This window comes from Psychrobacter piscatorii (assembly GCF_043641605.1).
GTDB classification, from domain to species: domain Bacteria; phylum Pseudomonadota; class Gammaproteobacteria; order Pseudomonadales; family Moraxellaceae; genus Psychrobacter; species Psychrobacter piscatorii_C.
In genome coordinates, this window is sequence record NZ_JBHZRK010000002.1 from 97,670 (window position 1) to 140,290 (window position 42,621).

General features: G+C 40.5%; 35 protein-coding genes and 2 CRISPR repeat arrays (1 of these 37 running past the window's edge). Of the genes, 27 read left to right on the forward strand and 8 right to left on the reverse strand.

Annotation, left to right across the window (positions count from 1 at the left end; all coding sequences use genetic code 11):
• From ACHUET_RS02835 to ACHUET_RS02845, 3 genes are all read right to left on the reverse strand, one after another.
• A protein-coding gene (locus tag ACHUET_RS02835) for an SEL1-like repeat protein (RefSeq protein ID WP_394210494.1) crosses the window boundary here: on the reverse strand, nucleotides 1-896 show its 5' portion. 235 nt of this gene lie to the left of the window's left edge; only the first 896 of its 1,131 coding nucleotides appear in the window; the start codon lies at nucleotides 894-896; the stop codon falls past the left edge of the window.
• A gap of 608 nt (nucleotides 897-1,504) precedes the next feature.
• Nucleotides 1,505-3,322, reverse strand: a complete 1,818-nt coding sequence (locus tag ACHUET_RS02840) for an ATP-binding protein (RefSeq protein WP_394210496.1) — start codon at nucleotides 3,320-3,322, stop codon at nucleotides 1,505-1,507.
• 122 nt (nucleotides 3,323-3,444) lie between these two features.
• Complete coding sequence (locus tag ACHUET_RS02845; protein WP_394210497.1) at nucleotides 3,445-4,461, reverse strand: WG repeat-containing protein; 1,017 nt, start codon at nucleotides 4,459-4,461, stop codon at nucleotides 3,445-3,447.
• Nucleotides 4,462-4,763: 302 nt separating this feature from the next.
• A CRISPR array of direct repeats spans nucleotides 4,764-5,560; the repeat unit is 36 nt; unit sequence GTCTTAATCCCTTAGGAATCAGGGAGCGTTTCAGAC.
• 457 nt (nucleotides 5,561-6,017) lie between these two features.
• On the opposite strand from ACHUET_RS02845, the gene csx16 reads away from it, so the two are divergent.
• The 25 genes from csx16 to csx2 all read left to right on the forward strand — a co-directional run bounded on the left by csx16 (nucleotide 6,018) and on the right by csx2 (nucleotide 32,322).
• Nucleotides 6,018-6,326, forward strand: coding sequence for a CRISPR-associated protein Csx16 (csx16, locus tag ACHUET_RS02850; protein WP_394210499.1), 309 nt, complete (start codon nucleotides 6,018-6,020; stop codon nucleotides 6,324-6,326).
• A gap of 376 nt (nucleotides 6,327-6,702) precedes the next feature.
• Nucleotides 6,703-7,197 (forward strand): hypothetical protein, encoded by a 495-nt coding sequence (locus ACHUET_RS02855; protein ID WP_394210501.1) that lies wholly within the window; start codon nucleotides 6,703-6,705, stop codon nucleotides 7,195-7,197.
• Nucleotides 7,198-7,319: 122 nt separating this feature from the next.
• Entirely contained in the window at nucleotides 7,320-7,823 is a 504-nt protein-coding gene (locus tag ACHUET_RS02860; protein WP_394210503.1) for a hypothetical protein, read from the forward strand.
• A gap of 581 nt (nucleotides 7,824-8,404) precedes the next feature.
• A CRISPR array of direct repeats spans nucleotides 8,405-8,786; the repeat unit is 36 nt; unit sequence GTCTTAATCCCTTAGAAATCAGGGAGCAGTTCAGAC.
• Between the two features lie 435 nt (nucleotides 8,787-9,221).
• The gene (gene cas6 / locus ACHUET_RS02865; RefSeq protein ID WP_394210505.1) at nucleotides 9,222-10,403 is read left to right on the forward strand and encodes a CRISPR system precrRNA processing endoribonuclease RAMP protein Cas6; all 1,182 of its coding nucleotides are present in this window, start codon (nucleotides 9,222-9,224) and stop codon (nucleotides 10,401-10,403) included.
• 108 nt (nucleotides 10,404-10,511) lie between these two features.
• Nucleotides 10,512-11,351 (forward strand): hypothetical protein, encoded by an 840-nt coding sequence (locus ACHUET_RS02870; RefSeq protein ID WP_394210506.1) that lies wholly within the window; start codon nucleotides 10,512-10,514, stop codon nucleotides 11,349-11,351.
• A 120-nt stretch (nucleotides 11,352-11,471) separates the two neighbouring features.
• Nucleotides 11,472-11,975: a hypothetical protein gene (locus tag ACHUET_RS02875; protein ID WP_394210508.1), complete on the forward strand. Its 504-nt coding sequence runs from the start codon at nucleotides 11,472-11,474 to the stop codon at nucleotides 11,973-11,975.
• Nucleotides 11,976-12,029: 54 nt separating this feature from the next.
• On the forward strand, nucleotides 12,030-12,548 hold the full coding sequence (locus ACHUET_RS02880; RefSeq protein WP_201634030.1) for a GreA/GreB family elongation factor: 519 nt from the start codon (nucleotides 12,030-12,032) through the stop codon (nucleotides 12,546-12,548).
• Between the two features lie 63 nt (nucleotides 12,549-12,611).
• Complete coding sequence (locus ACHUET_RS02885; RefSeq protein ID WP_394210510.1) at nucleotides 12,612-13,301, forward strand: nucleoside/nucleotide kinase family protein; 690 nt, start codon at nucleotides 12,612-12,614, stop codon at nucleotides 13,299-13,301.
• A gap of 63 nt (nucleotides 13,302-13,364) precedes the next feature.
• Nucleotides 13,365-14,570: a Card1-like endonuclease domain-containing protein gene (locus ACHUET_RS02890; protein ID WP_394210512.1), complete on the forward strand. Its 1,206-nt coding sequence runs from the start codon at nucleotides 13,365-13,367 to the stop codon at nucleotides 14,568-14,570.
• A gap of 105 nt (nucleotides 14,571-14,675) precedes the next feature.
• Complete coding sequence (gene csm6, locus ACHUET_RS02895) at nucleotides 14,676-15,767, forward strand: CRISPR-associated ring nuclease Csm6 (protein ID WP_394210514.1); 1,092 nt, start codon at nucleotides 14,676-14,678, stop codon at nucleotides 15,765-15,767.
• A 97-nt stretch (nucleotides 15,768-15,864) separates the two neighbouring features.
• Entirely contained in the window at nucleotides 15,865-16,368 is a 504-nt protein-coding gene (locus ACHUET_RS02900) for a hypothetical protein (RefSeq protein ID WP_394210516.1), read from the forward strand.
• A gap of 63 nt (nucleotides 16,369-16,431) precedes the next feature.
• A complete protein-coding gene (locus ACHUET_RS02905) occupies nucleotides 16,432-16,998 on the forward strand; it encodes a hypothetical protein (protein ID WP_394210518.1) in 567 nt (188 codons plus the stop codon).
• An 82-nt stretch (nucleotides 16,999-17,080) separates the two neighbouring features.
• Nucleotides 17,081-18,364 carry a type III-B CRISPR module RAMP protein Cmr1 gene (gene cmr1 / locus ACHUET_RS02910; protein ID WP_394210520.1) on the forward strand — a complete coding sequence of 428 codons (1,284 nt, stop codon included), beginning with the start codon at nucleotides 17,081-17,083 and terminating at the stop codon, nucleotides 18,362-18,364.
• Nucleotides 18,365-18,402: 38 nt separating this feature from the next.
• Nucleotides 18,403-20,259 (forward strand): type III-B CRISPR-associated protein Cas10/Cmr2, encoded by a 1,857-nt coding sequence (gene cas10, locus ACHUET_RS02915; protein ID WP_394210521.1) that lies wholly within the window; start codon nucleotides 18,403-18,405, stop codon nucleotides 20,257-20,259.
• A 2-nt stretch (nucleotides 20,260-20,261) separates the two neighbouring features.
• A complete protein-coding gene (locus ACHUET_RS02920; protein ID WP_394210523.1) occupies nucleotides 20,262-21,491 on the forward strand; it encodes a type III-B CRISPR module-associated Cmr3 family protein in 1,230 nt (409 codons plus the stop codon).
• 64 nt (nucleotides 21,492-21,555) lie between these two features.
• Nucleotides 21,556-22,473, forward strand: a complete 918-nt coding sequence (cmr4, locus tag ACHUET_RS02925; RefSeq protein WP_394210525.1) for a type III-B CRISPR module RAMP protein Cmr4 — start codon at nucleotides 21,556-21,558, stop codon at nucleotides 22,471-22,473.
• Between the two features lie 2 nt (nucleotides 22,474-22,475).
• On the forward strand, nucleotides 22,476-22,841 hold the full coding sequence (gene cmr5 / locus ACHUET_RS02930; RefSeq protein ID WP_394210526.1) for a type III-B CRISPR module-associated protein Cmr5: 366 nt from the start codon (nucleotides 22,476-22,478) through the stop codon (nucleotides 22,839-22,841).
• Nucleotides 22,842-22,853: 12 nt separating this feature from the next.
• The gene (gene cmr6 / locus ACHUET_RS02935) at nucleotides 22,854-24,008 is read left to right on the forward strand and encodes a type III-B CRISPR module RAMP protein Cmr6 (RefSeq protein ID WP_394210527.1); all 1,155 of its coding nucleotides are present in this window, start codon (nucleotides 22,854-22,856) and stop codon (nucleotides 24,006-24,008) included.
• A 1,048-nt stretch (nucleotides 24,009-25,056) separates the two neighbouring features.
• Complete coding sequence (locus ACHUET_RS02940) at nucleotides 25,057-25,590, forward strand: hypothetical protein (RefSeq protein WP_394210529.1); 534 nt, start codon at nucleotides 25,057-25,059, stop codon at nucleotides 25,588-25,590.
• A 393-nt stretch (nucleotides 25,591-25,983) separates the two neighbouring features.
• Complete coding sequence (locus tag ACHUET_RS02945) at nucleotides 25,984-26,892, forward strand: hypothetical protein (RefSeq protein WP_394210531.1); 909 nt, start codon at nucleotides 25,984-25,986, stop codon at nucleotides 26,890-26,892.
• 78 nt (nucleotides 26,893-26,970) lie between these two features.
• On the forward strand, nucleotides 26,971-27,738 hold the full coding sequence (locus tag ACHUET_RS02950) for an alpha-ketoglutarate-dependent dioxygenase AlkB family protein (RefSeq protein WP_394210533.1): 768 nt from the start codon (nucleotides 26,971-26,973) through the stop codon (nucleotides 27,736-27,738).
• 237 nt (nucleotides 27,739-27,975) lie between these two features.
• The gene (locus ACHUET_RS02955; RefSeq protein ID WP_394210534.1) at nucleotides 27,976-28,128 is read left to right on the forward strand and encodes a hypothetical protein; all 153 of its coding nucleotides are present in this window, start codon (nucleotides 27,976-27,978) and stop codon (nucleotides 28,126-28,128) included.
• Between the two features lie 21 nt (nucleotides 28,129-28,149).
• Entirely contained in the window at nucleotides 28,150-29,310 is a 1,161-nt protein-coding gene (gene cas1, locus ACHUET_RS02960; protein ID WP_394210535.1) for a CRISPR-associated endonuclease Cas1, read from the forward strand.
• 66 nt (nucleotides 29,311-29,376) lie between these two features.
• Complete coding sequence (gene cas2, locus ACHUET_RS02965) at nucleotides 29,377-29,667, forward strand: CRISPR-associated endonuclease Cas2 (protein ID WP_394210537.1); 291 nt, start codon at nucleotides 29,377-29,379, stop codon at nucleotides 29,665-29,667.
• A 1,479-nt stretch (nucleotides 29,668-31,146) separates the two neighbouring features.
• Nucleotides 31,147-32,322: a TIGR02221 family CRISPR-associated protein gene (gene csx2, locus ACHUET_RS02970; RefSeq protein ID WP_394210539.1), complete on the forward strand. Its 1,176-nt coding sequence runs from the start codon at nucleotides 31,147-31,149 to the stop codon at nucleotides 32,320-32,322.
• On the opposite strand, the gene ACHUET_RS02975 is transcribed toward csx2, so the two are convergent.
• Nucleotides 32,296-32,697: a lecithin retinol acyltransferase family protein gene (locus tag ACHUET_RS02975; protein ID WP_394210540.1), complete on the reverse strand. Its 402-nt coding sequence runs from the start codon at nucleotides 32,695-32,697 to the stop codon at nucleotides 32,296-32,298. The genes csx2 and ACHUET_RS02975 overlap by 27 nt on opposite strands.
• Before the next feature lie 1,102 nt (nucleotides 32,698-33,799).
• Between ACHUET_RS02975 and ACHUET_RS02980 the strand changes: the two genes are divergently transcribed.
• Nucleotides 33,800-34,624: a methyltransferase domain-containing protein gene (locus ACHUET_RS02980; protein WP_394210542.1), complete on the forward strand. Its 825-nt coding sequence runs from the start codon at nucleotides 33,800-33,802 to the stop codon at nucleotides 34,622-34,624.
• 68 nt (nucleotides 34,625-34,692) lie between these two features.
• Here ACHUET_RS02980 and ACHUET_RS02985 read toward each other — a convergent pair whose 3' ends face one another.
• The 3 genes from ACHUET_RS02985 to ACHUET_RS02995 all read right to left on the reverse strand — a co-directional run bounded on the left by ACHUET_RS02985 (nucleotide 34,693) and on the right by ACHUET_RS02995 (nucleotide 39,973).
• A complete protein-coding gene (locus ACHUET_RS02985; protein WP_394210544.1) occupies nucleotides 34,693-35,529 on the reverse strand; it encodes a phosphoadenosine phosphosulfate reductase domain-containing protein in 837 nt (278 codons plus the stop codon).
• Nucleotides 35,530-38,892, reverse strand: a complete 3,363-nt coding sequence (locus tag ACHUET_RS02990) for a hypothetical protein (protein ID WP_394210545.1) — start codon at nucleotides 38,890-38,892, stop codon at nucleotides 35,530-35,532.
• Between the two features lie 64 nt (nucleotides 38,893-38,956).
• On the reverse strand, nucleotides 38,957-39,973 hold the full coding sequence (locus tag ACHUET_RS02995) for a DUF4007 family protein (protein ID WP_394210547.1): 1,017 nt from the start codon (nucleotides 39,971-39,973) through the stop codon (nucleotides 38,957-38,959).
• Between the two features lie 164 nt (nucleotides 39,974-40,137).
• Here ACHUET_RS02995 and ACHUET_RS03000 point away from each other — a divergent pair, with 164 nt between their 5' ends.
• Complete coding sequence (locus ACHUET_RS03000) at nucleotides 40,138-41,286, forward strand: cysteine desulfurase family protein (RefSeq protein ID WP_394210549.1); 1,149 nt, start codon at nucleotides 40,138-40,140, stop codon at nucleotides 41,284-41,286.
• A 154-nt stretch (nucleotides 41,287-41,440) separates the two neighbouring features.
• Here ACHUET_RS03000 and ACHUET_RS03005 read toward each other — a convergent pair.
• Nucleotides 41,441-42,621: ATP-binding protein (locus ACHUET_RS03005; RefSeq protein WP_394210551.1), on the reverse strand; the 1,181-nt coding region annotated here is incomplete at its 5' end.

Sequence of the window (42,621 nt, forward strand, 5' to 3'; positions counted from 1 at the left end):
TCAGCTGCTTTGGTATACCATTCAAACGCTTTAGTATAATCTTGAACAACACCCTGCCCTCTTTCATACATACCAGCTAAAGTTAATTGAGCGCTTATATTTCGGTGTTGAGCGAGTGAAATCAACCATTTAATAGCTCTGTTGTATCCTCTACGTGCTGTTTCTAAAAACACATGGTAAACTTGATAAGAGTTTTCAATAACAATAGGATTGCCTTCTTCATACTTGCAAAATAAAGTTTCTTGAGCATCTATATGACCATTCTTCGCCGCTTTTGTATACCACACAACTGCTTTAGTCATATCCTGATCAACACCCTGACCTTTTTCATACACGATGCCTAAATTATACTGTGCGTTTCTATTTCTTTGCTCAGCTGCCTTGGTATACCACTCAACTGCTTTAGTCATATCCTGATCAATACCCTGGCCTTTCTCATACATGATGCCTAAATTATACTGCGCGTCAGCACGACCATTCTCAGCTGCTTTGGCATACCATTCAAATGCTTTGGTATAATCTGGAATGCCATCCCTACCTTCCTTGTAAGCCTCAGCTTGGATGAATTGATCTCGAGCAGTATTCTCTTTAGATAACTTTTCCATTCGTTTGAACCATTCAGTTGCCTTACTATTTCCTTGCTCAGCTGCTTTGGTATACCACTCAAGGGCTTTAGTATAATTCTGATCAACGCCCTGACCTAGTCTATACATAATACCTAACTTATATTGGGCATCCGAATGGCCTTGCTCAGCTGCCTTGGTATACCACTCAACTGCTTTAGTATAATTCTGAGAGGCACTCTTACCTTCCTCATATATAACACCGACATCATATTGAGCATCCGAATGGCCTTGCTCAGCTAAAGCCTTTATGTCACTGAATCCTAGTTTCATATTTTTCTCCAAAATTAGTAAACAAAAAATAAGTAATATAGAATTTATAGTATTTCAATCAATAAATAAACACATTCAAAAATACTTGCGTCACTCAGTGTCGCATTGATATGTAAATAAAATCATTTGATAATACACTTTTCCAAAAACATAGCTTATATATATCTAAAAATATGATTTAGACTTTGTGGACCTCCCCGACTATATTAGAGGCTGATTTACTTGAGTCAAACAACCATACCCAACAGCATTGAGTTATCGTTACAGCATTTTCAAATTCAAAGAAGTCATATTAAATGATATATAAGTATGGCTAAACCACTCTATGCCTCTTAAAGTTCTCCGCCTGCTCAAATGTCTATCTATAGACCACCTTACTGGCATTATATTGAAAGGTAATTGCAAAGACTCGTGCGATCGAAGGAGTATTTTTTAAAGAACAATGATCAAAAGAAGCAGTCATAATAGTAAGCCTCTATAGGCCTCAAAAAGGACACAACAGTTATGTTTTATCCTTTCTCATTTATGAGCTGCTATCAGGCTTTTGCTTCTAAGTAAGATAAAATCTAGCATTGTTACTGGTAAAGCTGAGATTACTATGGTGTATATCACTGCTCATCCATTGCCATATATTCAGAGAGGAATTGACCCCAGTTTTGACGAACCACTTCGTATTGCCTTCTTCTATCTGATGAGACTGCTTCTGACTCCATATGCCCCCAAGCAGCCAAACTTAGCTTAAGTAAGTCTTTATTCTCTTCAGTAGCATTTTGGATAAAGTTTTTGTAAAAAGTATGTTCTGGATTGATTTCAATTAAGATAAACCCGTCGCTTACAGTTACATCAAAAAACTGATCAAATGGCAGGTTTATTTCTTCAAACTTGACCCGCAGATTATTTTCTAAAATCTCTTCAATCATTTGTGGCACTTTTTCTTTAGATAGCAACCCCTTATCAGTTAAGTCTTTAAAGCTTTCTTCTAGGCTTTCTTTAGTAGGAGACCTATCAATTCCACCTCTTTTTTGACTGCTCTTCTCATTAACATAAGTAGCCTTCAGATTTACACTATCAGTCTTCATTCTATGATGTTCTACGCTATGGTGCTTCAGGCCCGCTAGGTTGATAGCGTCTACTTTACGATACGACATCTCAAATGCTGAAATAATTTTATTTAAACATTTTACAAGTTGAGCATCCTCAGGATTTTGTCTTTCGAGTAAATCCAACGCTTCTGTTGGCTCATTACAACCTTGTTGGATCATAATATCTTGCATATCAATAGGTTTAATCTTATTAGCAGACTGCTTATTGTTAGTCACACCAAAGAAATCGTCTAGCACTGGCTCGAACTCAATTTCTACGCCCATCCATCGGTCTTTACGTTTATCATCGAAGATTTTAAAGTTCTCTATCAAATCTAGCTCTCGACCTGCACGCATGATCGACAGACCAATATTATTCTTTAACTTTTTACCTATATCAGTATTACCAATATATCCTGTCGTCGATTCTCGGAGCTTTTCAACCAACTCATCAGAGATCATAGCAGAAGTGATAGTTACCATTCCTTTTTTACCATTATTCAAAGATATCTCGAAGCTATCAGAAAAGGCCGTTTTGAAAGCAGGCTTTGTTTTAAGCTCTTCAGGGTAGTCTTTGATGTCTTTAAGAGTGGTATTAGCTATGAGCTGTAAAGGATCATTAGCAACAAAAGACGTGCTATTATCTAATATATATTCAGATCCAAATAAAGCATCATCAGTCATATAATAGGTTTGGAAAATTACCTTAACATCGCCATTATTTATCATACGGCGATACATTCTGCCGATAATATCTTGAGTGTTTCGTAGTAGTGCTGCAGAAGTCTTCCAATGCAACTTATCTAAATCACTCCAAACTACTGCTGTACCAGAATTAGAAACACCTCCTTCAAAAGGTAATGATAAATAATCAGGAATTTCAGTTCGATGCGGATATAGGATATGTTCCTGCTTGTCTTCTTGAATTTTTTTAATATCCAAATAAGTGGTATAAGCTGGTTTACCATGTTGCCAGCTATAAACATCAGTTCTTCTACACTGTGAAATACTTGAGTTTGGCAATCCCATTCCAAACTTGCCCATGCCTTTTGAATCTTTACGGTTCTCGGAAGCGCCAAACTCTAATGCTGCATGTAAGATTTCAGGTGGCATACCACTACCATTATCGATAATTGCGATCTTATCAATTTGCTTCCCGCCTTTTGAACCATCAATATTTTGTATCTGTTTTTCATATACAACAAAGTAGACTTCTGTAGCAGCAGCTTGGATGCTGTTATCTATTAATTCAGCTACAGCATAGGCTGTATTCTTATAACCGTTGTCCCGCATAGATTCAATAACAACAGATGGACTGATAAATAGTTTATTACTTAATGACATTACAATTCCTTAAAGAGTATTTAAAAACGATATTGCTATAGGCTAGTTAAGTCTTTCGGCTGATTATAGTTTGAATCAAATATCAATTATCACATAGTCTATGATATTTAATTCAAGGCTCACTAATCGTTTTGCGGATAGCGTTCTTGGTCTATTTCATTCCAGTCCACATAGGTTTTTTTAGAAAGCACCTTACCTTGGCGGTCTAATGTGTAGCGCGTGATACTGTCATAGCCGTTATCATAAGCATTAGCGCTTTTAGTATTTAGGTTATAGACATCGAGCTTCCCATTTTCATAGCGGCCACCATCGATATCTACCGCATCCCCCATTGGCTCTATATAAGCCATGTCATATTTTGGTGAGACAACGACCTTACCTGTTTTATCAATGATGCCCCATTTACCACTTCTATAGTCTCCAATCTTGACAGCAGACAGTCCTTCTGAGAACTCCATCGCCTCATCCCATTTGGCTGCTATCACTGTTTTGCCAGTGGTATCCACAAAGCCTGTTTTGCTCTCATCATCACCCAATGTAGATGTGTTATATCTGGCCAATCCTTCTGAATAGTCATCTAGCCAGTTAAATTTAAACGGTACGATTGTTTTACCTGTTTTATCAATTGCTCCAAATTTATCATTTTTACTCACCACTGCTAGCCCATCATTAAAATCACCGGCACTCTGATATAAGTAAGGTATGGTCATTTTCCCTGCCTGATTCATATAGCCATATTTACCGTCTTTGTATGCGGCTACCATCCCTTCTTGGAAATCTCGAAAATCAATGTAATAGCCACCAGTCATCGGTGCTTGATGCTCAACAGGTATGACTAATTTGCCCCCTTCGTTAATATAGCCTTGCCAGTACAGATAGTCTTCGTAGTCCTCACCGCCGTCATAGCCTTTTACCATTCCCATTTTCATGAGCGCGACACGAGCCATACCTTCAGAGAAGCCACCGCAGCTATAATATTTTGCAGGTACGATGACTTTTCCTCTGTCATCTTTGTAGCCACACTGAGGTTGCTCCGTATTCTCTAATTCAAAGGCTTGCAAGCCGGCGGTTGCACTACTTGCGCCAAACGCTGCACATAGACCCAATATCATTGTCACTTCTCTATTGTTTTTTTTCATTTCAATCTCATCGTAAGGTATAAACGCTATTTGCAATCCACAATATATTTATGAAATACAACTAATAGACATAGCTAATTAAATAAACAATAGTAGTCAACCTTATTTTAATTATCAATAGATATGTTATCCGATATAGCAACTTTAAGCAGTCTCAAAGAATTTATACGCATAAAAAAGGACACAACGATGACGTTGTGTCCTTTTTTATATTTTATGAGTTTTGCTATGACTTGATGTAGAGAAAGTTTGGAATCATCTGTTCAGACTAAAGTAATGATGTAAATCCGCAACCCTATAGAGTCTTAATCCCTTAGAAATCAGGGAGCGTTTCAGACCAACACGGATTGCGAGGTCACATCGATTTGGATGTCTTAATCCCTTAGGAATCAGGGAGCGTTTCAGACACACCAGAAGCAGTCAAGCAGTACTTACAGTAGTCTTAATCCCTTAAGAATCAGGGAGCGTTTCAGACAGAGCAAGCTTTAGAACAAGCTAAGATAACACCAGTCTTAATCCCTTAGGAATCAGGGAGCGTTTCAGACCACTACTTGTGAAACGTACCGTGCTACTAATAAGTCTTAATCCCTTAGGAATCAGGGAGCGTTTCAGACCGAAGAGTTTGCGTCGGTCACTTTAGATACCGGTCTTAATCCCTTAGGAATCAGGGAGCGTTTCAGACAAAAGAATTATTGTACCAACCGGTAGTGGTAATTGTCTTAATCCCTTAGGAATCAGGGAGCGTTTCAGACTGGCTGGCGTGTGCCGATGTATATGACGACCAAGGTCTTAATCCCTTAGGAATCAGGGAGCGTTTCAGACGACACATTACGACGTATGAGTGTAACCGCAGGTAGTCTTAATCCCTTAGGAATCAGGGAGCGTTTCAGACGAAACGTTCTGAGGAGAACACCATGGAAAACAAGTCTTAATCCCTTAGGAATCAGGGAGCGTTTCAGACTAACAACGAGAGCGAGTTCGATAGAGAATGTCGGTCTTAATCCCTTAGGAATCAGGGAGCGTTTCAGACATTAGACCGATGGCATAAAAGAAAGGAGTCTAGGTCTTAATCCCTTAGGAATCAGGGAGCGTTTCAGACTGTACAACCATTTTTATTATCAATAAAATCAATAACTTATATCCCACATTTTACCCAACATAAGTTGGCTTAAAAGTTGGTGTTTTTTTAACCAGTTTTTTGCCCTAAATTGTATAAATAATGACCAATCATACGTCCGAAACGTTAAATAGCATCCAATATCTTCGTCAGATAAAGTCTGAATCCGCCCCTAATCGCTTAGGGTGTTAACAGTGATAGCTCACTATATTATAGTAATGCAAGTCATCCATCTGTGCAACAACCATATTGATATACTCACAATCATTGATAGCAAGCGGTACTGGTTATTAATTTTCAAACATAAGTCGTAACTGTGCAATATATCTGTGTAATACTTTTTTCTGACAAGCTTGTCATAGTGAGACTGGCAAACGACAGTCTCTATAATAGCCGCCAGTTAGCAGTATATTGATCGTATATTTAGTTAAGGAGCAGTATGACAGTATATTTGGTCAGTCGTCATCAGGGCGCAGTTGAGTGGATGAATCACATGGGTCATCAGTACGATGCACACCTCACCCACTTGAGCAGTGAGGACAAACTGTCGGCAGGCGACACGGTCGTAGGATCATTGCCTATCAATTTGGTAGCAGATCTAGGCGAGCGCGGTATCAGCTATCTACACTTGAGTCTATGTATCCCAGAGTATCTGCGCGGTATTGAGCTGTCTGCCGAGCAGTTGTCTCAGCTTGATGCAAAGCTTGAGCCCTATAGCGTGAAGCGTCTAACAGATAAGACGCTCTAACCGCTCACTACAATCTTGTATCTATGTAGTTAGCGATTGTACTCAGCGATGACCAAGCAGGTACATCACGGCTTTGATGACAGCGCCTATCATAGCGACGAACAGCAATATCACTGAACCGCCAATCAAAAACATCACTAACAACCCAAAAATCGCTGCCATACTACTCGCTCCTTATACAATCAGCATGATTGCTAATCACCATCAGAACTATCTTACGTCAATAGTACGACCCAACTCAGTCATGACAAGCTTGCCAAATTGACGATCAATCTGTTTGATTGGCTATCATCTCATACATGATTTTATAGAACCTAACGCTACATCTACGCCTAGCCGTCAAGCCAGGCATATTTATATGATATGGAGAACTACAATGTCAAAATCGCTTATCGTTGCCGCCCCTTATATTAATGAGCTAGTCACGGAAGGCTTAAGATTATGTAGCCATATCATGGAGTATCGTCATGCTACCAATCAGACAGCACTGCAGCGCGAGACCATGCATAAACAAGCCAACCATGCGATGCAACAAGAGCAGAACGACCATGAAAGACAGATGGTCAAGCTGCACCAATTGAGTGAACAGTTCGTTGTCACTTTGGCGCACAATCGTCAGAACGCTGTAGACGTCATGCACATGTATAACGATGCAAATACGATGCTCGTCAAGCTGATCGACCGTATATGTGATCCAAATATAGACATTGAGCAACTACAGATGATCAAAACCGTCATAGATACCTTGCAAGCCAAGCAATCCGATCTGATTGCTAATCATCGCAAGTTGAGCAGTCATGCGCTCACTGCCTTCAAACACAGTAGCAGTATGATGGTTGAAGGCTCACATGTTTTGACGGATGTGCACTAGGCTGATATTGAACCTATTACTATAGAAAGCGCACACCAATGGCGGTAATGACAGTAATAATCATGAGTTGCCAAATAAACGTCTTACCTTATTGAGTGGCTTACTGACAAAGGAATACGCGTATGTTTTGGCTAGGTTTTGGTATCACAGCAGTAGGTGCTATTGCGTGCTCCTTAGCAAGTATGTTTGAGCAAGACTCGCGGGCAGAGTCGCAGCAAGCGTTAAGTCGTCTCAAAAAAGAACGCCAAGCGCGTCAACGTGAACTTGAGGACTACCAGCGCCAGTGTCAAGCAGCCTCCTCACTTAGCCAATACGTTGCGCTCTATCGTCTTGTCTCGCAGGCGGCACAGGCATGTGCGTCACAGTATGAAGAACAAGAGCAGCTACTGTTTATGCTCAATGAGCGCATGACGAAAAGCATTACGACTAGGCTTGCTCTAATGCGCCAGCAGGATCAAACATGTAGCGATCAAAAGACGCTAGATCAGCAGTTTGCTATCGTACAAGATGATGCAAAAAAAGCATTGGATGAATTTGAGCGCGTTGAGGCACAGCGACAAGAGACAGAGCAGCAGCTGCGTATGTTTTGTGAATTAATACAGGAGCTTCAGGTGTATCTGGAGTAATTAATTCACGCATCAGATAGCTATCAACCCAATAAAGCCACCTATAAGAGGTGGCTTTATTGGGTTCGTTCTATAGCAATCAATAACTGCTGTGTGCTGACGCAAGAAAAAATCTAGGATTTTCCGATTTCAGACTGGTATATCTCGTCTTCAAAAAATCCTATTTAAAGGATTTTTACTTGCGAAGCTAAAATTCCAGTGGAATTTTTTGACGTCTTGCTCGAGCATAGCTCTGCGCCTTGCGCTTCGGGTAAGTGTCTCCCAGACACTTACTGATCCTCGCTCACCTTAGAAATCAGGGATGAGGAGGGATATAGCAAAGTACTACTTTGCCCTGACGCAAGAGAAAATCTGGGATTTTCTGTTCAGACCTTTGTAGCTCGTCTTCAAAAAATCCTATTTAAAGGATTTTACTTGCGAAGCTAAAATTACAGTGTAATTTTTTAACGTCTTGCTCGAGCATAGCTCTGCGCCTTGCGCTTCGGGTAAGTGTCTCCCAGACACTTACTGATCCTCGCTCACCTTAGAAATCAGGGAGCAGTTCAGACTTATAAGACTATGGCTGGTGGTGCTAACAAAATGTCTTAATCCCTTAGAAATCAGGGAGCAGTTCAGACTACATACGCCCAAGTAGAGCATAAAGTGTACATGTCTTAATCCCTTAGAAATCAGGGAGCAGTTCAGACTTTAGCCAATACGCTGGCAGCTATAGACGAGGAGTCTTAATCCCTTAGAAATCAGGGAGCAGTTCAGACAATTCATCTACGTTCATCTTAGCTATATTGACGCGTCTTAATCCCTTAGAAATCAGGGAGCAGTTCAGACATACCAGAAGTTGAGTCTAGTGAAAGTGGTAAAGTCTTAATCCCTTAGAAATCAGGGAGCAGTTCAGACCTCTCCCACTCTAGCTACAACTACTATCAATATGTCTTAATCCCTTAGAAATCAGGGAGCAGTTCAGACTGTACACCAATATTTATTACCAATAAAATCAATAACTTATTCATTGAATTATAGCGAACAAATGTCGGTTTAAAAGTTGGTGTTTTTTTAACCAATTTTTTACAGTGAATTGTACACATATTGACCAATTTTTCGTCTGAACGGTTGAATTACCTTATCAGGTAGCCTGTCTAAACCACTCCCTAACTGTCAGGGAATAACCGATTAAAGTTATCTGATACATGTTAGTAGATGTCTGTAGCAGGTGCAATAGCTAATGATTACTATCTTACATTTAATTTAAAACTTATTTTTTGCGGTATTTTTGACAAGCTTATCGTTTCGCTACATCTTTATCGCTTGCATTAATATTTTATGATAATAGCTATCTAAACTATGGCTAAGATTTGCTATAGTCTTAAGCCTTTAATACCCTACTTGTATCTGGACTTATACATGCACACCTACCCCGTATCATCGACAGCCGTGGTCAATAGACCAAACCTATCTACCATGTACTTTATGGTACGCCAAGATGATCCACTCCACATGCCCGAGCATTCAGGCTCGATGCTACGTGGTGCATTTGGGGTTGCATTGCGCTCATTGACCTGCGTCACAGATATGCCAGAGTGTAGAGACTGCCCACTGAAGCAGCACTGCAACTTCCCTCGACTATTTGAGATGCCAGCGCTACAGCACACGAATGTCCAAGCAGTAAACCCTTATGTCATACATGTCCCTATCACTGACCAAATGTATGATCATTCTAGCGATACCGCTGACTACGACCACACTCATCATATAGTGCAAAAAACCAAAAAGCCGAAGGCGAGTGATAAAAAAACAGCGACCTTCAAAAAAGGCGATATATGGCAATTCGGTATGACCGTAATGGGTGCTGCAGTGACCGAGACGACTTTAATTGTCAAAGCATGGGAGCTGGCACTTGCAACAGGACTGGGAGCTCATACCCCTTACCGTCGAGCAACGCTTTTGCAAGCGGACTGTGATGGCAAGACACTCTATACTTCGCCTCACCTACCATCATCGAGCGTGACCAATTTGCCAACCCCTATTTCACAGGACAACTTAGCTTTAGAAGTGTGTGAGTTAAAAGAGGCAGATTTGAAAGAGAGCAATTTAAAAAAAGACAGTTTAGGAACAAGTGACTTGTCTGTACGCTCAGCCAACCAATCCATTCAACTAACCATGCAATTTTTGACACCGTTTCGCTATCAGAAAGACAACCGTATTGTCTCTCATCCAGATAGCCTCGATAGTGCCACATTTATCGCCTCGCTCTATAACCGTATCCGTTTATGCCAAGACAATCATAGCCCCGATGAATCATGGGATATAGGCTATGACTCTTATCATCGGTTCAAAGAAGACATCGAGACGCTATCAATAGCAGTCGATATTGTGGCCAATCATGTGCCTCGCCGCTCTAACCGCCAGCAGCGAAAAATGCAGCTTTATGGACTACAAGGAAACCTACACCTCACCGGTGACCACCAGACGCTAACGCGTCTCTTGCCAGCCTTGCAACTGGGTGAGCAGCTACATATTGGCAAAAACACCACCATGGGCTTGGGTCAATATCGGCTAAAACTTACGCCTCTACCTCTAACCTAGACACTTTAAAAAATTCATACTTCTCAAAGATGACAAGCTTGCCGTTTTCTATAGCCATTCTCTCAATGATGTCTAATAGCACCTATACACAGGGGCTTAGAGGACATCATGATGACATTGACGACACCAGTAGCAAACAAGCCTTTAGCCCCTTCATTAGCTAACACACAGCTCACTGATATTCATGAGTGCCTACATCAGCATTTCACCATTCATCAGAATGATGACACGTCTACTAATGACGTCTCGTTAGCCCAACTGGCTCACTTACTTAGCCAGCATTGTCATCTTGACAATATGATTTCCCTACTGTCCTCTATTACCCAATCACCAGCACTCCTTAAGCAAATCGCAGCGCGTTCTTACTGGCATGGTAATGGCTTCTTGAAGGTGGTACTTCTTGACCAAGGCTACAAGCTGCGCCTACACATTTGGTTCGCTGGTACTTCTTGCGAAGAAAACATCCATAGTCATCGTTGGGGCTTTGCTTCCCATGTGCTAACAGGCGCACTCAAAAGTGAGCTCTGGGCAGACGCAGCAAATGATGACTCAACTGCCTTGCCCTGTACATCAGAGCTACCATCATCTAATAACCATACATCCACATTGCTATCAGATGAGTATCTGTACACCGCCAAGCATCAAAAGAATGAAACCCATGTATCAGCGCATAAGCAGTATGTTGGTGCAGCTCACCTAAAAAAACTGCAGAACGTCACGCAAACGGCTGGTGCTAGCTATGTAATGACGTCGGATCAACTGCACCGAATCAATCATCCTGGAGAAGAGCTGGTAGCAACGGTTATTTGTACTGCACCTACGCAAATACTGACTAATCGCTTATTCCCAACCACCGCAGACCCCAAGCTGCATCCGACCACTCTATCGGCTAATGAGCTCAAGCATGCTTTAGTTTGTTACTTAAACCAACAGCGGCCAGCAGCGTAACCAGCCAGCCCTGATACTTGATTTAAAACAAAACCATCAGTAAGCATCACATGCACAAAAATGCTGCGGTGCTCAGTAGCAATAGCTATTTTTATCATTTTTATTATTAAGAGAGCGTATATGACAGACTCAAACTGCACTATGACAATCGATAATGCACTATTAAAAGCCCTGCACTATACCGACCAAATCAAGCCTGCGACCAACGTCACTTTTTGTTTAGAACAAGAAGAACAAAGCCTTTATCGTTTACGCCAGCGACTGCTCAGTACCTCAAACACATTATCACCAGAGCAGGCTTATTTGACGCTATACGATTGTTTGTTCCGTCATGTCAGTACAGCCTTACTTAACCAAGGGTATCAGGTCACATCCCAGCAACCTCATCAAACTTTGCGTCGTATCGTAAGACAAAACGCGCCTGATACTCGGGTACAGCAGATGATTGCTAATAGGCATGCGCTTAAAAAGACTACAACTGCGATCATTTGCAAAGATGCGGTTGCGACCCTTACCAAGCTACTCAATGACTATGACATTCGAGATGCACAAGCTTGTCAAACACTCTGCCTTTTGTCTTCAGAGCGTATAGTTGCCTCATCAGCAAGGAGCTCATCTGTTTAACATACAGAGGGTTTTGCCAAACAATTTAAAGAATATAACGCATAGGAGCGACACATGACCCAATCAACCACTATCTATATGACCACCACTGGTTTTGACAATCTTAAGGCTTTATTGGCTCGCAAAAAGCAGGAATATGCTGATGTACGTGATCATCGACAAGTAGCATTTGAGATGTCAGGAGATGGCTGGCACGACAACCCTGAGTTCAATCGCCAGCAACAGCTAGAGGCGAACTTAAACCATACTGTCAAGGAGCTAACCGAAAGATTGCAGCATGCACGGCCTGTCAATATAGATCCAAACAATCGTCCTACTAACCATGTGGCAATTGGCTCTTTAGTCAGTATTACTCGCTGGAACCTAAACGACATTGCCAACGATAAAGGCGTCAATGAAACGTGGGAAATCGTCGGATTTGACGAAACAGATATTCAGGCGGCTAAGATCGGTTACAACGCGCCATTAGCCAAATCTATTATCGGGTTACAGGTAGGAGATATCTCAGATGAGCTCATACTCGGTAGTCAGGCATGGGAGATAGAAGTGACTGCTATCCATTCTGGTGTGTGACAACAAAGCCAGAGCTTGTGAAAAAGTAAGAACCAGCATAGCGGATAAAAATGAGGAGTAAGTATGTATATCGCGATTGAAGGCATAAAAGGCACTGGCAAGAGCACATTGTTAGAAACGCTTCTTCCCTGTTTAAAAGCGCGCTTGGAGCCAAAGCAGCAACGTATCGCTATATTACATCCTACCAAACCTATACCTGAGGACCATCATTTGGAACGCGAGTTTTATCAACATCAAAACAATGATGCTTATTTTAGACTGCTATACGCTGCACGATCTAACTATCACGCCTCACATACGGACTGGAGTGCTGATCTAATTATTAGTGACAGAAGTATACTAACGAGCTTGGCCGTGAGATGGCAACACGCCAATCTAAGTCCTGTTGAACATTATGAGCAAGTGCGTGCACAAGAAAATATCATAGCGATACCAGATCTCGTCATACAGCTTGATGCTCCTAACACTACTTTGTTAGAGCGATATGCCAAAAGAGATCGTCGATACGGGCAACATGAAGAAACCTTAGAATCTGTCATGAACATGAGAAGTAGCTATACAGAGTTATACAAATGGTTGAGTACCGAACAAACTATGCTCTTAATAGGCAAATCCATACCAATATATAGTTATGATACAGCAAAATGTACTGTACATAGCATTTGTCAAGATATTACAGATGCAATAGAACAAAATTTTGCTAATATTAATAGTGAATCTTTGGTGAAAAAACCGTATAGTTTAGTTCACTAAAAAACACTATTCTGTCTTACCCCAGTCATTGAAAGACATACAACAATATAAAAAGGCTAATACTTGAAAACTTTATTTGTAACTGCGACCGCACAAACCGAAGCCAACTATTATCTTATTTGGCATTTGTTTAAAGACAATAATACTGATATCAAGAAGATAGTCATCATTAGTACCGAGTTTACTCGCACTAAAGGTTATGTGGACAACCTGACTAGTGTGTTGACCGCACTACAAGTCGGTTCTGAGACTTCACCAGTAACTATAGAAGAGCTACATTTACAAAACGGCATTGAAGAGAACAATGTAGAGGCGATAAAAGATGTGCTGCTACAGTGGATTGCTCATAATAAAGCATCGCAAATCATATTTAATATCACTGGTGGCACCAAGCTGATGAGCATTGCACAAGACCAAATTGCACAAATCAGTAGTCGCTATGATTGTGTCTATCAAAGTCGAGCCAATAACCAGCTAGTCTGGTATAACCGTCCCCCTAATAAGCAGTGCTATGACTTAATACTACCCGAAAATCTTGAAGCGCGTCTCAAAGCGCGAGGTTACCAAGCAGTAAGTGCTGAAACCTCATTTTTAGACCTGCCTGCTCAGCAATATCACTATATCAATCAAATCTATCAGTACATGAAAGCTGACTTTGATAAAGCACAAAGCTTGGTGTTATTGCTCAATGTTTTGACTGCAGGGTTGATGAAGCAGCCTGAGCATAGTTTCCCGCAGACAGTCACAGTACAAGACGGCAATCTACTGAGAAAGTGCATCACTTGGCTCAAACTACTCGCCCAAGCGCCGCAACCATATTTCAGTTATGACAGTGCAGCGAGCACCATCACTTGGGAAGACAAACAAGCTGTTGAGTTCGTGGGTGGCAAATGGTTCGAAGTGCTCACAGGGCTTTGGATTGTCCAGCACTATATTGCTCAGCAGCAGCAAGTCGATGTACAGATTGGCTTACAGTTCAAAAAGACCAGTGATGGTAATGAAGTCGATGTCGCCTATATAAATTCAGGCTACTTACATTTGTTTGAGTGCAAAACGGTCAACTGGGATAGAAAAGACAACCCTACTACCAAAGTCAATGCTGACTTGCGTAAGTTTGACTCTGTCGGTCAGGTCGGTGGACTCAATACACACAAGTATTTTGTGAGCTTGTTTGATATCTCTGATAAATCACTTGCTGTCGCCGAGGATACCGGTATCAAGGTGATTATGGGTAAGCAGTTGCTAGATTTTGGTCATCATATCGCTTGATGATCTTTTGATAGGTACATTGTGAAATGCCACAAGCTTGTGGAACCACCACAAATATCACGAATACAGTAAACTTTATATCATCAAATTTATAGAGAGAAGCTTATGTCACGCAATATCTTGTTTTTAGTTACTGGTATGACCCCGCAGATTATCACTGAGACCATTTGGGCACTTGCCTGTGATGAAAATAACTCAGAAAACTGGGTGCCTGACGAAGTACACGTACTGAGCACCCAAGATGGCTTAAACCAGATACGTAAACGTTTATTTGAAGATGGTGTATTTGAGCAGTTTAAGCGTGATTACCCAGTACTAGAACAAATTGAGTTCAATCCATCTACTCATCTACATGTCATTGTAGATCAAAATGGTAAGTCTTTGATTGATCTAAAAACACCTGAAGATAACGAAAGATCAGCTGATATTATTTGCGAAAAAATCAAAGAGTTTACGAACATGGAAGATACTAGCGTCCATGTCTCTATTGCAGGTGGACGTAAAACAATGGGCTTTTATGCAGGCTATGCTTTGTCACTATATGGCCGTGCGCAAGACTCACTATCTCATGTGTTAGTAGAAGAGAAGTTTGAAAAAGCTTCTAACTTCTTTTACCCCACACCAACAGAGCACCTTGTCTCTGACCGTGACGAAAAAGTCGTTGGTAACGCTCAAGAAGCACAAGTATGGCTCGCCAAGATTCCGTTCGTTAGAATGCGCAACTCACTCTCTAAAAAGTCACGAGTTACTAAGCTGCCATTCAGTACTGTTATCGCTGATATTAATAGAGCAATGCAAGATATAAAAATCACTTTAAATACAAAATATAGAACTATTACTGTAAATGACGTGACTATTCATGACCTATCAACAAGAGCGTTCGCTTACTTTGCTTGCTTCATTATAGATGCACAAATGGAAGGCAATGGATGGAGTCGCCCCTCTAAGAAAAAAGAAATTATGTCTGAAGATTTCTTAAAGCTAATTAGTAGAATATATGAAGGCAGTAGTTCAGAGATATATTTTACACAGCAGTGGTTCGATGAAGCCAAAAGTGAGCTAAAGGATTCTTTGATTGAAAAATTAGGTATGGATATGGCAGATAAAATTTTGCCTCAGCAAGAGTCTAGAGGCAAACCTTACAGTTTAAATATAGCCAAAGATAGCATCAGTATCATAAAAGTAGACGACGTGTAGCTTAAGATAAGCTTGCTGCTTCCATATTTTTAAGCTTCAAACACGATATATTTAATGCCATCAACTACTCAATACTTAGCACCTTAGGAGAATGATCATGGCATTACCTGCTATCCCTGTTAGTCAAACCGTCGCTATTGCCGCATTAAAAGAGGGACTCATCTTGTGCCAATCGATCATTAATTATCGATTGGCAACGCAACAAATTGAGTTACAACGAGATCATATGCATGATGATGCTAACGCCATTATGCAACAACTTGATAATGACTATAAAATTAAGTTAGGTCAGCTAAATGCTATTGCCAATGCGTATAAAATTACGCTTGATAGTTTGAAGTCCTCGAATCAAGATGTAGTGAATATGATCGAGAGTCGTCAGCTAGAGCTTGATAAGTACCTCTCTATTATTGTCTCACCTGATGTTTCAGATCATATTAAGCAGAGCATGATGACCATAATATCTCAGCTATCACAGGAGCAAACAGCTTTAACCAATCGCTATATACAAGAATCGAAATCACCTATCAATACGTTTGCAATGATGCTTGACAGCTTGCGCGACAGCAATCAGCCGCGCACCTTTACCGACATTAACTAATATCGTCTGTATCGCAGATATACTCACCTATTGCATCAATATTTGTTACTAAGGGAGCGCGCTATGTACTGGCTTATCGGGGTTGCTGCTATTGGTTTGGTTTCTTGGTTGAGTAGTGAAGAAGAACGTGTTTGCACAAATTATCGCTCATCTAGTAATAAACTGGCTAGTGAAACCGCTCAGCGTCAACAGCAAATAGCCAAACGACGCGCCAGTTATGAGAAAAACCAAGATTTTTATGAGCATATTGAGCTGCATCATGCTTCTCACCTTACCGCTGATGCCCTTTATAAAGAACTTGATAATCATAAAAAGATTGTGGCTATATTCAGACATAAGCAACAGTCTTTTGGTCAATGTATTGGTGATCTCAAAAAGCAGCGTGATACTGCGACAGGTAGCCAGAAACAAGCCAACCGAGAGCAGCTGCAGCAAATGAGAACACAATTCATTGAAGCTAAAGATCAGCTAGTCATGCTAGCTGAGGAAAAAGAGCGCAAGCTTGTAGAGCTTCGCCAAATAAATCAGGCAACACGCGAGTATAAGCTATATATTCGAGATTACTGTGGTCAAAAAGGTCGTGATTGGTATGAGCGTGGTATTGAGCGCGCTAAACTTCGTATGGCTTAGTTTGTACACATTCATATAGACAAGGTTTTCATGGATACAGATAATATTTTGCATTACTAATGAATAATTAAAGGAGCAGTTAATGAGTCTTAGAACCCCCGATGACAGCGTTGAGATACCATCTCTCACAAATATGGAACCAGTCTTAAAATGGCACAATTTGAGCTGTGAGTTAGTCACACCTATGTATGGTGGCGGTGTCAAATCTGTGGTAGTCGACGAACAAATGCCAATCCGAACCAGTAGCATTCGTGGGCAACTAAGATTTTGGTGGCGACTACTTGCAAAGCATAAAGACGGGTTTTTGGGTAATGAAGTTTCAAACTCTAGCCCTGAGAAAATCAGAGAAGTAGAATTTGCTTTATGGGGTGGTATGGGCTCAGGGGATGACGAAGGTACTGCTAGTCAGGTGTTTCTAAGAGTTTCTATACAAAACCGAAAGCCGAAAATAGAAAGTTGGGCAAGCTATGAGCCTAATAGAAGAGGCAGAGATGTCTTACAACCTAAAGACTGGGCAGAGGTCCCTTATGCTCTTTTTCCAGCACAAGGGCGCTCAGAGAGAAATCCAAATGAAGAACCACATGCTTTACTTAGAGAAGGTTTTAAGTGGAATATAAAAGTGGCTTTTTCTTCGCAATTAGAAGAATCATCAATTCTTCAAGTTTGGGAAACTATTCGCTGGTGGTCAAACTTCGGTGGTGTCGGTGCTAGAACTCGTCGAGGACTAGGTTCTTTCAAAATATATGAGAATGATTTTTTTAACTCAGTTGTAAGTATAGACGAGATTAAGGCGTTAGGATTCAACGTAGCTGTAAAACCTTCAAATAATGCGTACGCTGCTTGGACAACTGCAATAAAAAGTCTACAAAATTTCAGACAGATTGGTCAAGGGCGTAATGACTATAGCTCTCGTAGCCATTGGCCAGAACCTGATGCTATACGTCATTATACTGGACAATCTTTACCGAACCATTCGGTAAGAAAAACACAAGACAATTATTTTCCAAGAGCAGCATTTGGATTACCAATAATTTTTAAATTCAAAGATGGTGGGTCGAACGATAATCAAGATCCAGATGTTACGACATTGAAAGTCAACTATAGAGTATCTTATAACGAAACACTTGAGTTTGAAAGGTTGATGAGCCCCCTAATTTTAAGACCTTATCTAAATGAGCGAGGCAGCTGGCAAGCTATAGCACTATTGTTGCCAGAACCATTAAAGAACGACAGTAAAATTCAATTAATGTTAGACAATATAGAAGTTGATTTTTGGAACGAAGAATCTGCAAAAGAAGTCAAACCAATTAACAATTACAATAGTAATGACCCTATGCAGGCTTTTCTTACTTATTTCGCCAAATAATTGCCTTTACTAAATAATTATCATGATACGGAAATACAATGAATCAATACTTAGTGGTGCTCTCTATAGGGCCAGTACAAAGCATGATTGCCGCTGCTCGCCGCAGTCGTGATCTATGGAGTGGCTCATGGCTATTATCAGAGCTTGCCAAATCATGTGCTAAAAGCCTAAACGAACAAGGGGCTAACTTAATTTTCCCCTATGTCGATAATGCTTCTTTATTGCAGATGAATAGTGACTTTTCAGTAGGTAACAAACTACAGGTAGTCATTGGAGCGAACAATACTGATGAGCTTATACGGATTATCAATCAGGCCAAAAAAGCCACCCAAGCCCGATTTTTGTATGAAGCAGATGCTGCTATAAAGCAATTAGATCATGCAAAAGATGACATCAGACAAGAGGTTTGGGATACGCAAAAAACCAACTATCTTGAGATTCAAGCCGCTTGGGCAAAAATTGATACTTCAGACCATGATGGCTATAAACAAGCCATTCAAAAAGCTTCAGGTGCATTAGCTGCTCGTAAAGCAACTCGAGATTTCGTACCAGCAGCGACTGACCCTTATGATATGACGCGCATGCTGCCAAAGTCATCGCTTGACGGAGCTTATGAGACGATACTCAACAAACCACACAACAAACTAAAAACCAAAACCCGCACCAAGTTATCCTTGTCTGATTCTGAACAATTAGACTGTCTGGGTACTATCAAGCGCTTAGGTTTTGCTGATACTGTCGAACAGTTTACCCCTTTTACTCGGGTAACGGCTCATGCTTGGATAGATCGTTTAACAGATGATGAGCTTCGTGATATTAATACTGCATATGCAAAACTGGTTAAACATGGCGTAGCAACTAATGTTAAAGGCAATAAAGGCGATGATAATCAATCTATTTATCATAAGCTGCCTTTTGACGCACAAATGCTCTACCCTTCGCGTATTGACGCAGAAATTCTGCAAATAGAACGTGCTATCGATATAGAAGGTGACCCAGACCTTCTCCAAGCGCGAGAAGCGTTAAAAGATCTTCGAGACTCTACCTTAAAGAATGTCTGGCAACGTATAGGTCAGCCTTATAGCTATGGCGTTATGTTATTAGCTGATGGTGACCGTATGGGCGAATTGCTCGATAAAGCCACAAGCTTGGATGAGCATCAAAAAATTACGAAAGCGCTATCAGATTTTGCTGAAAGCGTTGCAGATACTATGCGTATCTATAATGGTCACTGTATCTATGCAGGGGGAGACGATGTACTAGGCTTTGTCCCGTTAGACCAAGCTTACGACTGCAGTAAGCGACTCAGTGACGATTTCAATAATAGACTGCTCGATGTCAGTGCGAGTTTGGGTGTCGATAAATCTCCTACCCTATCTGTGGGCTTAGCCGTTTGCCATATTATGACACCCATGAGCGTTATTCGTGATCTGGCCAATCAGGCAGAAAAGTATGCCAAAGGCGATCATATCAAAGACGATATTAGCAAACGCCGTAACGCATTAAGCCTATTGCTTTCTGTGCGCTCAGGTACTGATATACAAGTGAGATACCAGTGGGATGATAGACCAAGCTTAGAAACCTTCCAACAGTGGATAAAAATGTACGTCGATAAAGCTATCCCTAGCCGGGTCGCTTATGACATTAGAGACATCCATCTAAGAACAGATCTAATCGCTAGACATGAGCCTGAGCTGCGAAAAGGTATTCGATCAGCGGAGCTCAAACGCATGCTAGAGCAGGCTCGTACAGCGACAGGTGAAAAAATAGCCACAGAGACCATAGAGCAGCTACAAGAACGCGGTACAGCGATCGGCTTGGATAAGCTTGCTGATGAACTCATCGTGGCTCGTTGGTTCGCCGCCAAAACACAACAAGAACTAGGGAAGGAATAATAATGACTTCAATGACCAATTACCTTATTGAACCTCTCGCCCCGTTGGTGTTCCGTTCAGGTAAGCCTTTCGGTTCACAAGCTTCTGCAGCAGATGTGATTTTTCCTCTCCCTTCAGCAGCAGCAGGTCTGATAAGAGCAACAAGTATCAATCAAAAACAAGCCAGCATGGATGAACATTCAGTTGAAGATGTGGCCAATCAATCCTACCAACAAGTATTGTCTATTAAAGCGACAGGGCCTTATTTGGCAAGATTTGATGAGTCACTACAGCACGTTGAGATACTGGTACCCAAACCCGCTGATGCTTTGTATTTTGAGGCAAAGGAAGACAGTGATAAAGAGAGTGACACGGTTGCAAAAGTGCAACTGGTTCGGCTCGCGCCAAAACCATTAGATGCTGACTGCGGTAGCGACTTACCTGATGGTTTATTACCTGTACAGATGCATGAACCTATCAAAGGCAAACCAAAACCTGGTCCTACCTATTGGACAATTGAGCATTTGAAAAAATGGCAAGCGGGTAACCATATCGATGTGAACGCTTTACAACGAGAAGGCGTCTCTCAACTCCCTATCGATCTACGTACTCATGTCGCCATAGATACGAAATCAAAAGCCAGTAAAACAGGTCAATTGTTCCAAACGGCCAGTTTCGATTTTGGTTATACCAAAACAGAAGGCGAAAACACCGATGGCAGATCAATATGGCAAGATCGTCGATTAGGGTTTGTTATACAAACCGATCAGAAATTAGACGAGGATATGGTGACTTTTGGCGGTGAGCGTCGACTGTCTAAATTCTCACCTATCGATAGTTTAGACAGTCTTTATGATGATAGTTTAGATGAGCTATTGAATAAAATTAATAATGCCAACGGTTTTCGGCTGACCTTTATGACTCCTTGCATCTTTGCCAACGGCTATCTGCCTGCTTGGCTAGATGCCACTACCAAAAAAGGCACGCTTCCTAACACCGCAGCTACTGTCAATCTGACGGCCTGCGCTATTGATAAATGGCAGCCTGTTTCAGGTTGGGACTCTATCTTGTGGAAGCCTAAAGCAATGCGTAAAGCGGTGAGTAGCGGCTCTGTATACTGGTTTACCTTAGACAGTAAGCTCAGCTTATCAGATATGCAGCAATTGGTTCATCATGTCTGGTCTGATGACAGTCAGGATAAACGAGATGGATTTGGTAGCGCCATCATTGCACCTTGGCAATTAGACTCATAATCTGTCAAATCTAACGACTATAAAACTTTTAATAAATAGCCAAATACAATACTAGGGAAAATTTATGCAAACTCAGATCTTTCATCTACAAAACTTATCAGCATTGCATGTGGGCACAGGTCAAGGTGTCGGTGTGGTCGATCTACCAATCGCTCGCGCCAAATCAACCAACTTACCGCTCGTTCCTGGTTCTGCTATCAAAGGTGTACTACGTGATGAGCTGGTAGCCCAAAGCTTAATTACCCCCTCTGACGTCAATACGCTATTCGGACCTGACAGTGCTTTAGATGATGCGCATGCAGGTGCCATCGCTTTTGGTGATGCAAACTTACTCCTGCTCCCTATTCGCTCATTTGGAGGTACGGTTGCTTATGCTACCTGTCCATTTATCTTGCGCCAATACAAGCGTGACAGTAAAGCCAATCTAGAGAACCTACAGATTCCACAATTGGATGGCAGCGACGACAATACGGTTAGTGCTCGCGTCATTGCTGATAGCAGCTTGATGATTAGTGGTACTGGTCGTATTGCCTTAGAAGATTTGGACATACAAGCGTATGACAATGACAACACGCAAGAATGGGCAGATGCCATTACTGAGTCGCTGTTTCCAGAGAGTACTAAGGATTATGAAGACTGGCGAACACAGGTTGCTAAACGTTTCGTTATCCTACCAGACGACATCTTCTCTTTTTTGGCAGATACAGCGACTGAAGTGCGTACTCGTATCCGTATCGATCGTAAAACGCGCACTGTGCAACAAGGCGCACTATGGACAGAAGAAAACTTGCCCGCCGATAGTGTGTTTTGGGGCGTATTGGGTGTGAGCCAATCTCGCAAAAAGTCAGATGATCGTAGCGCTCAGGACTTAGCTGATTTGTTACCCAAAAAAGAGATCCAGATTCAGCTAGGCGGCAAACATACCGTTGGTCGCGGCTTTTGTCGTTTGCTATTGACGTCAGATAACACTCAGGAGGCATAAGCATGAAAATAAGAACCCATAAATATGCTGAACTTGCTTATCCTCTAGTGAGCGATATCAAAGGAGCTAGCGTGGAGTCTAAGTACCGTACACTAGCCTTAACTTTCCCTTCGATGATTATGCAATCAGGTCTTGCACAGGCGATTGGATTTTTGATGGCCAAAAATAAGGAAGAGCATCAAGCATTGCTAGAGCATATCGCAAAAATATTGAACTATGTAGATAACGGACGTGGCAACCCAAGTGCGCTTCATCAGGCCATACTTTCCTCTAGCGTGACTAAATATCAACTGCTTAGTAGAGAGGCATTGGATGCCAGTGCTTGGCTCAAGCGTTATACCCAAGCACTACTAGAAAAGCAATCATAAGGGAGCATTGATATGCAGTTAATGAGGAATCAATTAAGACAAGTTTTTTCTAGAGTCAATGACGCCCATGCTGGTCTACTAATGCAGCGCGGTCTGACAGATTGGGAGGAGAATGAGAAACCCATCAAAGCTCGCTTGATAGATACTGTTGCCAATGTCACCGCCAGTGACTTGTATGTATTAGCATTTGATCGCTGGCTCGATGCCACCCATGAGGATGGCAATGAGGCGTTTGCAACAGTCACTGCCAAAATAGATGGACGCTTGCTCACTGGCTTAGCGCTTGGCGGTACGCTTGAGACTGCGGCAACCACACACCATACATACGGTATGCCTATGCTGGCTGGCTCCTCGATCAAAGGCGCGGTCAGATCTTATACAGAGCATTTATTTGCAGAGCGTGATGAAAATGGTGAACTACAATTTGAAAAGTCTGACAACGTCAATAAGTTGGTCATTCAAGAACAAAAACAGGGCATCCTAGACATTCTATTTGGTACTGATGCCGAAGACGATCATCAAGGTGATGCAGGATATCTGATATGGCATGATGCTTGGTGGATACCCATGGTTAGCGACCAAGGTAGCGTATTGACAGGCAATGATTATAAGCCTTTCGTTGGTGATGTCGTGACGGTACACCACCCAAAATACTATAGTCGCGAGCTAGATGCTGCGCTCGATATGGAAAATCCTGTACCCAACCAACAAATCGCTATACAAGGCTCGTTTTACTTTGTGATTCAAGGTGAGCAAAAATGGGTGCATTTCGCCAGAGAGTTATTAAAAGAGACACTAGCAAATACAGGGCTGGGCGCAAAAGGTGCATCAGGATATGGGTACTTCACGCTTGATGATACTCTCAATAATGAAATAGCAAAAAGATATAGCAAAGGCGTGCCTGTTGATACCACAGCTGACCCTCTAGGCGCTATCCGTCAAGTGATAAAGTATCTGGATGAAAGTCAGCTTATTGAGAGTTTAAGTAAAGGCAAAAACGCATTATTTAAGGACTTGGGTTTAGATAAAGACAATGATGATGACGTGCAAAAAGTGGTACAAGTAGTGATAGAAGAGTTCTCTGAACTGGTAGATAGCTGGAGTGATGCTCAGAAAAAGAGCAACACAGAAAAGGCCTATAAATTCGTGCAAAAGTATCGCTCTTAGTTGGTTATATCAACATTGCAAATATAGCGCCGTTGTTTTACTATAACAGCGTCGCTATTTTATTTAGTGACCCCAAAGTATCAGGGCGTTTTGGACTTAATCTGACGAAGATTATTGTGGTTATTTAACGTTTTAGGCGTATTATCGGTTATTATTTATACAACTTATGATGAAAAATTGGTTAAAAAACACCAACTTTTAAGCAAACTTATGTTGATTAAAATACGTAGCGTAAGTTATTGATTTTATTAATAATAAAAATGGTTGTACAGTCTGAAACGCTCCCTGATTCCTAAGGGATTAAGACTAGTACATTAGTCTGAGCGTTCTGTGTTGTCTGAAACGCTCCCTGATTCCTAAGGGATTAAGACCATGCCATGATGGGGACGGCAGCGGTCGCGATTGGTCTGAAACGCTCCCTGATTCCTAAGGGATTAAGACTGATGACACGTTCGCCATCTGTGTGGAACATTTGGTCTGAAACGCTCCCTGATTCTTAAGGTGAGAAGCGTTAAAAAATTGCATGTCAATTTTAGCTTCGCAAGAGAAAATTCCTTAAATGGAATTTTCTGAGGAAGTAACGAAACACTGCCTCAATCGAGTCCAAGAGAATTTGCATTTTCGTAAATTCTGTCCAACTGGCTACAATGGTCTGAACAGAAAATCCCAGACTTTCTCTTGCGTCGGGGCAAAGCAGTACTTTGCTATATCCCTCCTCATCCCTGATTTCTAAGGGATTAAGACCTATATTTGGCTATCAAGGCGGCATCCGCCTTATGTCTGAAACGCTCCCTGATTTCTAAGATGAGAAGCGTTAAAAAATTGCATGTCAATTTTAGCTTCGCAAGTAAAAATCCTTTAAATAGGATTTTTTGAAGGATCAGTAAGTGTCTGGGAGACACTTATCCGAAGCGCAAGGCGCATAGCTGTATACTTTTAAAGTATGAAAAAAAGTATTTTTTTTAATATTTTGAGTAATAAGAGTTATAATCTAACAATGTATTTTCTCAACGTTTATTGTTCATTATCAAGATAGAAAGGCTATGATATGCTAAGAAAAGATAATAAAGGTGTGTTATATAAAAGAGTAATACATAATAAATGGAAGAAGGTTGAGTACGAAGACTCTATTGATACAAATCTCTATAAAAGTAACTACAGTAGTTTTATCGATGTTAATGACTCATTTGCTCGCGTACTTTCTGTTGTGATAGTAGGTATAGCTGTTATGCTGATCGTTTTTGGCGAATATTTAATTAGTTGGAAAATTTATGACTTTCCTTACAATATTGCTTTAGCACTATACAACTACACCTTATATGAACCATTAAGCTCTGTACCCGCAGTTTTTAAATTCTTTGCTCTTGATAAAAATCTTAATACTACTTGGTTACAAGTGGTGTGGGCTATTTTTTGTACTATAGCTTATTTAGTTGCTTATCTCGTACTTTGGTTTGTATCTTATCAAGGCTTAGCTAGAATTTGCGATAAATATGGCATAAGTCGCTTACTAATATTTTTTTTATATTTATTACCATTTATTATACTAATCCAAGGCTGGATTTCAGACGGTCTGCACTAGGTATTAAATTTTTTAATACTAGATCTTTTTTTATTATTTAACAAAGTCCTATTAAAAATTAAGAAAAACATTTACAATCTTTTATAGTGGTCATTTAAAGATTTCGATACAGCTAAATATAGTTATAAATCGTGTCAAGATATTTGTGTCAATCTCTCTTATTCAACATAAATTTTTCTTATTTTAAGCAGCACGTTGTAAGTAATGATACGATCTAATTCGATAGATTACTTTTACTGTATGCCGTCTCAAATTTACTAAACCACCTCAATAGGTGGTTTTTCTCTTTTGGTAAATAGTTTATAGCCAAATTCTCGCAAGCTTGTCGTTTTGGTTATGCACTACTTATCTCTTCCATAATGGGCACATCAACCGCCTAGTGGAGAGACACCGATGACGACCTATAACTCAGCAGAAAAAGCCGCACAAAACATTGCACAGCAAGTGGCTTATGCTGCCGATCAATTACAACTGCATGGGTTTGGTCGTTACTATAATGCGATGGTTGGCGCTTATGTCTCAGAAGTTTATAAGACACTGCCTTATTCAACCTTTGCACAGATAACCAACCGAGCGAAGACTCCGCTATGCTCAGTTGAGCAGGCGATAACCTATACCACGCTATATGGTAAGAGTCATTTTGACCGCTTTAGTAGCGTTATTGGTCAAATTATGGGTCGCAGTACACGTACAGAGGCCGTTACTAAGACGATCAATATTGTGGATTATGGCTGTGGTCAAGCTATCGCTAGTCTAGCCCTATTGAGCTATCTTGAAACATACGTCAACTGTGAGAACTTTACGTTGAATTTTTATCTGGTGGAGCCTTCACAGACCACGCTTGATATAGCGGCATTACTGGTGAGCAAAATGTCATCACGTAGCGCTGCCAATATTGTTATACATCAACACCATACGGATCTTGCTGGGTTTTTGGCGACAGACAGTTACACGCTTGTACCAGCAGACTACTCACTGCATCTATTCTCTAACGTACTAGATATACCAAAAGTACAGCAGATAATTCCAGCTCTATCTACCTATCTGAAAAGTATCCGTGGCAAACAGATGGTCATCGCTGTGGGCCCGCAGTATTCAAATAACTATACGGGTCTGGAGCAGCTAAAGCATTCATTAGGCGGGGTGACGGTCAAAAAAGACATCGCTGACTTCTCTGTTGAGAGTGAGATATACTCAGTAACTAACAACCATTGGCAGCATTCTCACTCTCGTGGTGTGATGATGGGACTGTGTTTCAAAAACTCAATCGATGATACAGGCAAGATAGACTTGGCTGCTTAACTATAATACAAAATCAAAAAGCTTATAGAACGATTGGTGCCAAGTGCGACTGATATTATATTTTTGAGGAGCGTTATTATGGATTTATTTGATACCCTACCGACAGACGACTCTGTATCTGCATTAACCAACTTCATTGTCGATGGCAAATTTATGCAGTCTGATTACTCGGCTCATGTCCATGATGATGGAAAAGGCATCGTAATCAATATACCAGATGGCAGACTCTACTACGCGCCGCAATACTTTGATAGTGCGCTCAGCGATAGCATCATAGACAGTTTGTTAGCATGCGATGGCATCGACCATAGCACTCACGACTGGCATCAGCAGAGTGATATTGGTACGCTGCCCTTCAAAAACATAGAGTGGCAACAAGACAGCGTAAGTATGTTCGGCAAAACTCATGACTTGCCTCGGCTATCGGCATGGTATGGCGATAATGATAAGCCCTATACCTACTCGGGTATCACCCTACAGCCCAAACCATGGAATGATATTCTGCTAGAGTTGCGAGAAGCGCTCGTGCCCATCTGCAAAAGACAGTTCAATAGCGTACTGCTCAACTGGTATCGCTCAGGCAATGACCATATTAGCTGGCATACAGATGCTGAGCCTGAGCTTGGAGCAAACCCACTCATTGCCTCAGTGAATTTTGGGGCGAGCAGACGGTTTTTGTTGCGCCGCCGTGATGATCATAGTATCAAGCTAGAAATACCGCTCAAGCACGGTAGCATACTGGTGATGGCAGGTGCATTGCAGCATCACTGGCAGCATAGCGTGCCCAAACAAAAAAAGGTCAAAGAAGGCCGTGTTAATTTGACTTTTCGTACGATTCATACGTAACGCGCAACTGTGTGCGATCAGACGTAGAGCCATCCGATACAGCATTGTCCTGTCCAATGACTGTATTGTCCGAAAGACAAATAACATCATGGACATCAGACTATGACACAACGGCTATATCTCGTCGGCTAAGATATCAGTGAGCCAAAGCGCCAAGCCCTGCTGCGCTATAATATCAAGAGCTATAGCGCAACGGGTCAACGCTCTGCCTATGAATGCCTGTTATCAACAGATAGTATGCGACAATTGAGCGAGTTTGCCGTGTCTAAAATCGAAACAGGCGATGCCTTCTTTATTGTCAGAGCTATTAATACATACTGGTCGCAGGTGGCAAAAGACAATCCATCAAAACCAAAGGATGCAGCGATAGATCATTTTTATATTGGGTAATCATTTGCTTAGGAGGCTGTGATGCAAAATATAGTCATCGACAAAAAAGGCAGTCAGATCTACTCGCAGCGCAGCCTGCTCATCATTCAGCATCCAAGCTTTGGTAAGCCGTTAAGTATTCCTCTATCTCAGATACAGAGCCTAACCATCACCACTCAAGTAGACCTAAGTAGCACTCTGTTGACTCGACTATCTGAAAACAACGTGAGCCTGTGTGTGTTACCTAGTGGTCGAACGGGCGAGGCTTGTTTTTTATTGGGTGGTTGGCATGCCGCTATAGAGCGCCGAATACAGCAATACGATGTCATTCACCAAGTATCATCGAGGCGTTACTGGGCATCGGTACTGGTCAGGCTCAAACTGCACCAACAAGCAGATGTACTTATCAAACTAAAGCAGCATTGTACATCAGCGACGACTCCGTCATCAGATACAGCGAGTGATTGCATACATTCTGCCATCACGGAATCGCAGCTTGTAGAGATAGATGTGGCTATCAAAAAACTCAAAAGCTTACGAGACAAATTCCGTAGACACTACCCTACTACATCTATCCCATCCAGCCACCCATCGAGAGTCTATAACGACTATACCCCTCACTATCAGATTGCAAGCCTACTCGGTACAGAAGGCATTGGCTCTGCGATTTATTTTAACGGCTATCAGCAGTTTTTTGCAGACGACCTACAATTTCGCACACGCAACAGACGCCCACCCAAAGACCCTGTCAATGTGGTGTTGTCCTTATCTTATACCTTACTACAGCATCTCTATCAGCAAGCCCTATATAGTGTTGGGTTTGATCCTTACTATGGTGTACTACATAGCCCAAGCTATGGTAGACAGTCTTTGGCTTGTGACTTTGTCGAGTTACAGCGTAGCACTATTGATTTTTGGGTTTGGACATTGTTTGAACAACGCATTTTAATTTTAGAGGATTTCAGTATATCTGGTAATTCTGGTATATCTGACGATAGTAACTATCCGTGTGAGCTACTAAAATCTGGACGTAGTAAATTCTATAAGGCATTCTCTGGCATTCGTCCCATGCTGAGTAAACACGCCTTGAGCCATGCTTGGCTATGGCAAAACCGCATACAGCGTTATCATTCTGATAAAACGTTATCTCCTTCTCTATCCTTTGTCAGTCATCACCCTGAATCCTCGCAGCCGGCTTTTTAATGAGAAATCGATATCTGATTGGATATGTTGGTGAATGCTATCTTTTACCCATAGGTTGTAACTGTTATGAAAAAGACGTATTTTATCATTGCTTATGACATCAGTGAAAAAAAGAGACTTCAACGCTTGCAGCGGCTCGTCAGCAATCAGTTTTTGCAATTACAGTATTCGGTGTATTATGGGTCGATGACACATCAGGCGATGGATCGCTTTATCATTGCTATACAAAAAATTATCGATAAAAATGACGATGACGTGCGGATATATGAGGTCGAACCGTTAGAAGATGCCTTTGTGATTGGCAAGCGTTGTGATGATATTATGATGTTTAGTGATATAGGAGAGATCAGACTATAGTCACTACTAGTCAGCCTACATAGACAAGGTTATTTTCTGCTTTTTGCTAAGTTCTATCGCTAACTATTTAGGCGTGTCGCAGTGATCGTACCTCTTATTCTATTGCACTTGATGCAGACATCTATTACTATAATGTAGTGAGCTTTGATTATTCACACCCTAAGCGATTAGGGGCGAATTCAGACTTTATCTGACGAAGATAATGGTTACTATTTAACGTTTTGGACGTATAACTGGTCATTATTTAACCAACTGGCACTAAAAAATTGGTTAAAAAAACACCAACTCTTGTTGGTTAAAATATCGAATATAAGTTATTGATTTTATTGATAATAAAAATGGTTGTACAGTCTGAAACGCTCCCTGATTCCTAAGGGATTAAGACCCGACACTACCTAGCTTTTGGCAGCAAGCTGTAAGCCTGAAACGCTCCCTGATTCCTAAGGGTGAGAAGCGTTAAAAATTACACTGTAATTTTAGCTTCGCAAGTAAAAATCCTTTAAATAGGATTTTTTGTAGACTAGCTAAAACAGTCTGAACAGAAAATCTCAGATTTTCTCTTGCGTCGGGGCAAAGCAGTACTTTGCTATTTCCCTCCTCATCCCTGATTCTTAAGGGATTAAGACTTACCGTAACCGTTTACATCTTCTTTGTCTTTGTCTGAAACGCTCCCTGATTCTTAAGGGATTAAGACCTATGTACAGATTGATAGGGTCATTTTTAGGGGTCTGAAACGCTCCCTGATTCTTAAGGGATTAAGACCAATCTGCTTAGTCTTTTTGCTGTAGTGATTTGTCTGAAACGCTCCCTGATTCTTAAGGTGAGAGACGTTAAAAAATTGCATGCCAATTTTAGTCTCGCAAGAGAAAATTCCTTAAATGGAATTTTCTGAAGGAATAGCGAGTGTCTGGGAGACACTCGCCCGAAGCCACAAGGCAAGAGCTATGCTCGAGCAAGACGTTAAGAAATTACACTGTAATTTTAGCTTCGCAAGTAAAAATCCTTTAAATAGGATTTTTTGAAGACGAGATACACCAGTCTGAACAGAAAATCCTAGATTTTCTCTTGCGTCGGGGCAAAGTAGTACTTTGCTATTTCCCTCCTCATCCCTGATTTCTAAGGTGAGCGAGGATCAGTAAGTGTCTGGGAGGCACTTACCCGAAGCGCAAGGCGCAGAGCTATGCTCGAGCAAGACGTTGAAATAGCAGACAGAATTTTTTGAAATATGAAAAGGCGGCTAGCAGGTGGTTTCCAAGCGCAAGTCGCTCATCCCGCTGAGTAGCCTATAAATTACAGACTAAAAATAATGACTGGCTTACGATAACAGGGCAAAGGTTTTAAACCTTTGCCCTGTTTTTTATAGCTGATATAAAATACAATTAATGCAACTGGTTTTTGCTATAGCCTGCGCTACTAGCACGCATAACCATATGCAATATTATTGCGACCAAATACCCATAATAAGAGGATAAATATCAAGTGACGACGCTAATCAGCTTTTTGGGCGGTGGTAAACAAGGTGACAGCTATAGAAGCACAGATTATAAATTCTCAGATGGGACACTTTATAAAGATGAACGCTACTTTGGATTGGTACTCACCAAAGAAGTGAAACCTGACAGGCTAATTTTGTTGGGCACATCAGGCAGTATGTGGGATGTGTTTTTTGAGGCTGGATTCGAAAACTATTCAGAAGAATGGAGCGAATTATCACAAGCAGTGATAAATGATACTGTGACCGTAGCTCAGTTACGGCCTTTTGAGCAGTTTTTGACTGACAAACTCGGTCTAAGTGTCACCTGCCAGCTGATTGATTACGCTAAAGACGCCACGGGGCAAGTCAGTATACTCAAAAAACTCGATGAGCTACTGGTTGAAAATGAGCAAGTGGTCATGGATGTCACTCATGGATTTCGCCATTTACCACTGATTGCACTGGTCGCAGCACGCTATTTGCAAGTCACCAAAAACGTGCATATCCAACATATTTATTATGGTTTTCACTCGGCCGAGCTCAAAGTATCTGAAGTATTAGAGTTGCGCGGCTTGCTAGATATGCTCGACTGGGTCAGCGCCCTTGAGACTTTTGATAAAGATGGAGATTATGCCGTGTTTGCCCCATTACTGGTCACTGTCGGGTTGGATAAGACTGCTGCGGATGAGCTAGAACGAGCCAGCTATCTAGAGCGCTTGCTCAATGCCAGTGGCGCAAGTGCCAAGCTGACACAAATCATGCCAAAATTAGAGGCACTGCATACCGCAGACGCGCCGCTGTATAGCTTATTTTATGAGCCATTAGCCAAACGGCTCTCGTGGTACAAAAAATCGTCGCTAGGGCTACAAGAGCAAGATCTGGCCGAAAAATACCTAAAGAGAAAGGACTATGTACGAGCGGTTGTCTATGCGATGGAAGGACTGATCTCCAGAGAAACCGCTCTAAACAATGACAACGTTCATAACTTTCAAGATCGCAAAAACGCTTATGATCATTTGATAGACTCAAAAGATAAGTTTAAGGATTTTAAAGAGTTCCGCAATGCTATGGTACATGGCACTGCCTCTGGCAAAGATAAGATACGGCAAATCATGAAAGATCCTACGCGGCTACATGCTTCACTAAAAGACCGATTAAAACATCTGTTTAAAGAGCGTTGAAAATGACTCTCTGCTTCTTGCAAATACACTTTCACTTTCACTTTCACCATAGATACACCAATTAACAAAATGCTCGCAGTTATTCAATAGCAAATTATAGTTATCTTCATGCAGACGTCTGCGCGCACGCGCGACGGTTTGCACATGGTTGAATGAGCGATCACGGTGATAGCGTACGAGTGTTCCTCTGCCTTTGGTAAAGCTGTGCAAATCCGTAATGACTATTGGCCCTGTCTCAAAGATATCACTAAATCCTGAATAGTGAATCACTTTGTTATTGCCTAAATATATACCGTGGTGATAATAAAACATACGCTGAGTAATCAGGTGATCGCCTGCTTTTCTTTTATTAATGTTTTGAAGTACAAAAGTCATAGTATCACCAATCGCTCACAGTAGGGATTGTATAATAGCAACTAGAAAATACGAGTGTGGTTGTCACAAGCTTGTCAACTGCCATCGTGGCCACATCTTGTCTTGCGCTTCAGATCTGTATCTATTACTATAGTGCAGTGAACCTAACCGGTTCACACCCTAAGCGATTAGGGGCGTATTCAGACTTTATCTGACGAAGATATTGGATACTATTTAACGTTTTGGACGTATAACTGGTCATTATTTAACCAACTGGCACTAAAAAATTGGTTAAAAAAACACCAACTTTTAATCCAACTTTTGTCGGTTAAAACATGGAATATAAGTTATTGATTTTATTGATAATAAAAATGGTTGTACAGTCTGAAACGCTCCCTGATTCCTAAGGGATTAAGACCTTCGATGTTTGGGAAGATGCGCTCAAGTTCCGTCTGAAACGCTCCCTGATTCTTAAGGGATTAAGACAGAAAAGCATCTGCTTTCTTACCGTTGAATTTGCGTCTGAAACGCTCCCTGATCCCTAAGGTGAGAGACGTTAAAAAATTGCATGTCAATTTTAGTCTCGCAAGAGAATTTGCATTTTCGCAAATTCTGTCTAACTGGCTACAATGGTCTGAACAGAAAATCATAGATTTTCTCTTGCGTCGGGGCAAAGCAGTGCTTTGCTGTTTCCCTCCTTATCCCTAATTCTTAAGGTGAGAAGCGTTAAAAAATTGCATGTCAATTTTAGCTTCGCAAGAGAAAATTCCTTAAATGGAATTTTCTGGAAGATTAGTAAGCGTGTGGAGTACGCTTACCCGAAGCGCAAGGCGTAGAGCTATACTCGAGCAAGACGTCAAAAAATTGCATGCCAATTTTAGTCTCGCAAGAGAAAATTCCTTAAATGGAATTTTATGGAGGATTAGTAAGCGTATAGGTCACACTCTTCTGAAGCGCAGAACAAGATGTCAAAACACTTGCACAAAAAAGCCGTCTATCAGTGATAGACGGCTTTTTTTGTTCATCAGATGCAGACTCGCAAGCTTGTCGATTCATCAAACATCATCTAAAGAAGTCAATAATAGCCTCAAGACATCAAATAACCGCCTTGAGGATTACCATTATGCCAACACCTTTTCAGCTTCAAATTGATACTGCTAGCGAATCTATGATTGGTGGCTTTTCTGATTATTATCAGAATATGGTCAGCTACTTTCATCAAAATCCTGCTCAAAACCTAAGCTATAGCGCTTTTTCTAACCGTACTAATAGAGCGACAAATGCACTTATCTCTGAAAAAGAAGCCATATTTTATATCGTTGCTTATGGCTGGCAGCATCACCAAAGTATGCAGCATTTATTGGCCGAAACGATTGACGTCACCAGTGAGATACAAGAGAGCCTGCGCGTAATAGATTATGGCTGTGGTCAAGGCGTAGCGACATTGGCATTTATGGATTATCTGGCACAAAAAGGGGTCGCTCAACAAAGCGCGCTTGAGGTACATCTGATCGAACCCTCAAAGGTTAGCTTAGACATTGCTAAGCGCCTGATTGAGCGACTAGCAGAGGTATATGGCATGCAAGTGTCTGTTCATTGCCAGCAGTGTACTTTGGATGATGCGGTACTGCGGTTGGATAGTGAATGCCGAGAAACCTTTCACTTATTATCTAATATAGTAGATATAGAAACGGTGCAAAACGCCTTACCAAGTCTAGCAAAGCAGATGCAGTCCTGCGCAGGTAAAAACTTCTTACTTGCTACCTGTCCGAAGTATCTACAAGCACAGGCGGGCTTTCACATATTACGCCAAGAAATGAGCTTTGCTGACATCTGTCATGATGAGTGTTGGGATATGACTTATCAGATGTACCGCGTCACACAGGCATGTTGGAACGAATATACCTCTACACAGCGAATGCTCATGATGGACTGGACTAGTAGCTAATATAGCCTACCTGTGCGATACAGCATTATGCACTCAAACAGAACCAAATATATCGCTAAAACTCAAAGCTATTTATGACACATAACACATGCTTTACCTTGTCCATAGATATCATCCATATCTAACTCAGGCTCACCATCAGGTCTAAGCGGATTAACTTTAATCCGCTTTTTCATTTTTGCTATTCTTTTTTCATGATCGGCTTTAATTTCAGCAATGCGCTCAGGGCGACTAAGCTCTTCCAGCGATTCACGCTCCGACCAAGTAAAAGGGGTTTGATTAGCGAGCGCTTCTTTCTCGTAAGCCATAGCCTCTTTAAAAGCTTCAGGATGACGTTCTAGAAGCCCAACCCACTCTATCTTGCGTTGGAAGAAACAAAAGGTACAGCCACTGCGTGTACGCCATTCATAATACGACGGTAACCCTACTCCAGAGTTTTCTAGTATATCCATCACACCTGGCTTATCGATACCATCTTCTCTAAAAGGTAATTTAATGACCAGCTTTTCATCACTAGAGTCATAACCAGTACGATATGGCTCATCTGAACGAATAGCGACATATGAGTGCACCTCATAGCCATCATCTAAAAATCCCTGTACCCAGTCTTGAAACGGTTTTAGTTTCATCTTAATAGTACACCAGCGAGCCTGTGGTGATGGCAAGTAATCATTATGCTGAGTTAACCAAAAATCAAAATCTCTATCAGGATTAATATGTTGTACAGCCTTACCTAAGTATCCTTCTAAGTAAGAGAGATACTCATATACTTCATCAAGCTCTTTACCTGTATCGGTAAAGAAGTATTCAATCTCTAAATCCGGGTAGTTATCACGCATATAAATAGCCAATGCTGCACTATCTTTACCACCTGATATACCCAATACGTGCTTAATTTTTGACATTTAGGATTCTTCCTTTTCAGCATCTTCTTCATTTAGAGCTTCTAAGAGCTTTGCAATCACAGCGATTCTATCGTTCATATCGAATTGACTTGCTTTTAGAGAGTTTGCAATTTCTTCTACCTTTTTACTGATAGGCTCGATATTTTTAGACGTAATATGCGCTTCTCTCACTCGACTGGTCGTTGCACTAGGAGACTTAGTAATCACCCCGACTTTCTGTCTATCTGGGCTGGCATTCACATCAGCATTGACTTCTGCTTCTAAAAACTGAAACCCATACGTCGCAATACGCTGTTGCGCCTTGATGATATCTTGATCAATCCACTTTTTAGATGGCTTATTGCCTGCTAATAAACTAATGAGACTTTCAGCATCATTCATAGAGCCATCGTATTTAACAAGTCTAGCTATAAATGCATCTAACAAATAATCACCAGACTTGCCAAATAAAGCTTCTGAACGTTTATTGATTTCAGTATAAGGGTTAATACTATCTTCTTTTATTTTAAGATAATTCTGTAGTCCCATATTTATTTCAGATACGAGGTCTGGATAAACCTTATCTAACTCTTGTAGACCTTTGATGATTTTTTCTACTTTTGCATTATCATCATCTGCGGCGTTAAAGAACTTTGGTAAGTCATCAAAGAGTAATTGGTTAGGATCATTTGCTTTTTTCAAAATATCACGCAGCTGCCTAGTTTTAGGTGATAATTTGTTGGTACGTTGAATCCATGGATGCAAACCATAGAAAATACTGACTAATGCTTGAGCAATAGGTAAAGGTTCATCTTCAATATGAGTATTTAGACGAGCGCCGAACTCTTCTTGCAATCTGTCTCTCAAAACATGAATCCACGATTGGACACCCTCTAAGAAAGATACTTCTCTTACACCTACATCAGCAGGGACTTTAATTAGATACTCAGCCAATAAGTATTGGACCGAAGGCTTGTATTCACCATTAATATAATTAGCTAAATCACTATGACGCGATAATATATAAGCAATGTATAAGATTTCATGAAGTCCTGCCTTCACGCCATAAGGAGGTGCCTGCCAAGCTTCATAGATCTCCTTAGCAGTAACCAGATCTCCTTTAGCCTCAGCAATGATGTCATCAGCACACGTCCAGATAGCCTGTAACTGCCTATCATCGGGCTTAGAAAAATAATAGTTACCTTCCCTATCCGCCTTATGCAAACCATTTTTGACAATAACTGATTCATATACACCTTTTTCAGGTGGGTACTTATCAATTCCTAAGCTTGCTTCTTCACTACGTTCAATCATACGTTTAAGCAATTCACGAATAGCGCCTTTTGCGCTAGGTGAGGGTTTATTGCGATTGACCAGCTCGTTATTACAAATGAAGTTTTGAGTCACTTGCTTATCGGCGATGGTTGATGCAAGCGCTGAAAGCTTGAATCGATTCAATTGGGTTTCAGGACTTGCTAAATGCCTGCTATACCATTTCGATGCATTTAAACTCTTATCAAGCAACGTATTCAAAGCATCTTCAATTTCAACCAAACGCCCTTCGGTTTCTTGACGTGCAATCTTATCGTTTAGCAATCTCTCTTCATTTTTCAAGATGTTACTTAAAGCGATCTTATCTTTTAACATATCGATGATAATCGTATGACTATCTAAGATGGCAACCACCAAATTATTAAACTCATCAGAATTATCTATTTTTTTGCAAATCTCTGTTGCCAACAATACTTCTTCATCATTTTTAGGTATGAGCAGACAAAAATATCCGACTAACGATGCATTGATACTATCTTGCAGACCCGTAAGTACATTTTCTAATGCATCAGTCACTGGAAATAGTTTCACTTCCATCCAACGGAGGCTACCAGTAAGTTGATAATGTTTTTTTGCAACGATAGGCTCAAACTGTTCTAGCTGCTCAAACGGTAGTGAGTCAAGATCCTGAATCTGTTCTCTCACCGCATCGTTTAGGTTAAAGTCGCTCCCTTCACTAAGCACGTAGGATTGTTTAAATTTACTATAAAATATAATTGAAGCAGATTCTAACGACTTGATAAGCTCATGCAGTTGCTCTTCATTTATATCTAGTAGTGTATTTAATAGCTCAGGACTCGCATGCACTCCTGTCCCATCTGCGAAAATACTAATCAAAGCAATTATTTTAATTAACTTAACGGCAGCATCGTCAGCAAGTCCTTCATAACGGTTGACTGCCGTTTGAGACAAAAGCCATTGTTTGCTGTACTCAGAAGCAATAATAGCGCTATTCAAGTTACTATCCAGATAGTCCCAAAACTGATACGGCTTAAATAGAACAAACTCATCCAACAAAGTATTTTTTAGATAATAGCCAAACCCATTTGGTTCAGAAGACATTAAGAAAGAGAAAATACTACGCTGATTTTGTCCAAAGTTTTTTTGAGACAATTTACATAGTAAAATTGCTACAAGCGGATGTAGAGGAAATACATCACCTAGCAGCTTGGTTAAACTCTCTGAGTTGGTTTGACGGTAATTAGTAATATTAGCAACTAGCGATTGGATTTGGGTTGTGAACTCATCGCTGTTTTTGTATTTTTCTAACTGTTCATTAGTCATGTTAATGACTTGACCAATCAGATAAATCTGCTCTTCAACTGATAATGTAATCGCGAAATCGACAAACCTACCCTGAATCTTCATCCATTCATTATGCGTTTTTGCAGTCGCTTGACGCGCGTAAGCTGTAAAAGATTGATGCAACATACCAACTAAAAGTATTCTTCCATTGGTTCTATTCACAAATTCAGCAAGCTGCTGCAGAAAATAAATGTCATCTGGACGATGGCTTTTGGCTGCACCATCAAACACCTTACCTAGCTCATCAACAAAAATAATCAGACGTTGTTCATCATCGATATAACTATCTAATGCCTCTAAAATATCCTTCGCATCTGCACTTGAGGGTAATCCGAGTGCATCTCTAAATATCTGCTCTGGCGCTGTCGTCTGACCTGTTAGGTTAAGCGTTTTCCATTGTTGGTCTTTAGCGTTAAAGTGTTTAACAATAGCAGTCTTATTTTTTTTACTTAACTTAGAAGACGCTATTTCAACAATCTCTTTATCATCACTTACCAAGCCCTGTAGAAACAAAGCCAAACTCGATTTGCCAGATCCAAAAGGGCCTGTCCAAGTAAATGCTGTCTGTCCGCCTTTTATATGACTAATCATATTCATTAGAATTTGTTCATACGACGCAGTACAGTAAAAGTTACTGATAGGACCTTTATTGTTGCTATCAGCATAGATATTGATAGAGCGTTGGAAATATTGGTTTCGCTCGATGTGGTCAATAAGGTAGTTATCTACATTAGGGCTAGTATTCATGACTATTTATAACTCTATAATTAATTTATTAAAAATACCGTAATTAAATATTTTTTAGGACCTATTAATGGCTATAGTCTTCATTCCGCATATGCTCTACGCATTGCTCGAAAATGGCATCAAGACTACTACCATCAGTTATTTGAAATTGGCGAATCCCAGCAGACTGAGTCCACGTCAAAGAATATGTAGAGTCTTGTAATTGCTCTGCATAATCTATAATCGCATCTTCATCTAACATGAATACCCGACCTGGAGAACATTCGTCATAAGTACACATCTCTAGCGACAAGGTATCAGCTGCCCCATTATGAATTCGCCAACAGTTGATTAACGAATAAACAAAAACATGCAGCGTCAAAGAGTTCTTCTCACCTCGTAACGCTCTAATGTTTTGCTTATTAACACGAGTCAATAGCCCAAGCTCGACTAGCGGACCTTCTAATACATTTTCAAAATCGTCATTTGCTTTACGAGTTTTTGTTGTGTAATTTTGAATCAAGCATTCAATATCTTTCTTTATTGTTGAATCTGAAGGAGCTGATAAGCCATGATCTTTAAAAAACTCTTTTAATAATCGAGCAAATTCTTCTCGACTTAACTCTGATTTTGTATTGATATTGAACAGCCAATAGTAGGTCATTAAATTAGGGTTTGTGACAAGGCATAAATGCAATAGCCAAATGGTCGAAGGTGACTCTAAATAAGGATCTAAACCATGATCAGAAAAAATATTTTCAGAGTTATAGAAAGAATTGAGTTGCTTAGTTACATCTACAGTATCGTTTTTCGAAATTTCATCAATTATCGTAGTAGGCTGTGTATTATAATAAGCACTATTATCTCTGATAATCATGGCCGTCTGTGTTGACCAAAATCGCATAGCATTCAACATATTTTTACCAACACCAAAATCAGCGATAGCGGTATCTTGAGAAAAAACGTTTTCGAATTCCTCAGATTCTGGCTGTACTGCAATTTGATCATGGACTTTTTTCAACCAGCCATATCTTAATGGGAAAGTATCATGGCCTGAAAGAGTTGGTTTTATATTGTTTATCAAAGATGCAAAGTAACGCATAAATTTCAATCAATCCATATAATTTTTAATAAACTTGTATAGTTGCTTTTCGCATTGGAACAAGTCTCCAATGGAAAATTATATCATGTTACTAACCTTATGTAATGAGATTCTCTTTTTTTCACCCTAAAAACTATCCTATACAAATAAATAATGAAAATATTATGAAAAACATATACTTAGACTATAATTCACACACCCCATGCGATATATCAGTCATTAAAGCTATGCAAGATATATGGTCTCAGCCTGGAAACCCTCACTCAGACGGGCACTCTTTTGGGTGGAATAAACAAACATTAATCAGTGATAGCCTTAAGACATTCACTGATATATATGACTGCTTCGAGGAAGAACTGTTATTTACCTCAGGAGCAACTGAAGCCAATAATTTAGCTATCTATTCAGGCATTCCTATTGCCGAAAAAACGAACCCACAAGCAGACACCATCCTCACCAGTCACTTAGAACATAAATCCGTCTTAAACCCATTAGAGATAGCTGCTAGTAAACATGGTCTCAAACTACTCTATGTGGACATCACATCGGACGGTGTTATCGATTTACAGGATCTGCAGACCAAATTTGAGCAGAATAATGTGCTATGGGTTTCTTGCACGATGACCAACGGCGTTATAGGAACAAATCAGCCTATCTATCAAGTCGCTGAGCTATGCCAGCGCTATAATGCGATGCTGCATGTAGATGGCTCACAAGCAGGCTATCTTGATATTTCCTGTCATGACTTAGAAGTGGATTTCCTGACACTATCAGCTCATAAAATATATGGTCCCTCAGGTATTGGTCTGTTGTACTCAAAGCATCTACAACACCCTGAATTTATGCCTATGATTTCTGGTGGTGGTCAGCAAGATAGTTTGCGTGCTGGTACATTGCCTGTACCATTGATTGTTGGATTCGCTGACGCAGCTAAAGTACTAGAGACGGTTAGAGAATCTGAAGCTTTACGATTGAAAAAACTGAGAGATGCCTTGTTGAATGGCTTGAATCAAGCGCTTGAAATTAGAGTATTTGGTGACATGGAGGACCGCCACCCTGGTAACCTATACTTAGCAATCGAAAATGTTGATAGCATGCAACTGCTGAACAACTTGCAACCACACCTCGCTTTTTCGCTTGGCTCCGCTTGCGACGGTTTGAGTCGTGAATACTCTCCTATTATGAAAGCGATGAGTGTTCCAAAGGAACTCGCTGAATGCGCATTTAGAATTTGTATCGGACGGATGACTACTACTGCAGAGATTGATTTGGCAATAGACATGATAATAGCTAAAGTTAAGAAAGTTAGCTGAGTTTCGTATATATCAACTAATCACTTCTAGTTGCAGCGAAGTCACTCTACATAAAAGTATAGTCATAAAAAGCACACAAAGAATTTTGTGTGCTTTTTATGACTTGAATCTATACTAAATAATTTCATTCATCAATTACAGCACCTGATTTTTATCATATATCTATAAAAAATGAATCAGATTGTTCATCATTAATATAGCTACTAAAGCCACGCTCTTCTAGAGCAGTAATATCTAATTTTTTCACAACTTCTTTAAACTGGCCTTTTCCATCATCAATATAGCCTACAAAGAAACATTGACCCTTTTCAAGACTATTGAGTTGTTCAATCCAGTCACTTTTTTTCAAATCAGGATGGACTTTAGATAATAGATCAGCAAAACTGCTTATTTCTGTAGTTGCAGGCTTAAAAAATAGTTTCGTAGAAGCTTGAAATAACCTATCCTTTTGTTCATTAGTAAAATTACTAACCGTTTGCGTTGCTAAAACCAAACTGATACCAAATTTTCTTCCTTCACGTAGTAGCTTATCAATTGGGGAGTCTGCACTATGATCAAGGTTTTGCATCTCATCTAACACAATTGTAATAGGCTTACTCTTGTGACCATGTTTTTGCACATATGCCCATAAATCCCACAAAACAAACTCAGTAATAATTCTCTGTAAATCTTTGGGAATTTGAGTGAGCTGAATAATTTGTACAGCGTGTTCCTTACGTACTTTATCTTCATATAAATTAGTAGAAGCAGTGTTATCAAAACAATTCATTTTTACTAAGGTACGAATTTTATTAGCAACACTTTCGCCCCGCGTACCTTCATCTTCTAAATCCTCAACAAATCCTTCTAAATTATAACGAGGGTTAGCTGTTAGCCCAGCTTCAAGTACCTTATCAATAATTGCAACTTGCTGGCTTCCAAAGTCTGAATATACAGAATTTAGAATATTTTTTACTCTAATCGCTACCTGAAAAGGTTTTTCTATAATAGTTTGGCCAGGGGAGATTTCTGTTGAGTAACTTTTAAATGGATTAATAGGCAATGGATCTTGTATGACGAAATACTCTTGGGGCTTACAGACATCTTGATATATAAGTTCTGATTGATGCTTCAAAAATCCATCTGTGTAATCAATAATAAAAGAAGAAACACCTCCTAATGCTAATTCAGAGAGTAAGCACTGAATTGCATACGTTTTTCCTGAACCTGAAGAGCCGAAAATAAGCAAGTGCCGGTTACTTAGCTTCGCATGATTATATTCCCAATAAATCGGATTTTCTCTTCTACCTTCTCTCCCGAACATTATCTTTCTGTCTTCAATATTCTCTACAGTAT

What these genes read in the sequence shown, in the direction of transcription:
- ACHUET_RS02840 (WP_394210496.1), bottom strand. Translation starts at nt 3,322, where the DNA reads ATGTCATTAAGTAATAAACTATTTATCAGTCCATCTGTTGTTATTGAA.
- ACHUET_RS02845 (WP_394210497.1), bottom strand. Translation starts at nt 4,461, where the DNA reads ATGAAAAAAAACAATAGAGAAGTGACAATGATATTGGGTCTATGTGCA.
- csx16 (WP_394210499.1), top strand. Translation starts at nt 6,018, where the DNA reads ATGACAGTATATTTGGTCAGTCGTCATCAGGGCGCAGTTGAGTGGATG.
- ACHUET_RS02855 (WP_394210501.1), top strand. Translation starts at nt 6,703, where the DNA reads ATGTCAAAATCGCTTATCGTTGCCGCCCCTTATATTAATGAGCTAGTC.
- ACHUET_RS02860 (WP_394210503.1), top strand. Translation starts at nt 7,320, where the DNA reads ATGTTTTGGCTAGGTTTTGGTATCACAGCAGTAGGTGCTATTGCGTGC.
- cas6 (WP_394210505.1), top strand. Translation starts at nt 9,222, where the DNA reads ATGCACACCTACCCCGTATCATCGACAGCCGTGGTCAATAGACCAAAC.
- ACHUET_RS02870 (WP_394210506.1), top strand. Translation starts at nt 10,512, where the DNA reads ATGATGACATTGACGACACCAGTAGCAAACAAGCCTTTAGCCCCTTCA.
- ACHUET_RS02875 (WP_394210508.1), top strand. Translation starts at nt 11,472, where the DNA reads ATGACAGACTCAAACTGCACTATGACAATCGATAATGCACTATTAAAA.
- ACHUET_RS02880 (WP_201634030.1), top strand. Translation starts at nt 12,030, where the DNA reads ATGACCCAATCAACCACTATCTATATGACCACCACTGGTTTTGACAAT.
- ACHUET_RS02885 (WP_394210510.1), top strand. Translation starts at nt 12,612, where the DNA reads ATGTATATCGCGATTGAAGGCATAAAAGGCACTGGCAAGAGCACATTG.
- csm6 (WP_394210514.1), top strand. Translation starts at nt 14,676, where the DNA reads ATGTCACGCAATATCTTGTTTTTAGTTACTGGTATGACCCCGCAGATT.
- ACHUET_RS02900 (WP_394210516.1), top strand. Translation starts at nt 15,865, where the DNA reads ATGGCATTACCTGCTATCCCTGTTAGTCAAACCGTCGCTATTGCCGCA.
- ACHUET_RS02905 (WP_394210518.1), top strand. Translation starts at nt 16,432, where the DNA reads ATGTACTGGCTTATCGGGGTTGCTGCTATTGGTTTGGTTTCTTGGTTG.
- cmr1 (WP_394210520.1), top strand. Translation starts at nt 17,081, where the DNA reads ATGAGTCTTAGAACCCCCGATGACAGCGTTGAGATACCATCTCTCACA.
- cas10 (WP_394210521.1), top strand. Translation starts at nt 18,403, where the DNA reads ATGAATCAATACTTAGTGGTGCTCTCTATAGGGCCAGTACAAAGCATG.
- ACHUET_RS02920 (WP_394210523.1), top strand. Translation starts at nt 20,262, where the DNA reads ATGACTTCAATGACCAATTACCTTATTGAACCTCTCGCCCCGTTGGTG.
- cmr4 (WP_394210525.1), top strand. Translation starts at nt 21,556, where the DNA reads ATGCAAACTCAGATCTTTCATCTACAAAACTTATCAGCATTGCATGTG.
- cmr5 (WP_394210526.1), top strand. Translation starts at nt 22,476, where the DNA reads ATGAAAATAAGAACCCATAAATATGCTGAACTTGCTTATCCTCTAGTG.
- cmr6 (WP_394210527.1), top strand. Translation starts at nt 22,854, where the DNA reads ATGCAGTTAATGAGGAATCAATTAAGACAAGTTTTTTCTAGAGTCAAT.
- ACHUET_RS02940 (WP_394210529.1), top strand. Translation starts at nt 25,057, where the DNA reads ATGCTAAGAAAAGATAATAAAGGTGTGTTATATAAAAGAGTAATACAT.
- ACHUET_RS02945 (WP_394210531.1), top strand. Translation starts at nt 25,984, where the DNA reads ATGACGACCTATAACTCAGCAGAAAAAGCCGCACAAAACATTGCACAG.
- ACHUET_RS02950 (WP_394210533.1), top strand. Translation starts at nt 26,971, where the DNA reads ATGGATTTATTTGATACCCTACCGACAGACGACTCTGTATCTGCATTA.
- ACHUET_RS02955 (WP_394210534.1), top strand. Translation starts at nt 27,976, where the DNA reads ATGCGACAATTGAGCGAGTTTGCCGTGTCTAAAATCGAAACAGGCGAT.
- cas1 (WP_394210535.1), top strand. Translation starts at nt 28,150, where the DNA reads ATGCAAAATATAGTCATCGACAAAAAAGGCAGTCAGATCTACTCGCAG.
- cas2 (WP_394210537.1), top strand. Translation starts at nt 29,377, where the DNA reads ATGAAAAAGACGTATTTTATCATTGCTTATGACATCAGTGAAAAAAAG.
- ACHUET_RS02975 (WP_394210540.1), bottom strand. Translation starts at nt 32,697, where the DNA reads ATGACTTTTGTACTTCAAAACATTAATAAAAGAAAAGCAGGCGATCAC.
- ACHUET_RS02980 (WP_394210542.1), top strand. Translation starts at nt 33,800, where the DNA reads ATGCCAACACCTTTTCAGCTTCAAATTGATACTGCTAGCGAATCTATG.
- ACHUET_RS02985 (WP_394210544.1), bottom strand. Translation starts at nt 35,529, where the DNA reads ATGTCAAAAATTAAGCACGTATTGGGTATATCAGGTGGTAAAGATAGT.
- ACHUET_RS02990 (WP_394210545.1), bottom strand. Translation starts at nt 38,892, where the DNA reads ATGAATACTAGCCCTAATGTAGATAACTACCTTATTGACCACATCGAG.
- ACHUET_RS02995 (WP_394210547.1), bottom strand. Translation starts at nt 39,973, where the DNA reads ATGCGTTACTTTGCATCTTTGATAAACAATATAAAACCAACTCTTTCA.
- ACHUET_RS03000 (WP_394210549.1), top strand. Translation starts at nt 40,138, where the DNA reads ATGAAAAACATATACTTAGACTATAATTCACACACCCCATGCGATATA.